This is a genomic window from Sphingobium phenoxybenzoativorans, assembly GCF_018286635.1.
Lineage (GTDB): Bacteria > Pseudomonadota > Alphaproteobacteria > Sphingomonadales > Sphingomonadaceae > Sphingobium > Sphingobium phenoxybenzoativorans.
The window spans coordinates 1,011,873-1,068,514 of sequence record NZ_CP073910.1 but is presented as its reverse complement, the minus strand read 5'-3'; the positions used below and the strand labels follow the sequence as shown (position 1 = coordinate 1,068,514).

The 56,642-nt window shown below is 58.7% G+C and carries 56 protein-coding genes and 2 pseudogenes (1 of these 58 only partly in view); 30 read left to right on the top strand and 28 right to left on the bottom strand.

Features of this window, described 5'->3' with window-relative positions; all coding sequences use genetic code 11:
* Positions 1-416, top strand: the 3' portion of a protein-coding gene (locus tag KFK14_RS05235) for an SDR family NAD(P)-dependent oxidoreductase (RefSeq protein WP_212610135.1). It extends 367 nt beyond the left edge of the window; the window shows 416 of its 783 coding nt (coding positions 368-783); the start codon falls outside the window, past its left edge; it ends in the stop codon at positions 414-416.
* A gap of 97 nt (positions 417-513) precedes the next feature.
* Here the strand turns inward: KFK14_RS05235 and KFK14_RS05230 are convergent, their stop codons facing one another.
* A complete protein-coding gene (locus KFK14_RS05230) occupies positions 514-1,494 on the bottom strand; it encodes an NAD(P)/FAD-dependent oxidoreductase (RefSeq protein ID WP_212610134.1) in 981 nt (326 codons plus the stop codon).
* A 115-nt stretch (positions 1,495-1,609) separates the two neighbouring features.
* Here KFK14_RS05230 and KFK14_RS05225 point away from each other — a divergent pair, with 115 nt between their 5' ends.
* Positions 1,610-2,689: a transposase gene (locus KFK14_RS05225; protein WP_099186151.1), complete on the top strand. Its 1,080-nt coding sequence runs from the start codon at positions 1,610-1,612 to the stop codon at positions 2,687-2,689.
* Positions 2,690-2,720: 31 nt separating this feature from the next.
* Here the strand turns inward: KFK14_RS05225 and KFK14_RS05220 are convergent, their stop codons facing one another.
* Both KFK14_RS05220 and KFK14_RS05215 read right to left on the bottom strand, forming a co-directional pair.
* The gene (locus KFK14_RS05220) at positions 2,721-3,470 is read right to left on the bottom strand and encodes a flavin-containing monooxygenase (RefSeq protein ID WP_212610133.1); all 750 of its coding nucleotides are present in this window, start codon (positions 3,468-3,470) and stop codon (positions 2,721-2,723) included.
* Between the two features lie 201 nt (positions 3,471-3,671).
* Positions 3,672-4,043 (bottom strand): hypothetical protein, encoded by a 372-nt coding sequence (locus KFK14_RS05215; RefSeq protein WP_212610132.1) that lies wholly within the window; start codon positions 4,041-4,043, stop codon positions 3,672-3,674.
* Between the two features lie 142 nt (positions 4,044-4,185).
* Here KFK14_RS05215 and KFK14_RS05210 point away from each other — a divergent pair.
* A pseudogene (locus KFK14_RS05210) lies at positions 4,186-4,910 on the top strand (IS3 family transposase); the annotation flags it as partial.
* A gap of 214 nt (positions 4,911-5,124) precedes the next feature.
* Here the strand turns inward: KFK14_RS05210 and KFK14_RS05205 are convergent.
* Positions 5,125-6,319 (bottom strand): annotated as a pseudogene (locus KFK14_RS05205) (IS110 family RNA-guided transposase); the annotation flags it as partial.
* Between the two features lie 32 nt (positions 6,320-6,351).
* Here KFK14_RS05205 and KFK14_RS05200 point away from each other — a divergent pair.
* A protein-coding gene (locus tag KFK14_RS05200; RefSeq protein ID WP_115288562.1) for an IS3 family transposase occupies positions 6,352-7,478 on the top strand; the annotation gives its coding sequence in 2 pieces (ribosomal slippage) (positions 6,352-6,583 and positions 6,583-7,478; 1,128 coding nt in all).
* 411 nt (positions 7,479-7,889) lie between these two features.
* Positions 7,890-8,930: an IS110 family RNA-guided transposase gene (locus tag KFK14_RS05195; RefSeq protein ID WP_212610131.1), complete on the top strand. Its 1,041-nt coding sequence runs from the start codon at positions 7,890-7,892 to the stop codon at positions 8,928-8,930.
* A 462-nt stretch (positions 8,931-9,392) separates the two neighbouring features.
* Here the strand turns inward: KFK14_RS05195 and istB are convergent, their stop codons facing one another.
* Both istB and istA read right to left on the bottom strand, forming a co-directional pair.
* Positions 9,393-10,253: an IS21-like element helper ATPase IstB gene (gene istB / locus KFK14_RS05190; protein ID WP_212608198.1), complete on the bottom strand. Its 861-nt coding sequence runs from the start codon at positions 10,251-10,253 to the stop codon at positions 9,393-9,395.
* On the bottom strand, positions 10,250-11,512 hold the full coding sequence (istA, locus tag KFK14_RS05185; RefSeq protein ID WP_212608199.1) for an IS21 family transposase: 1,263 nt from the start codon (positions 11,510-11,512) through the stop codon (positions 10,250-10,252). The genes istB and istA overlap by 4 nt, the downstream gene beginning before the upstream one ends.
* A 628-nt stretch (positions 11,513-12,140) precedes the next feature.
* On the opposite strand from istA, the gene KFK14_RS05180 reads away from it, so the two are divergent.
* Positions 12,141-12,512: a hypothetical protein gene (locus KFK14_RS05180; protein WP_212610130.1), complete on the top strand. Its 372-nt coding sequence runs from the start codon at positions 12,141-12,143 to the stop codon at positions 12,510-12,512.
* A 152-nt stretch (positions 12,513-12,664) separates the two neighbouring features.
* Here KFK14_RS05180 and KFK14_RS05175 read toward each other — a convergent pair whose 3' ends face one another.
* Positions 12,665-13,570 carry a LysR family transcriptional regulator gene (locus KFK14_RS05175; protein WP_212610129.1) on the bottom strand — a complete coding sequence of 302 codons (906 nt, stop codon included), beginning with the start codon at positions 13,568-13,570 and terminating at the stop codon, positions 12,665-12,667.
* Positions 13,571-13,687: 117 nt separating this feature from the next.
* Between KFK14_RS05175 and KFK14_RS05170 the strand changes: the two genes are divergently transcribed.
* The 3 genes from KFK14_RS05170 (at position 13,688) to KFK14_RS05160 (ending at position 15,870) form a co-directional block, all read left to right on the top strand.
* The gene (locus KFK14_RS05170; protein WP_212610128.1) at positions 13,688-14,479 is read left to right on the top strand and encodes a type 1 glutamine amidotransferase domain-containing protein; all 792 of its coding nucleotides are present in this window, start codon (positions 13,688-13,690) and stop codon (positions 14,477-14,479) included.
* 71 nt (positions 14,480-14,550) lie between these two features.
* Positions 14,551-14,847: a putative quinol monooxygenase gene (locus KFK14_RS05165; RefSeq protein WP_212610127.1), complete on the top strand. Its 297-nt coding sequence runs from the start codon at positions 14,551-14,553 to the stop codon at positions 14,845-14,847.
* Positions 14,848-14,862: 15 nt separating this feature from the next.
* A complete protein-coding gene (locus KFK14_RS05160) occupies positions 14,863-15,870 on the top strand; it encodes an aldo/keto reductase (RefSeq protein WP_212610126.1) in 1,008 nt (335 codons plus the stop codon).
* A gap of 343 nt (positions 15,871-16,213) precedes the next feature.
* Here the strand turns inward: KFK14_RS05160 and KFK14_RS05155 are convergent, their stop codons facing one another.
* The 5 genes from KFK14_RS05155 to KFK14_RS05135 all read right to left on the bottom strand — a co-directional run bounded on the left by KFK14_RS05155 (position 16,214) and on the right by KFK14_RS05135 (position 19,442).
* Complete coding sequence (locus tag KFK14_RS05155) at positions 16,214-16,591, bottom strand: nuclear transport factor 2 family protein (RefSeq protein WP_212610125.1); 378 nt, start codon at positions 16,589-16,591, stop codon at positions 16,214-16,216.
* Positions 16,592-16,624: 33 nt separating this feature from the next.
* Positions 16,625-17,020, bottom strand: a complete 396-nt coding sequence (locus tag KFK14_RS05150; protein ID WP_212610124.1) for a cupin domain-containing protein — start codon at positions 17,018-17,020, stop codon at positions 16,625-16,627.
* 18 nt (positions 17,021-17,038) lie between these two features.
* Complete coding sequence (locus tag KFK14_RS05145) at positions 17,039-17,914, bottom strand: sugar phosphate isomerase/epimerase family protein (protein ID WP_212610123.1); 876 nt, start codon at positions 17,912-17,914, stop codon at positions 17,039-17,041.
* 94 nt (positions 17,915-18,008) lie between these two features.
* A complete protein-coding gene (gene kce / locus KFK14_RS05140; protein ID WP_212610122.1) occupies positions 18,009-18,938 on the bottom strand; it encodes a 3,5-dioxohexanoate:acetyl-CoA acetone transferase in 930 nt (309 codons plus the stop codon).
* 132 nt (positions 18,939-19,070) lie between these two features.
* Positions 19,071-19,442, bottom strand: a complete 372-nt coding sequence (locus KFK14_RS05135; RefSeq protein WP_212610121.1) for a TonB-dependent receptor — start codon at positions 19,440-19,442, stop codon at positions 19,071-19,073.
* Between the two features lie 69 nt (positions 19,443-19,511).
* On the opposite strand from KFK14_RS05135, the gene KFK14_RS05130 reads away from it, so the two are divergent.
* Positions 19,512-20,863 (top strand): IS3 family transposase gene (locus KFK14_RS05130; protein ID WP_212609119.1). Its coding sequence is split into 2 segments (ribosomal slippage): positions 19,512-19,847 and positions 19,850-20,863, totalling 1,350 coding nucleotides; the frame shifts between segments, so codons are not numbered across the junction.
* Positions 20,864-20,898: 35 nt separating this feature from the next.
* Here KFK14_RS05130 and KFK14_RS05125 read toward each other — a convergent pair.
* The 5 genes from KFK14_RS05125 to KFK14_RS05105 form a co-directional block, all read right to left on the bottom strand.
* Entirely contained in the window at positions 20,899-21,333 is a 435-nt protein-coding gene (locus KFK14_RS05125; protein WP_212610120.1) for a hypothetical protein, read from the bottom strand.
* Between the two features lie 116 nt (positions 21,334-21,449).
* Positions 21,450-22,004, bottom strand: a complete 555-nt coding sequence (locus KFK14_RS05120; protein WP_212610119.1) for a VOC family protein — start codon at positions 22,002-22,004, stop codon at positions 21,450-21,452.
* A gap of 82 nt (positions 22,005-22,086) precedes the next feature.
* A complete protein-coding gene (locus KFK14_RS05115) occupies positions 22,087-22,572 on the bottom strand; it encodes a VOC family protein (protein ID WP_212610118.1) in 486 nt (161 codons plus the stop codon).
* A gap of 56 nt (positions 22,573-22,628) precedes the next feature.
* A complete protein-coding gene (locus tag KFK14_RS05110) occupies positions 22,629-23,435 on the bottom strand; it encodes an SDR family NAD(P)-dependent oxidoreductase (protein WP_212610117.1) in 807 nt (268 codons plus the stop codon).
* Positions 23,436-23,479: 44 nt separating this feature from the next.
* Positions 23,480-24,748, bottom strand: a complete 1,269-nt coding sequence (locus tag KFK14_RS05105) for an aromatic ring-hydroxylating oxygenase subunit alpha (protein ID WP_246524898.1) — start codon at positions 24,746-24,748, stop codon at positions 23,480-23,482.
* A gap of 356 nt (positions 24,749-25,104) precedes the next feature.
* On the opposite strand from KFK14_RS05105, the gene KFK14_RS05100 reads away from it, so the two are divergent.
* The 3 genes from KFK14_RS05100 to KFK14_RS05090 are packed head-to-tail and all read left to right on the top strand — an operon-like array spanning position 25,105 to position 27,027.
* Positions 25,105-26,037, top strand: a complete 933-nt coding sequence (locus tag KFK14_RS05100) for a nuclear transport factor 2 family protein (RefSeq protein ID WP_212610116.1) — start codon at positions 25,105-25,107, stop codon at positions 26,035-26,037.
* On the top strand, positions 26,000-26,614 hold the full coding sequence (locus KFK14_RS05095; protein WP_246524896.1) for a VOC family protein: 615 nt from the start codon (positions 26,000-26,002) through the stop codon (positions 26,612-26,614). Before KFK14_RS05100 ends, KFK14_RS05095 begins: the two co-directional genes overlap by 38 nt.
* Positions 26,614-27,027 carry a nuclear transport factor 2 family protein gene (locus KFK14_RS05090; protein ID WP_212610115.1) on the top strand — a complete coding sequence of 138 codons (414 nt, stop codon included), beginning with the start codon at positions 26,614-26,616 and terminating at the stop codon, positions 27,025-27,027. Before KFK14_RS05095 ends, KFK14_RS05090 begins: the two co-directional genes overlap by 1 nt.
* Before the next feature lie 98 nt (positions 27,028-27,125).
* On the opposite strand, the gene KFK14_RS05085 is transcribed toward KFK14_RS05090, so the two are convergent.
* From KFK14_RS05085 to hutI, 6 genes are all read right to left on the bottom strand, one after another.
* Entirely contained in the window at positions 27,126-28,694 is a 1,569-nt protein-coding gene (locus KFK14_RS05085; RefSeq protein ID WP_246524894.1) for an FAD-dependent monooxygenase, read from the bottom strand.
* A 513-nt stretch (positions 28,695-29,207) separates the two neighbouring features.
* Positions 29,208-30,866: a urocanate hydratase gene (hutU, locus tag KFK14_RS05080; RefSeq protein ID WP_212610113.1), complete on the bottom strand. Its 1,659-nt coding sequence runs from the start codon at positions 30,864-30,866 to the stop codon at positions 29,208-29,210.
* A 16-nt stretch (positions 30,867-30,882) separates the two neighbouring features.
* Positions 30,883-31,686 carry an N-formylglutamate deformylase gene (gene hutG, locus KFK14_RS05075; RefSeq protein WP_212610112.1) on the bottom strand — a complete coding sequence of 268 codons (804 nt, stop codon included), beginning with the start codon at positions 31,684-31,686 and terminating at the stop codon, positions 30,883-30,885.
* Complete coding sequence (gene hutH, locus KFK14_RS05070; RefSeq protein ID WP_212610111.1) at positions 31,683-33,209, bottom strand: histidine ammonia-lyase; 1,527 nt, start codon at positions 33,207-33,209, stop codon at positions 31,683-31,685. The genes hutG and hutH overlap by 4 nt, the downstream gene beginning before the upstream one ends.
* Positions 33,206-34,003: a phytanoyl-CoA dioxygenase family protein gene (locus KFK14_RS05065; RefSeq protein ID WP_212610110.1), complete on the bottom strand. Its 798-nt coding sequence runs from the start codon at positions 34,001-34,003 to the stop codon at positions 33,206-33,208. The genes hutH and KFK14_RS05065 overlap by 4 nt, the downstream gene beginning before the upstream one ends.
* A complete protein-coding gene (hutI, locus tag KFK14_RS05060) occupies positions 34,000-35,199 on the bottom strand; it encodes an imidazolonepropionase (protein ID WP_212610109.1) in 1,200 nt (399 codons plus the stop codon). The genes KFK14_RS05065 and hutI overlap by 4 nt, the downstream gene beginning before the upstream one ends.
* Before the next feature lie 73 nt (positions 35,200-35,272).
* Here hutI and KFK14_RS05055 point away from each other — a divergent pair, with 73 nt between their 5' ends.
* The 3 genes from KFK14_RS05055 to KFK14_RS05045 all read left to right on the top strand — a co-directional run bounded on the left by KFK14_RS05055 (position 35,273) and on the right by KFK14_RS05045 (position 38,472).
* Positions 35,273-36,637 (top strand): formimidoylglutamate deiminase, encoded by a 1,365-nt coding sequence (locus tag KFK14_RS05055; protein WP_212610108.1) that lies wholly within the window; start codon positions 35,273-35,275, stop codon positions 36,635-36,637.
* Positions 36,634-37,332, top strand: coding sequence for a histidine utilization transcriptional repressor HutC (gene hutC, locus KFK14_RS05050; protein WP_212610107.1), 699 nt, complete (start codon positions 36,634-36,636; stop codon positions 37,330-37,332). Before KFK14_RS05055 ends, hutC begins: the two co-directional genes overlap by 4 nt.
* Positions 37,333-37,467: 135 nt before the next feature.
* Positions 37,468-38,472, top strand: coding sequence for an isopenicillin N synthase family dioxygenase (locus KFK14_RS05045; RefSeq protein ID WP_212610106.1), 1,005 nt, complete (start codon positions 37,468-37,470; stop codon positions 38,470-38,472).
* 70 nt (positions 38,473-38,542) lie between these two features.
* Here KFK14_RS05045 and KFK14_RS05040 read toward each other — a convergent pair whose 3' ends face one another.
* A complete protein-coding gene (locus KFK14_RS05040; RefSeq protein ID WP_212611046.1) occupies positions 38,543-39,688 on the bottom strand; it encodes a CaiB/BaiF CoA transferase family protein in 1,146 nt (381 codons plus the stop codon).
* A 74-nt stretch (positions 39,689-39,762) separates the two neighbouring features.
* On the opposite strand from KFK14_RS05040, the gene KFK14_RS05035 reads away from it, so the two are divergent.
* Genes KFK14_RS05035 through KFK14_RS05020 form a run of 4 tightly spaced genes read left to right on the top strand, consistent with a single transcriptional unit; the run spans position 39,763 to position 43,200 of the window.
* The gene (locus KFK14_RS05035; RefSeq protein ID WP_212610105.1) at positions 39,763-40,722 is read left to right on the top strand and encodes a hydroxymethylglutaryl-CoA lyase; all 960 of its coding nucleotides are present in this window, start codon (positions 39,763-39,765) and stop codon (positions 40,720-40,722) included.
* Positions 40,723-40,745: 23 nt separating this feature from the next.
* On the top strand, positions 40,746-41,408 hold the full coding sequence (locus KFK14_RS05030; protein WP_246524892.1) for an isochorismatase family protein: 663 nt from the start codon (positions 40,746-40,748) through the stop codon (positions 41,406-41,408).
* The gene (locus tag KFK14_RS05025) at positions 41,408-42,283 is read left to right on the top strand and encodes a polysaccharide deacetylase family protein (protein WP_212610103.1); all 876 of its coding nucleotides are present in this window, start codon (positions 41,408-41,410) and stop codon (positions 42,281-42,283) included. The genes KFK14_RS05030 and KFK14_RS05025 overlap by 1 nt, the downstream gene beginning before the upstream one ends.
* Positions 42,280-43,200, top strand: a complete 921-nt coding sequence (locus KFK14_RS05020) for a polysaccharide deacetylase family protein (protein WP_212610102.1) — start codon at positions 42,280-42,282, stop codon at positions 43,198-43,200. The genes KFK14_RS05025 and KFK14_RS05020 overlap by 4 nt, the downstream gene beginning before the upstream one ends.
* A 19-nt stretch (positions 43,201-43,219) precedes the next feature.
* On the opposite strand, the gene KFK14_RS05015 is transcribed toward KFK14_RS05020, so the two are convergent.
* Complete coding sequence (locus tag KFK14_RS05015) at positions 43,220-43,984, bottom strand: GntR family transcriptional regulator (RefSeq protein WP_212610101.1); 765 nt, start codon at positions 43,982-43,984, stop codon at positions 43,220-43,222.
* A gap of 252 nt (positions 43,985-44,236) precedes the next feature.
* Here KFK14_RS05015 and KFK14_RS05010 point away from each other — a divergent pair, with 252 nt between their 5' ends.
* The 10 genes from KFK14_RS05010 (at position 44,237) to KFK14_RS04965 (ending at position 54,365) form a co-directional block, all read left to right on the top strand.
* Positions 44,237-45,694: a 3-isopropylmalate dehydratase large subunit gene (locus tag KFK14_RS05010; RefSeq protein WP_212610100.1), complete on the top strand. Its 1,458-nt coding sequence runs from the start codon at positions 44,237-44,239 to the stop codon at positions 45,692-45,694.
* Positions 45,694-46,356: a 3-isopropylmalate dehydratase small subunit gene (gene leuD, locus KFK14_RS05005; RefSeq protein ID WP_212611045.1), complete on the top strand. Its 663-nt coding sequence runs from the start codon at positions 45,694-45,696 to the stop codon at positions 46,354-46,356. Before KFK14_RS05010 ends, leuD begins: the two co-directional genes overlap by 1 nt.
* 39 nt (positions 46,357-46,395) lie before the next feature.
* Entirely contained in the window at positions 46,396-48,543 is a 2,148-nt protein-coding gene (locus tag KFK14_RS05000) for a TonB-dependent receptor (RefSeq protein ID WP_212610099.1), read from the top strand.
* The gene (locus KFK14_RS04995; protein WP_212610098.1) at positions 48,540-49,394 is read left to right on the top strand and encodes a hypothetical protein; all 855 of its coding nucleotides are present in this window, start codon (positions 48,540-48,542) and stop codon (positions 49,392-49,394) included. Before KFK14_RS05000 ends, KFK14_RS04995 begins: the two co-directional genes overlap by 4 nt.
* A gap of 14 nt (positions 49,395-49,408) precedes the next feature.
* Entirely contained in the window at positions 49,409-49,954 is a 546-nt protein-coding gene (locus tag KFK14_RS04990) for an ureidoglycolate lyase (RefSeq protein ID WP_212610097.1), read from the top strand.
* Between the two features lie 7 nt (positions 49,955-49,961).
* Positions 49,962-51,269, top strand: a complete 1,308-nt coding sequence (locus KFK14_RS04985) for an MFS transporter (protein ID WP_212610096.1) — start codon at positions 49,962-49,964, stop codon at positions 51,267-51,269.
* Between the two features lie 45 nt (positions 51,270-51,314).
* Positions 51,315-52,346: a class I SAM-dependent methyltransferase gene (locus KFK14_RS04980; protein WP_212610095.1), complete on the top strand. Its 1,032-nt coding sequence runs from the start codon at positions 51,315-51,317 to the stop codon at positions 52,344-52,346.
* Entirely contained in the window at positions 52,343-52,639 is a 297-nt protein-coding gene (locus tag KFK14_RS04975) for a hypothetical protein (RefSeq protein ID WP_212610094.1), read from the top strand. Before KFK14_RS04980 ends, KFK14_RS04975 begins: the two co-directional genes overlap by 4 nt.
* Before the next feature lie 112 nt (positions 52,640-52,751).
* Entirely contained in the window at positions 52,752-53,132 is a 381-nt protein-coding gene (locus KFK14_RS04970; protein WP_212610093.1) for a VOC family protein, read from the top strand.
* 180 nt (positions 53,133-53,312) lie between these two features.
* A complete protein-coding gene (locus tag KFK14_RS04965) occupies positions 53,313-54,365 on the top strand; it encodes a pirin family protein (protein ID WP_212610092.1) in 1,053 nt (350 codons plus the stop codon).
* A 58-nt stretch (positions 54,366-54,423) separates the two neighbouring features.
* Here the strand turns inward: KFK14_RS04965 and KFK14_RS04960 are convergent, their stop codons facing one another.
* From KFK14_RS04960 to KFK14_RS04950, 3 genes are read right to left on the bottom strand one after another with little or no spacing between them, the layout of a single operon-like run.
* Positions 54,424-55,374 carry a DUF979 domain-containing protein gene (locus KFK14_RS04960; RefSeq protein ID WP_212610091.1) on the bottom strand — a complete coding sequence of 317 codons (951 nt, stop codon included), beginning with the start codon at positions 55,372-55,374 and terminating at the stop codon, positions 54,424-54,426.
* Complete coding sequence (locus tag KFK14_RS04955; protein WP_212610090.1) at positions 55,371-56,042, bottom strand: DUF969 domain-containing protein; 672 nt, start codon at positions 56,040-56,042, stop codon at positions 55,371-55,373. Before KFK14_RS04955 ends, KFK14_RS04960 begins: the two co-directional genes overlap by 4 nt.
* A gap of 16 nt (positions 56,043-56,058) precedes the next feature.
* Positions 56,059-56,592 carry a winged helix DNA-binding protein gene (locus tag KFK14_RS04950; RefSeq protein ID WP_212610089.1) on the bottom strand — a complete coding sequence of 178 codons (534 nt, stop codon included), beginning with the start codon at positions 56,590-56,592 and terminating at the stop codon, positions 56,059-56,061.
* Positions 56,593-56,642: the final 50 nt, after the last annotated feature.

The following is a 56,642-nucleotide window of genomic DNA, read 5'->3' as shown; positions in this document are numbered from 1 at the left end:
TCCTGCGCTCCGCCGGGAGTCCCGAGGCGCCAGCATCGGTCATCAACATCGCGTCGGTGGCCGGCTTGATCGGCTTGGGCGACGAGGTCGCGTACAGCGTTTCCAAGGCAGGCGTCGGTCATATGGCCAGGGCGCTTGCCGTTGAATGGGCGCAGCATGGCTTTTCAATCCGAGTGAACGCAATTTTCCCGGGCTGCATCCGTACCTCGATGCTCGAAGCGGCGGTGGAGGGTTTCGTGCGCGAAGGGATCATGCCAGCCGAAACCGCCTGGCAGGGAATGCGCGATTATTCGGTGCTCGGCCAGATCGGGGAGGTCAGCGACATCGCCATGGGCGCGGTATATCTGGCTTCGGACGAAGCGAAATTCGTCACCGGCACGAGCCTGGTCATCGACGGAGGCTGGGTCGCCAAATAGTGGGACGCCCTCTCCCCAATCATTCCCAAGGGTTGTGGCACTGCTGTGCGCGGCAGGCGAGGCACGAGCCGAAGCGACATCGCCCGCCGCATTACCGTTACTTGGCCCGCCGGTATCCCATGAGGAAACCTTCATATCCATCATCACGGACCTGGTTACACTTGTCGCGATAGGAAAGATTCCCGCCAGCCCAGAGCAGGAACGTCCTTTTCCGGCCGCTGACGTTGCTATTGTCGCCATTGAACCAGGAATTGACTTGTGGAAACAATGTTTTAGCGGCTGTCTCATAGACAAGTTCGGTCCAGTTTTCCTGCGCCTCCAAGGATGGCTCGACGACCTGAACATCATTGTCTCTGATGAACCGGAACATATCCGTGAGCCAGTTGATCTGAGATTCGGCACATCGCGGAATGTTGCAGAACGTCGCGCCGTTATGCGGTCCTAGAACCGTGAAGAAATTGGGGAAGCCGCGCACTTGCAAGCCCAGATAGGTCTGGGGCCCATCGGACCAGACATCTTTGAGTTTTACCCCGTTCTTTCCGACTATATCCATACGCAGCAAGCTTCCAGTAACGGCATCGAAGCCCGTAGCATATACTATTACGTCCAGGTCATATGCCGCCTCGACCGTATCGATACCAGTCGCAGTAACGCGCGTGATTGGGTTTGATTTTATATCTACTAGATGGACATTGTCGCGATTATAGAGTTCGTAATAATTGTCTTCCAGGGGCAGGCGCTTCAGGCCGAAACCGTGATTTTTAGGGATCAGCTTTTCGGCTGTGTCCGGGTCGGTAACGCGCTCCCTTATCTTTCCTGCGATGAATTCGGAAATCAAATTATTGGCCTGCTTGTCCAGTAGGACGTCTTTGTAATTTCCTATCCAGATTGCGTAGCCGGGCTCCGCATATAGCTTTTCCCAAAACTCTTTGCGCTGTTCCGCGGGGACTTCGATCGTAGATTGCTTGACTGTCCGATATTGATGCCCGGTCTGACTATTATTACACTTCTCAAAAATTTCAGTGTAGGATTGTTTGATAGTTTCCATTTCTTCGGAGGTTATCTTGCTGTTCAGCAAAGGCGCTGCCCAGTTAGGGCTGCGCTGAAAAACGAACAGCTGGAGACCCGCAAAAACCGGTAGCGTTTGGACGGCTATGGTGATTCATTGAAGGCGCGCGATCACGGAGTGAGCTATGGATCCCAAGTCTCTGTTCAGTTTGAGCGAACACCTTGATGCATTGAGCAAGGAAGGCGATCCGCTCGAGGTTTTGCAGGAGACAGTGGATTTCGAGTATTTCCGGGCGTGGCTGGTTGAAGGGCTTGGCTATGGCGATGGTAGCAAAGGCGGCCGCCCACCATTCGATCCGGTGATGATGTTCAAGGCGCTGATCCTGCAGGCGCAGCATAATCTGTCAGACGCTCGGATGGAATTCATGATCCGGGATCGGCTTAGTTGGCTGCGGTTTCTGGGGCTGTCGCTCGGGGATCGAACGCCGGACGAGAACACGATCCGGCATTTTCGCAATCGCCTGACCGAGACGGGAACGCTCAAGCGTGTGATGAAGGCCTTTGACTGGCAACTCCAGAAGAAGGGCTACATCCCGATGTCCGGGCAGATCGTGGATGCCTCGCTGGTGCCTGCGCCAAGACAGCGGAACACCGAGGGCGAACGCGAAGCGATCAAGTCGGGCAAGAGCGCCAGGGATATCTGGCCGGACGAACCGAACAAGGCAGCGCAGAAAGATACCGACGCCCGCTGGACTCTCAAAGTCGGCGGGAAGGTCCGGTATCGGGCGGATGGGACGCCGCTCCCCATGATCGCCCTGCCGGTCTTCGGCTACAAATCCCACATCAGCATCGACCGACGCTTCGGCTTCATCCGAGGCATGGCGGTGACTTCGGCGTCAGCAGCGGACGGGCGTCTTCTCCGGCAGGTCGTCAGCACGGACAATACCAGTTCCGAGGTCTGGGCTGACAGTGCCTATCGATCCAAGCGCAACGAGAAGTGGTTGTCGGATCAGATGCTCACGTCCCGAATTCATCGGCGCAAACCCATGGGCAAGCCGATGTCGAAGGCAACCGCACGGGCCAATGCCGTCAAATCCTCCATCCGTGCGCATGTTGAGCATGTCTTTGCGCATCAGAAGAACCGGTTCAACCTGTTTATCCGCACCATCGGCCTGGCCCGCGCTGAGGCGAAACTGACCCTTTGCAACCTGGCCTACAACTTCAATCGCCTGATCTTCCACGAGCGCCGAGAAACCGCAGGCTGACTCTGTCTGCAAGCCGGCAAAAACGGCGAAATCAACGCCAGGTATCTTGGAAATCGGTCCGAACGATGCCCTTGGTGCGCCGCGCAGCCTCGACGTCATCACGCCAGCCCGAAATTACCCGGTTTTTGCGGGTCTCCAGCTCCTGGGCTTGCTTGGCCACTTCCTGAATGACCTGAATGCCGGTTGCGCCGGTGCCGATCACGGCGACCCGCTTGCCTGCGAAATCAATCTTGCGGCCTGCAGGTCCATCGTCCTCGTGCGGCCAGAAATAGGTGTGATAAGACTCGCCCTGAAAATCTGATATACCGTCGATCTTGGGATATGTGGGCGCAGACAGGGGCCCAACCGCGCTGATCAGGAAACGACAGCTGATGACATCGCCCTCTTCGAGCGTGACTTGCCAAATTTGATCGTCCTCAATATATTCCGCCTTCGCGCAACGGCTATTGAACCGATAGTTCTTCCGGATATCCATCTTGTCCGCGGCTAGCTTCAAATATTGGAGAATTTCCGGCTGAGTCGCGAAATGCTCGGACCAATTCCATTCTTCGAGCAGCTCATCGATAAATGAATAGCTATAGGTATAACTTTCAGAGTCGAGGCGGCACCCAGGATATCTGTTCCAATACCAGGTTCCGCCCACATCACCTCCGGCCTCGAAGCCCTGAACCGCGAGACCCAAACCCCTCAGTTTGTACAGCTGATACATGCCTGCCAGACCACCGCCTATCACGACAACGTCAAATTGCGGCATCAGTTTCTGCCCGCCAGCCTCAGCCATATTGCTCACCCTAAACTGCCCACTGATATTATAAATATACTCTGTGGTAGGTTTTTTTGTTGTAGTTTGTCAAGGGACTTCGCCAGGTATCGTCGGGATCGTTGGAAATTGGGCCGACAGTGCTACGCGGAACAGGTGACAGTGCCGAGGAAGGCGAACCAAGAGCAAAATTTTTTGGCTTCGGGCTTCCGGATATGCGCTTTAGCTCGCTTGATCAAGTATCCGTTGAGCCAGCACGAGATGGGGCTGGTCGATCATCTTGCCATCGAGCTTCAATGCCCCCGCGACGGCATTGGCGGCGAAAGCGACCATCAGCGCCCGGACAGGGCAGAGTTCGACGTTCCTCAGCGCAAAGCCCATATTGATCGCCGCCACCTGCGCGAGATCGATAGCCATCATGCCGGTAAACCGGTCCCCGCTTGCCGGCGCGACATAGCCGGCAAGTCCTTCGACCTCCTCAATACGCGGGTAGACGGTCTCAATAGCTAGAATACTCGCAGCGTGCGCGGCAAGGAGCGTGGGGCTGCGTACCTTTTCCAGCGGCGGTATGTAGCGGCCATCCGCCTCTCGCACGCGCTGCGCCGATCGCGGCTGGCAGGTCTTCCACGCCCCATGTGACCCCACAAAGATGCGTGTTCACCGACCAGTAGCTGCGCAGTCCGACGTTAGCGGCGGGAGTCTCCGTGGCGATGGGAAGGATAGCTGAGGTGATCCGCAGATGGGAATCTCTGAGCAGACATTCTACCGCTGGAAGAAGTTGTACGGCGGGCTTGGCGTTGGCGAGTTGCGACGTTTGAAGCAGCTCGAGGAGGAAAACCGGAAGCTGAAGCAGCTGGTGGCGGACCTGAGCCTGGACAAGCACATCCTGCAGGACGTGCTCTCAAAAAAAGTCTGGGGCCTGCTCGGCAGCGCGAGATCGTCCCGTATGTTCAGTCGCGTCATGCGGTCAGCGAGCGGCGCAGTTGCGCGGTGCTGACCTTTGATCGACGGGAGCGTAAGATACCGGTCGGTTCGAGCCGATCAGACGCCTTTGATCATGCGCATCCGGGATATCGCGCAGGCCCGGATGCGGTACGGCTATTTCAGGATCTACATCGTGCTTCGCCGCGAAGGCTGGGCGGTGAATCACAAGCGGGTTTACCGGCTTTATCGTGAGGATGGCCTGAGTTTACGGCTCAAGCGGCCACACCGGCATGTCGGCGCTGCCCAGCGTGAACGGCAGCCGGCGGCCCTGGCGCCCAACGAGCTGTGGTCGATGGATCCGTCCCCAACGCCTTGTTCGATGGCCGACGTCTGCGTGCCCTGACCGTTGTCGACGCTTATACCCGGGAAGCTCTGGCAATCGACGTCGATCAGGGCATCAAGGGTGAACAGGTTGTGGAGGCGATGGACCGGATCGCATCGGTCCGGGGCACGCCCAAGGCGATACGCGTGGATAACGTCCTATGTCGGGAAGCAGCGGCGGGTTTTGGCCAGCAGACATCTATGCGCCGACACCGGTCGGCGCTGCATGCATTGTGAGCCAGATGGCTTCCACCGTCAACGGGATCGCTCCCTGCCATAGCAAACACAGGATCCATCGGTGCCGAAGCAGCCGTGGTCCTCACCGTCCTTAAAACGAGATACGCACCCGGGTGGAAGGCCCGAACATTATCTACAGGGTCGCTTTCGCGCCCTCACGGCACTTGCAGAGAGGGGTCCTTCCACCTGGCATCCGACCGTTCGAGGAACGGCCGGTACTCTGTCCCCGCCTTGACGACGGCGTGAGCCACGCGCGCCATCTTGGCGGTGAGCGCCGTCATCGCCTTGCGGCGGCGATCGGCATCGTCCGCGTGCCCGGCGGTATATCGTCCGAGCTTGTCGCGGAAGCTGTTGTCGCGCTGACGCGCGGCTACCTGGGCGGCCATCCAGAATGTACGACGCAATCGCGCATTGCCGTACTTGGATAGTTTCGTGCGACCGCGGAACGTGCCGGACTGGCAGGTTGCGAGATCGAGGCCGCAGAACTTGAGGAACGGGCGGTGATGGTTAAAGCGGCGAAGGTCGCCTGCCTCAGCCAGGATCGTCAGTGCGTTGATCGGTCCGATGCCGGGGATATTGCGCAGCAGCAGGTAATCGACATGCTCTGCGAGCCGGGCATGGGCGAGCCGTTCGATCTCGTCGCGCTGGTGGATGAGGCTGCGACCTTGCGCGATGACCATGCGAAACATGGTGATCGCGACCGAGTCCTCGGGCACCGGCAACGCTGCAGAACTGCAGGCGGTCTCGTATACATCGTTGATCAGCCGGGCCTTGGAGACCTTACGCCCGATCAGTGGCCATGCCTCCGCTGAGAAGGCTTCCCGATGAAGCGCGGTGATACTGGCCGGGGTTGGGAACCGCTCGATCAGCGCGAGGAACCAGTCCGACCGGCTGTTGCCCGCGAAGCGGGCGATCTCGGGGAAATAGAGCGGCAGGTAATGGGTCAGGATCCGATGCCAGGTCTGGGTCTTCATCTTGGAAACGACCTCGTGGGTCTTCGACAGCTCCTGAAGATCGTTGATGCCGGCGGCGAGCGGATCGACATAGCGCTGGGTAGCGCCAATGCGGAGCATGTGCAGAATGACCTGCGCGTCCTTCGAATCGTTCTTGTCCCAGCCGTTGTGCAACGCCTCGCGGGTTCGGGCCAAGGCAACCGATGACATGAGGCGCAGCTCGAACCCTGCGGTCAGCAGGCGGTGCGCGAGGGTCCGGTGATAGTTGCCGGTTGCCTCAAACCCGACAACGATGGGGCGACCGATGGCAGCGAGCTGTTCGGCAAAACCGTCATAGTCCTCTGGACTTGTAACGGTTTTGCGCCGGTCACCTGAGCGATTAGAGCTCGCAACAGGAGACCGACGAGATGATCAAGCATACAGAAGAGTTCAAGCAAGAGGCGGTACGGATCGCGCTGACCAGCGGGTTGCCGCGCGATCGGGTTGCATCGGATTTGGGGATAGGGAAGTCGACGCTGGGCAAGTGGGTATCGCAGTATCGGCCCAGTGATCTGGTTTCAGCGCCGCAGGCAGATCTGGCGCGTGAGAATGAACGCCTTCGCCTTGAGAACCGTGTGCTGCGGGAGGAGAGGGAAGTGCTAAAAAAGGCCACGCAGTTCTTCGCGAGCCAAAGGCCGTGAAGTTCGCATTTGTGCATAGCTGGCGGCACCGGTGGCCCGTTGAACTGCTCTGCCGTGTCATGGATGTCAGTGAACGCGGCTATCGTTCCTGGCGCTCGCGCCCGATCAGCAGGCGGGAGCGGACAGATATGAAAGTGCTGGCCCATATCCGGGAACAGTACAGGCTGAGCCTTGGCAGCTACGGCCGTCCTCGCATGACGATGGAGTTGAAGGAGGTAGGGCTCGATGTTGGCGAGCGCCGGGTCGGGCGGCTGATGAAGATCAACGGGATCAAGCCAGTCCGCACGCGCAAGCACAAGGTTACGACTGACAGCCACCATCGCCTGGGTGTCGCAGCGAACTGGCTGGACGGCGATTTTGCCGCAGATGCGCCCAACCGTAAATGGGCCGGCGACATCACCTATATCTGGACGTCCGAAGGCTGGCTCTACCTTGCCGTCATTCTCGATCTGCATAGCCGTCGCGTCGTAGGCTGGGCAGTCAGCGACAGGATGAAGAAAGACCTGGCGATCAGGGCGCTGGATATGGCGGTGCGCCTGCGCCAGCCTCCCGAGGGCTGCCTTTTCCATTCGGATCGCGGTAGCCAATATTGCTCCTACGACTATCAGAAAAAGCTGCAGGCCTATGGCCTGCGTCCATCAATGAGCGGCAAGGGAAATTGCTACGACAATGCGTCCGTCGAGACCTTCTTCAAATCCCTGAAGGCGGAACTCATCTGGCGGCAGAGCTGGCCGACGCGGCGTCAGGCAGAAGCCGCCATCTTTCAGTACATCAATGGCTTCTACAACACCCGTCGCCGCCATTCATATCTAGGCGGCATCAGCCCGCTCGCGTTCGAAGCCAAGGTGGCATAATGAGATAGGTGACCGGCACAAAACCGTTACAAGTCCAGCGTGGTGTGAAATGCTTACGAAGGACAAAATAAGCCGGGATGCCCAATATAATCGTGGGAGGGTATGCTCCGACAACGCCATATACCAGTGCAGATTTCCATATCCGCTCCGTCATCGATGGAAGCCCGCTATAGAGAGGCATGGCAATCGCGATTGAAAGGGCAGCAAGCGCCGGAACCATCAAGAACGCGGTGGCTACCCGCCAACGCGGGGGATGAGGGATGCTTAGTTGCACCAAGCTATGATATATTATGAATGTCCGCTTTGCCAGATGAACGGCTCCGAAGCGGATGAGGTGGATGGCTCCCGCTCACGGCATCTAAGTGCCAAGATGGGTTTGCTGTCATGCAACCCGAGAAGGAGCCACCCGTCATGGAGATTAGCACGATCGGCCTCGATTTGGCCAAGAACGTTTTTCAGGTTCACGGTATCAGTGCGACCGGTGAGGTCGTCATTCGCAAGGCGCTGCGACGATCGCAGATGCTAGCGTTCTTCGAGAAGCTGCCGCCGTGCCTGATAGGCGCCGAGGCCTGCGGGACCTCGCATCATTGGGCGCGCGAGCTGACCAAGCTGGGTCACGAGGTTCGGCTGATGCCGGCGGCTTACGTGAAGCCTTACGTAAAGCGCGGAAAGAACGACGCCGCCGATGCTGAGGCGATCTGCGAAGCGGTTACACGTCAGACGATGCGGTTCGTGCCCATCAAGTCGCGCGAGCAGCAGGCGGCATTGTCACTGCACCGCGTGCGCCAGCTGTTGATCAAACAGCGCACGCAGCTGGTCAACATGATGCGCAGCGTGCTTGCCGAGCTGGGCACCGCCATCCCAGTCGGGATCGTGAAGGCACTGCAGATGGCGCGGGAGATCGTCGTCGGGGAGTCCGAGCTCGACTTGCCGCCCGAAGCGGCGAACGTCGTCGCAATGCTGGCAGGGCAACTGCTCCAGCTTCACGCCCAGTTGCGCAAGCTCGACCTGCGTCTCGCCGCCTTGCAGCGGAGCGACGAGCGGGCCCGGCGCCTGGCGACGATCCCTGGTATCGGGCCGATCGGCGCGACCGCGCTTGCCGCGTCGGTGACCGATCCAGGCCAGTTCTCGTCAGGGCGCGAGTTCGCCGCCTGGCTGGGGCTGACCCCGCGGCAGAGTTCGAGTGGCGGCAAAGAACGCCTGGGGCGCATTACAAAGATGGGCGACAGATATCTGCGGCAGCTCCTGGTTGTTGGCGCGACCGCGCTGGTCCGATACGCTAAGCAGAAACCCGGCACGGTCGATCCGCGCTTCGTCGCTCTGCTCGCCAGAAAGCCGGCGCGCGTCGCCTCGGTCGCCATCGCTAACAAGATGGCGCGGATCGCATGGGCGGTCATGGCGCGTGGCGGCGTCTTCGAACGCGGACATGCGCCGATGCTGGCGGCAGCATAGATCAAGAGTTAGCTGAGGAGTTCAGCTTCACGAGGTTGTGAGAGCGAAGGATGTGATGGCAAAACCGGTCGGACCGGGAACAAGGACAACCCAAGGACTGTCCTAGGCGTAATAGCCTGCAAAGCCGATCGGACCTTGTTCGCGGACCCCATCAGGGCCAGCAGTCTACACCGACTGCATCAACAGGCCGGACAGACGACTGCACCCGACGAAACGCCAGATAATCACTTTTCACTTGCAACGCGGGAGCCATCCACAGAGGACAGTCCTCTTCCCACCCATCCCGGCGATTTAGACGGCTGACGCGTCTGGCGAATTGCTTCAGCGCTGTCAGTCAGGTTTATTTCCGCACGCAATCGGATGCAGCAGTGGCGCGGATGGGTGGTGTCAACGGGCGCCGAAGATTCCGCAAAAGTGGGCATCTAAAATTCCCTAGTTTGGCGGGAGGGTTTGTTTCGGTGATCAGCCGTGATGGAGATCGGGCTTTTCCTTTGCTGGCGGGCGGCCGCGCCGTTTCGGCAAGGGCGGTGGGTTGATGGACGTTGCCATGCGCGCATGCTCGGGCAGGAGGTCGGCGTGCTGTCGCATGCGATAGCTGGAGCCCTCGATCTGGATGACGACAGCGTGGTGAAGAAGGCGGTCGAGCAGCGCGGTGGCCACCACCGGATCGCCAAAGACATCACCCCATTCGGCGAAGCCGCGGTTGGACGTCAGGATCATGGCACCCTTTTCATATCGGGCGTTGACGAGCTGGAAGAAGAGATTGCCGCCCCCGGGCGTGACGGGAAGATACCCGATCTCATCTACGACGAGCAGGGAGGATCGGCATAGGAAGCGGATCCTCTCGCGCAGCGTGCCCTCCCGTTCCGCCTTGGTCAGTGAAGCGATCAGATCGGCGAGCGGGATGAAGTAGACGCTCTTGCCCGCCTTCACGGCCTCGACAGCAAGGGCAGTGGCGATATGGCTTTTCCCGGTACCGGGAGGACCCAACAGATGCACCACCTCGGCCCGGTTGATGAAGTCCAGGCCAGCGAGCGCCAGGATGCGGTTCCGGTCGAGCGATGGCTGGAAGGAGAAGTCATATCCGTCCAGAGTCTTGATGATCGGCAGCCTTGCCATGCGCAGGGCCGCCTTGATCCTGCGGTTCTCCCGGAGCGACAGTTCTTCGTTCAGCAATATGTCGATGGCCTCGATGCCATCGATTTTGCCCTGCTCTATGCCGCGCAGGGTGGCGTCGAGCATCTCCAGGGCGCGTGGCATTTTAAGATGGACCAGGCTGCGGCGGATATTATCGACGCGGGATGCGGCACCCCCATGGTTCATGGCCGTTCTCCCCGCGCCAGTTGGCTGCCGATCGCCTGATAGATGGCCAGGGAGCGCACAGCGACATGCTGGCCTATACGACCGATGGCGATTACCTCTTTGCCATGGATACGGCGCTTGGCGCCGCTGCCGCCTGTCCGATGCGTAGGATCGATCCTGTACTGTCGGCGCCCCTCAAGAACCGGGTGCTCGGCAATGACCTGGCCCAGGTCTACGATCCGGATCTTGTCGGGCAACTGCTGGATTTCGACGACGCGCCGGGTGCGATCGGGAACGCTGTAGTAATTGCCGCCGACCGAGACCATCCCATCGTGGCTGACGCGGCGCTCCAGCTTCAGAACAGCGTCAAAGCGGCCCGCCGGAAGCAGCTGCAACTCAGGCTGCTCGGCGGCGAAGGCTTCAGCAATAATCCGCTGCGTCGTGCCGTGGACACGGACGTTGGCGACGGTATCGAGCCAGTCGATCAGCTGGACATTGAGATCGTCCAGATTGCGGAAGCTCCGGCCCAGGAAGAAGTCTTTGCGGATATAGCTGAATGGCCGCTCGACCTTTCCCTTGGTCTTGGCCCGATAGGGACGGCAGGCGCGCGGCACGAAGCGATAATGCCCGGCCAGAGCCAGCAATGATCGATTGTAGATGATGTGGCCCTGATCGTCTTCCCCGGTCACAGCGGTTTTCATGCGATCGTAGAGGATCTCGATCGGGACGCCGCCGAGCGCTTCAAAGGCCTGCATATGACAGCGCAACAGGCTTTGGAGATCCTGATGCATGACGTAGCGCGCAAACAGGAAGCGCGAATGTCCCAGCACCAGGCTGAACAGCCAGACGATCCGGCTGACGCCGGGCTCATCGGTAAATTCGACGACGAACCGGGCAAAGTCGACCTGTGCCTGCACGCCAGGCGGCGTCTCGAACCGAACCTCAAAGGGCTTAGGGCCGTTTTCCGGCCGGATCGCTGCCAGGAACCGCTTTACCGCGGTATAGGCGCCCATATACCCCAGCTCACGGATTTCCCGCGTCAGACGCGCCGCCGTCAGATCGGGAAAGGCCGTCACTCGCTCACGCAAAAATTCCAGATAGGGTGCCAGTTTGTTCGGTCGCCCCAGCATGCGAGGGCCGTAAACCGGGGCCTCGATGCCCCGTTCGATATATTTTCGGATGGTTTTGGGGTCGCGACCAGTGCGTCGGGCAATGGCGGATATCGATACGCCCTGCCGATGTAGTTCGAGGATCATCATCAATTCTCCAAGTCGGATCATCGGCCCCGTCTCCGTGTCTGCAAAGGAGATGAGGACAATGTCGGCTCATCTCATTCTGCCGGGGCTAGCCCCGGCAGAATGAGATGAAGGGGCCACCAACTAGGGAATTTTCAAAGCCCACTTTTGCGGAGAATTGCACGACCGATGACAGGTGGTTATCGGACGTTGGCAGCCAGTCGAAGATCGCTGCGCCGTGCAACAGACAATGGGTAGGTTTCAAGGATGCTTACCCGCCCCAAGTGGTCAGCAAGGTAATAAACGATCCATTCGTCGCCCCTTTTCGGCATCTTTGTTCCATCATCGCACATAGAACTCTCCCAGTTCCGGTCAAAAATGATAAGCTCCGGAGATTGTTCGCGGGTTATGAGACGCGCAACAAACGCTGTAACGCGCCACGGTCGCTCGCTTTCCGAGATGCGTCGGCCCAGCGGCATCGGAAATGATAAGTGATGAGCGCCAGTTATGGTAACGAGCGCGACTTGTAAGTTCGCGTTGTCTGCATATGCGCTGGCGATACGCTGCTCAGGTGATCGAACTACGCGGCAAGCCTCCGCAGATGAGGCTAAAGCCAAAGCGACTAAAGTTGCTGATAGGGCCTTGCCGACCTGTCTCATGCAGGATGGATAGCATGGATTCAAAGGTCTGCAATTGGTCGATGGCAGGCAGGCAGCTATTTCACCTCGCGACCGATCGCCAGCCCCTAAAGAAGACCGGCGGCTATCGCCCAATGGCCAACCGGAACCCGACCTTCCGCAACCGTTTAGAGCTGGCCATTCTATCGCTGTACGACAATCAGGTGAAAGGCACTGGGCCTTTCCGATCATTTCGCGACAACCAGGCGTTTCCGGCACATCCACTGATGAAGCGCTATCTCCAACAATGCCATTCAAGCCCGCTCGATCCCAATGGACAGTTGGCACTTGTGATGGTATTAATCGAAGGTCGGAAGCGAGAACCGACGTTAAATCAATACCTTGCTATGACTACCGGGTGCCCGTAGGGGTCACCAATAATTTCCAGAATTGATGATGAAGGGTTAAGGGAATTATCTTCTTGCCCAAAAGGCACGCAAGGCAACGGTAGATGCTTTGACGTGCGCAAGATCTACCAACTTCAATCTGGTCAACGCCAACTAGCCGGACGCCGGGCCGCCTACTCCCTGGAAATCTGACGAACGACGTCCAATATCAACCCTCGCAACCAACGATGTGCGGGATCGTGGCGATATCGAGCGTGCCAAGCCATCTCGACTGGAAAAGTGCCAAGATCGACCGGTGCCGGCATGATCCTAAATCGCGGATCATGGCTCAAGCGGCGGCAGATAAGGCGCGGCAGGGTCGTGCAATAATCGGTGACTGCAATCATCTCTGCGACGGCAAAAAAATTGGTTACTGACAGCGCTACGTCGCGCTTCAGCCCCTGCTGCGCAATCGCCTGATGCAATCCGGCGCGGATGCGGCCAGGCGGCATGACGTTGACATGGCGCAACCGTTCATATTGCGCACGGGTGATCGTTTCACCTATTTCAGGGTGACCGCTGCGCACCACACATTCCAGACCCTCGTCCATCAAATGTTGGACGACGAGATTGTCAGGCGGGTCAGCAATGCGCCCAAGGACCATGGCGGTCGTGCCTGAAACCACGCCGGTTTCGGTCAGATCGTTGCCATAAGGTGTCAACCGCAACGTAATTCCGGGTGCGATCTCAGCAAGCCGCGCGACAATTGCCGGCACCAGCGCAAATTCGACATAGCCATTGGGCGCAATGGTAATCAGGCGATTGGCGGTGGCGGGGTCGAAGTCCTGTTGCCCCAGCACTGCATCGTCGAGGCGTGCGAGGGCGTCAGCGATCCCCGGCGCCAGTTCAAGCGCGATAGGCGTCGGCTGAATGCCGTATCGCTCGCGGATGAACAACTGATCCTGCAGCATGGCGCGCAATCGCGCCAGCGCATTGGACATGGCCGGCTGCGTCATGCCCAGACGCCCGGCAGCGCGAGTGACGCTGCGCTCATCCATCAATGCGACGAAAATCGGCAACAGGTTGAGATCGTAACGCATAAGCTATACTCTCATTGATATATCTAAAATCCAAGAAATAAAGTTCTGAAATGCCTTCAATGCGCGCATCTATGGGTCATCGCCGAACGGTCGGCGCCAAATGCGAAGGAGGTTCAGATGACCAAGGGTAAAGTTTTAGTGATCGGGTCAAACGCCACCCGGATCGAGGTTCAGGGCGGTTGGGGTGACACCGGACAGTATCTCAACGAAACCGTCGTACCGGCAATGGCGCTGATCGACGCCGGATACGACATTGTGCTCGCTACGCCTGACGGCACCCAGCCACATATCGATGCTGCTTCGGACTCGGCCGCACATTTCGAGGGTGATCAGGCCGCTTATGAGAGGGCGCGCAATTTCTTCGATACCGACCCGTCAATGACCAATGTTCGCACATTGCGGCAGGTGATCAATGAAGGCCTCGACCAGTTTGCAGGCGTGTTCGTACCGGGCGGCCAGGCACCGGTGGTGGATTTGATGCAGAGCGCTGAAGTCGGCGAGATATTGCGGCACTTCCACGAAAAGGCAAAGCCAACGGCGCTGTTATGCCACGGCCCGATTGCAGTAGTCGCTGCGATGGAACAGGCCCCGGCATTTCGCGCCGCGCTGATCGCCGGCGACCTGAAGAAGGCGGAAGAGCTCGCCAAAGGGTGGCCTTATGCGGGATACAGGATGACCATCTTCTCGATCACCGAGGAGAAAGTCGTCGAAGATCAAATCCTGCATGCGAAGATGTTCTTCGACATGCCGGAAGCACTGCATGCGGCCGGCGGAGATGTGATCACCACGCCGATCGACTTCGATCCGCATGTGATTATCGACCGCGAACTGATCACGGGACAGAATCCGCGGTCGGACCATCCGATCGCGAAGGCTCTGATCGACGCGCTCGACGCCAGGGCTGTATGAGAAGCCGGATGACCGGCGGGGCGTTGCGGCGCTCCGCCCCATTCGCCGCCACAGTTCCAAGGAGATCAACGATGACGGGCAATGTGAAGATAATGGCTATTCTCACCGCTCGATCAGGCAAGGTTGAGGAGTTACGCAAACTGCTCGACACCATGGTCGCCGCCAGCCGCGCCGAACCCGGCAATCTGCGATACGACCTGTGGCAGGATCAGACCGACCCCGCCAGGTTCGTGCTGGACGAGCTATACATCGACAGCGCTGCCGTTGCCGATCATCGCGCCTCACCCCATTTTCAGACATATCTGACGATCATCAACGATCTTGCAGAGCGGACGGCAGTGACTCTCGATGCGCTCACTGTCGCCTAACGAAGGACAAATATCATGGCACTCAAGGATATCCTGCCGGGCAAGCTCGGCTTCGGCGCCGCTCCGCTCGGCAACATGTTCCGCGCAATTCCAGAAGATGAAGCGCTGGCGACCGTGGAAGCTGCATGGAATGACGGCATACGCTATTTTGACAATGCCCCCTTCTATGGCGCCGGTCTTGCCGAGCTGCGCATGGGAGAAGCGCTCAAGGGGCGTCCGCGCGATCAATATGTGATCAGCACCAAGGTAGGACGGGTGATCCTCGACGAAATTGAGGATGTGAGCCTTCGCGACAATGGCGAGAAGGGCGATGTTTTCGCCAACGGCCGCCCCAACAAGGTTGTCAGCGATTACAGCTATGATGCGACGCTGAAGTCGATTGAGGATAGCCTCAATCGCCTGCAGACCGACCATATCGAAATCGCCTTTGTCCATGATCTCGCACAGGATTTTTGGGGCGATCTCTGGCTGGCCAAATTTGAGGAAGCGCGGACCGGCGCTTTCAAGGCCCTTGATCGTCTTCGCGACGAAGGCGTGATCAAGGCGTGGGGCTTGGGCGTCAACAAGGTCGAGCCGATAGAATTGCTGCTCGATCTCCAGGAACCGCGCCCCGATGCTTTCCTGCTAGCCGGCCGCTATACCCTGCTTGATCATGATCGGGCATTGCAGCGGGTGATGCCCAAGGTCGCTGAATTGGGCCTCGGTATAGTCGTCGGCGGCCCGTATAGCTCTGGCGCTCTCGTCGGCGGACCAAATTTTGAATATGCTCCTGCCACGTCAGAAATCCTTGCCAAAGTGGCGGCGATCAAAGCTTTGGCCGATCGCCATGGCATCTCGATGAAGGCGGCAGGACTTCAATTCTCGCTCGCCAATCCGGCGGTCGCCGCCGTCATTCCCGGCGCCAGCAGGCCAAGCCGGATTGCAGAGGACAGCGCTGCGCTGGCTGAGACTATCCCGGCTCACTTCTGGCGTGATCTGCGTGATAGTGGATTGATCAGCGATGCTGCGCCGCTGCCTCAGTAAATCCAATGCACATCTGACCCACTTCCTGCGATAAGAGGATAAGAACAAGCGGGCCGGACGCGGCGAATGAACAACGACGCCCGGCCCGCCATCTTGTTGCTGTTGAGCCTGGCAGATACAAGCCGGCAGGGGTATATTGACCGTTCCCATCGGATCGGTGCTGCTGCACTTCGATGCTGAGAAGAACGGCTTCTATGCTCCGACATGCTGTCAAAAAACTCTGCCATTTGCGGCTTGTCGGTCTGGATCGTTTACACGTCCTATATGCGTAGTCTGGCTATATGCGCGGTTCGGGACCACAGTCCCAATAAACGGAATGGATATTATCGCACTCGACCGATATTTAACCACCAACACCCTGAAATGCCTGCAATTTCCAGGAATTATCTTCCAGGCACCAAACAGATAGAAATCTGCCGCGAACATTATGGACGACCTGATTTATCTCGACATCGACCAGAAGATTACCCGCCGTGATGCGCGTGCCAGGGACGGGTTCGATCGCCGCATCTGCTTCCGCCTTGAAATCGTGGAAAATCGAAAGTTTCTTCACGATTTTGTCGATGAATATCTGCTTGCTATCAATGATCCCAGTCGAGTGGCAATAAAGCAAGTGGTTGGACAGCATATCGTCCAATACCTCTAAGTCACCGTCCAGAACTGCTTGCGCGCGCCGCGCCTCCAACCTGTCCATTTCGTTCCGTAAGCTGTCGCCCGCCATATCCCTGCGCACCTCTTTATCGTTGCGAACGCCTTAGCGGTCGGAATCTTCGTCAACCAGCGTGCCGTCCGCCGCCGTCAAAGGGCCAAGAAGTTGCGGCCGGATTGGCCAGAACACGTCAATCTCCAACACATCATCCAGTGCAACCGCTTCATGCCAAGCATTGGGCGGAAAATGCACGACATCGCCTGGCCCCACAATGAAGCCATCCGGTTCCTCGTCGGTCCAGAATTCGAGCCGCCCGGAAATCATGTAGGACCATTGTTCTTCTGGGTGATTATGGCGCGGGACCTTAAATCCCTTGTCCAGTCGCACTTCCATTATCTGTGTGCCTGCCCCGACAATCGGTCGTCGGACCAATCCTTCAATCGGCGGCCCTAAGGTTGGCTGGTCCTCCAGACGGAAATGGCGAATTTTCATATCGGCCATGATATTCTCCCAATCAGTTCATGCAGACGGAAGGCTGGCGGCCGCAAACTGCTCCATCGTCGTGGAGAAGGAGCGTGTGGCGGCCTGCTCTAGCGACAATTTACGGTGCGCTTCGGACACCATCTCCACGCCATAAACGCCGTTATAACCGGTACTGGCGATGCATTGCAGAAAACGGATAACATCCAATTCGCCTTCGCCAGGCAGTTTGCGGTTGTTGATGGTATCTTCAAATACCGTGCCGACCATGCGCGCCATTGCATCATCTACTTCCACGGCGTTGATAAGCCCCGGCGGCAGACGCTGAACATCCTCGTAGGGAATGCCAGACCGGTTGAGATGCCATATGTCGATCAGCAGCCCGGCATTAGGCTCATTCGCACCTTCCGCTAGGGCTTGTGCCGTCGCAAGGTCGGAAACGCCGGTTCCTGGAACCAACTCCAGCGTAATGAGAGAACCAGCCTTTGCTGCCTCACGCGCAAGGCGGCCATATTCTTCCACCAGGCGCGTCATCGGCCAAGGTTCACGTATGATGGAAAAATCCATCCCGCCATCCGCGTCGCCAATCGTCTTGATTTTGGCGACCCCCAGTTCCTGTGCGGCTTGCAGCATCAATTGACGGGTCTTGTCAGAGACTGCCCGCCGGTCGCCATCGGCGAACCAATCTGTCAGGACTTCCAGTTCGACATAGCTGAGACCAGCATCGGACAGAATCCGTCTCATCCCCGCATATCCATACTGGTCGACATTATGGGTGAGGTCATTGGTTTCGAGGCCGATTCCGACAAAACCGGCACGGGCAGCGGCATCGGCGCGCGCTTTCAAATCGAACCGCGCAGGGGCATCGCTGGCGAAGGGAATAAGATCTCCCGCCAGCGTGAAATAGGACGCCACCAGACGGGGTACACTGCTCATGGCTCATATCCCTTAACAGGCACTGACGGATCATCCATTTGCCGCCCTCCCGTGCTTGACCTTGGCTCTGGCATCAGAAGCCGACTTGATCGCCGCCTTTAAGCTGCAATATTTCCCGCGCTTCATCTGGCGTGGCGATTTCCAGGCCCAGTCCCTCAATGATCTGCCGGACCATCGTCACCTGCGCTGCGTTCGTTTCGGCTAACTCGCCGGCGCGCAACCAGAGGCTGTCCTCCAGCCCCACGCGAACGTGCCCGCCCATTGATGCGGCCATCGCCGCCACGCGCATTTGATTCGCGCCAGCAGCCAGCACGGACCAGCGATAATTATCCCCGAACAGACGGTCGGCCGTCCGCTTCATATGCATCACGTCATCGGGATGCGCGCCAATGCCGCCCAGAAGGCCAAAGCATGTCTGGATGAACAGCGGTGCCCGAACGAGACCTTCTTTCCAGAAATAATGGAGATTATAGAGGTGGCTGGTGTCGTAACATTCAAATTCGTACCGGGCGCCCGTGGCGTTCAGTGTCTCTAGCGCGTAGCGGATGTCCCTGAAGCTGTTACGAAACACCAGATCATCGGAGTTGCGCAGCATCGGCTCCTCCCAGTCATGCCGGAAATCCTTGTAGCGGCGCAGCATCGGGAAAAGGCCGAAGTTCATTGAACCCATATTCAGGCTGGCGACTTCAGGCTGCCAAACCTCAGCGGGCTTAACGCGCTCTTCCACCGGCATGTAGGGCGATCCCCCGGTGGTCAGGTTTATGACGACATTTGACGACTGCTTGATGATACGAAGAAAAGGCTCGAAGGCTTCCGGCCTTTGGTCCGGCCTGCCGTCATTAGGGTCGCGGGCATGGAGATGGACAATCGCAGCGCCAGCCTCAGCCGCACCGAGTGCGCTCGCCGCTATCGCGTTTGCCGTAACCGGAAGGTGTGGCGACATCGAGGGCGTATGGATAGACCCCGTGATTGCGCAACTGATAATGACCTTCTTGCCGGGCATCGCCTGTCCTTTGTTGAAATTCCATTCAGCCCGCCGGCGACTTTGAAAGAATTGGACTGAAAGCCCGCCAAGTCCTGAAAGATTTAACCGGGCGGGCAATCCGTTGATCGCCCACCCGGTATCGAAGCATGGTCAGAAGCGCATTGACACGGATACGCCATAGGTCGCCGGCATAGCCGTCAGTCGGTAAATCGAGTCAAACGACTGTGTGGCGTTGGTCCAGTAGTAGGTATTGAAGATATTCTTACCCCATACCCAGGCCTTCCATCCGCCTGTATCTGAACTTACGCCCAATTGCCCGTCGACCGTTGTGTATGCCTTAATATCGAAAGCATCGCCGGGAACCTTCACGCCAGGGAACTGTGTAGAGTCCAGATCCACCAGCGCGACTTGCTCTGGCCGGGCAAACAGACCAATGGTCTTGCTCTGGTACAGCATGCTGGCGCCGACAAAGACGTTCAGGTCAGCCGTAATGGGTGTTTCGTAATTGTCCCCCGTCAGCACCTATGGCACAGATTTGAGGTTGTGATTTAAGGAGGATTTGGGCTTCGTCGTAGTGACGAAGGAACGAAGATGAAGCCCAAATCCTCAAGCACCAAAAAGCCTGCCGAGCAGGTCGTAAAGGACATCCGCCGCAAGACCCGTCGGCACTTCTCTGCTGAAGACAAGATCAGGATCGTGCTCGATGGCCTGCGCGGCGATGACTCCATTGCCGAGCTGTGCCGCCGTGAAGGGATCGCACAGAGCCTGTATTACACCTGGTCCAAGGAGTTCATGGAGGCCGGCAAGCGTCGTCTGGCTGGTGACACTGCGCGTGCTGCGACCACGGACGAGGTGAAGGACCTGCGCCGTGAGGCCCGTGATCTGAAGGAATGTGTGGCCGATCTCACCCTGGAGAACCGTCTGCTCAAAAAAAGCATGATCGCGGATGGGGGAGACGACGAATGAGATACCCTGCATCCGAGAAGCTGGAGATAATCCGGATCGTCGAGCAGTCGCACCTGCCCGCCAAACGCACGCTGGACCAGCTCGGCGTGGCACGGCGCACCTTCTACCGCTGGTATGATCGTTACCTTGAAGGTGGCCCCGAGGCGCTGGCAGACCGACCATCCGGGCCGAGCCGGGTGTGGAACCGCATCGGCGAGGATGTCCGGCAGCAGATCGTCGAGATGGCGCTGGAACAGACCGAGCTGTCCCCGCGAGAACTGGCGGTGCGCTTCACCGACGAGAAGCGCTACTTCGTGTCCGAAGCTACGGTCTACCGCCTCCTGAAGGCCCACGATCTGATCACCAGCCCGGCCTACACCGTGATCAAGGCGGCAGATGCGTTCCACACGCAAACCTCCCGCCCCAACGAGATGTGGCAGACCGACTTTACCTACTTCAAGATCATAGGATGGGGTTGGGTCTATCTCTCGACCGTGCTCGACGATTACTCGCGCTACATCATTGCATGGAAGCTCTGCACCACCATGCGAGCCGAGGACGTCACTGACACGCTCGATATGGCACTGGCAGCCTCAGGCTGCGACCACGCCAATGTGCTGCACAGGCCCCGCCTGCTCAGCGACAATGGCCCCAGCTACATCGCGAGCGAGTTGGCCGAATACATCGACGCCAACAAGATGAGCCACGTGCGCGGCGCACCCTTCCACCCACAGACCCAAGGCAAGATCGAGCGCTGGCATCAGACGCTCAAAAACCGTGTGCTGTTGGAGAATTACTTCCTGCCGGGCGATCTCGAACAGCAGATCAAGGCCTTCGTCGAGCATTACAACCACCAGCGCTACCACGAGAGCCTCGACAACGTCACACCCGCCGATGCCTACTTCGGCAGGGCTGCTGCCATCATCAAACGAAGAGAAAGGATCAAGCGAAAGACACTCGAACATCGGCGCTTGCAACACCGCAAGCTCGCCGCCTAAACATCAATCCAAGACGAGGCCCACACTCCGCTGATCTACGCCGCGAGTTGTGCCAAATGTTCTGACGACAGACACGCCAATGTATTGCCATAATGCGGCCATTCTCCATTGCCGCTCGCAAAGAATGCGGACGAATCTGTAGCATTCTGCCAAGAATTTGCGCGGACCAGCCAGATTGAGAACAGCGCAACGCCAACTGCCATCACAGTCGCGGAAATCTTCCAATTTCTCCTGATCCATGACCAGAAAACCCATATGGCGATGACCAGCGGAGCTGCTAGTCGCGCCTGAATTTGCCAGGGTTCAAAGCCCGCCTCGGCTATCGCCCATATCGCCGTGATCGTCAGCATGCCGCCATAAAGAGCAGCGCCAAGCTTCACCCTGCCGATAAAAGAGGCCACAGCGGCGCCAGCGACGAGAAGGCCAGCAATCAGATAATACCATGTGCCACCGAGCGCGATCAGCTTCATGCCGCCTGCGAGGAGCACAAGTGCGATGACGCCCAATACGGCCGCCAGAGCAATACGCCGCTTGGGTTGCGCCGCAGAGGACTGGTTTTCTTCAAAAGCCACAGATTTATTCCCCATTAGATTGCCCAGACTTCCTCGGCGGGCACGGCGCGCAACGGATCGCTGCCATCCCAATTCACCGATGTTCGTCGCATATGGTCCCACAGCTTCAGGAAATGCGGCCGCAGAGCCAATATCTCGACCAACGGATCTTCACCCGGCATTTGGAAATAGGCCGCACGTGTGGCGTTGACGATTTCCGTTTCCATGACGGGCTCACCGCCATCCCGGTAGAGCGCGGCATGGGCGCTGTCGAACTGATCATAGTCGTCAAGCACAACACCGATATGTTGTACGCCTTCGCGTCCGGCTTTCAGCCAGTCACGGTATATGGACGGACTGTCATCATGCTGTTTCACCAGCTCGATTTGAATGTCGCCCCAATAGCCAAGAGCGGCGCTCAGATCGACATTCGCCGGCGCACCGCGATAGCGAGTATTGTCGAGCACAATATGCTCAAGATGGTAGAATGGCCCCGCACCAATGACCTTCGTCCAATAATGGAGAGCGGCGTCGAAGTCGCGCGGAACAAAAGCCATCTGAACGATGCGGCCGATGTTAGCCAATTTCATTGATGCAGCCATGATTAACCCCGTGATCCACAATGTAGGGAAAGCCGGACCGGCGACCTGCGGCCGCGCGTCCGGCTTAGGCTCAGCTCCATTCAGGCTCGCCGAGATTTTCCCAAATCTGGATCATGTTGCCGTCCTGATCGTAAAACAGGAAGGACCGGCCCATGCTTGCGCATTGCCATACATAATCGGTCTGCATGCGATAGCCGGCCGCCTTGATCTTATCGTACCAGGCGTCGATTCCGGTCACCAGAAGTCCAAGCTCATGAATCCCGGTATGGGCGTAACGGAGGTTCTCCTCTGGCGTTTTCTGCGCCGGGGGGTTCTGGCATTCTTGCAGCTCGATGAAAGCCCCTTCCGCCGAACTGAGCAACGCCATACGGGATTTAGCTCCCTTCACCTTGAAGATGTCGTCCAGCAACTCAGGGTACATGAACGTGTCCGGGCCCGGCTCAGGCCCATCGGGAATGACGGTTTGAACGCCCAGTTCAAAACCAAGCACATCGCGCCAAAGCTTGATGGCTTCTTCAAGGTTCGTGACCATGATGGCCATGTGGTGAAACTTCATCAAACTCTCCCAACTGAAATATCGATCGGTGTTTTTTGTTTCGCGCCCCGTGATGATCAGTCGCCGAAGAAGCGGCGCGCATCAGAATATGTCGCGAGGTGCGATGTCGTTCCGCCATCCACGCGCAGCACTTCGCCCGTGATGTAACGGGACTCGTCTGACGCCAGGAATACGACGACGTTGGCCATGTCCTCGGCCGTTCCCGAAAATGGCAGCGCGGCCGCATCGTCGTGAAGTTGCGTCAACGGTTTCGGGATCACTGCCTCCGACGCCGCGGTCTTGATCAAAGCGGGAGCGATCGCATTACAACGTATATTCTGCCGGCCATAGGCCGTCGCGACATGCTGAGTCAGCATATTGATAGCCGCCTTCGAAACACTGTAAGCGGGCATGCGATTAAATGCGTTCATTCCATACATCGACGATGTATTGATGATCGCGCCACTCCCAGATTTCAGCATTGCTGCCACCGCATGCTTGCAACCGAGCATAGTCCCGCGGACATTCACCTGCATGACCCTGTCCCAGATATCGGCATCCATGCTCAGAACATCGACGTCGCTCATCAACACATCTGGGGACAGGAGCGCCGCATTGTTGTGCATGATGTCGAGCTTGCCGAAACACTCGACCGTCTTGGCGACTGCAGCCTGGATTTCATCTTCGCTGCCGATATCGCAACGCACGGCATCCGCTTCGCCGCCCGCAGCCTTGAGCTGATCGACGGCGGCGGCGGCCGCGTCGATATTAATGTCCGAAACCATGATGCGCGCGCCACGCGCTGCCAAAGCTTTGGCGGTGGCAAGGCCGATACCGGAAGCCGCACCAGTGATGAGTGCGGCACGGCCTTCTAAATCAGACATTCCATTCTCCTGGATCAGTTCATTTATCTTCGGTCATCGACGGATTAGAGCGCGAGAGCATCGCGCAGCGTTTCGGCCTCCACCCATTTGATGACTTCCTCGATGCCGTGACGGATCAGGATCTCATTGTCCTGAAGCTGCATGAAATCCTTCGCCCGCGATTCAAGACCCCGCTGGGTTCGCGCGACATTGGTGAGGTCCTCCAGGAGCACCTCGCACACGCGCGCGATATATTGCTCGGTACGAAACCGTTCGACGGCATTCTTGGGCGGATGGATGTAGAAGGTCGCTTCGTGCCGGGTCTTGTTATATTCGATCGGCCAATATTGATGGACGAAAAAGCCGCCCTGCCCACTATCAATATGGGTGTTTGGAAAGATGTGATTGACGTCCATCGACCAGCTTGCTGATTTCGTGGGATTGACGGCGGGATGGGCGAGGAATTTCTCGACCGTTTCCATACTGACAGCCGAGATTGCATTGCCCGTCGCCAGAGCGTCCTGGCCCAGCTTTTCTACAAGGCTGCTGTCCTGCGGCTGGTATTGATCGTTGCCGAACATGGAATTTACGCGATGCGGCCCGAAAATCTTGGCATCCAACAGATGCGCGAAGGGATTGGCCTTCGATGCGAACGTATCGCCTAGCGTCTGCTGATGAATGGCCGGGATATGGTAGGACTCGCTGAAAGCATCCGACAACACCTTCCAGTTGCAGTCCAGCACGGCGCGGAAAATGACGGGATGTTCGGCCGCGATATATTCCACACCCTTGAAATATTGCCCGAATTCGCCCAAAAATTCGCTGAGAGAGACCTCTGGTTCTGGTGTCAGGTTGATGAACACAAAGCCTTCCCAAACATCGCAAGCAATCTTGGTCAGGCCGCATTCTTTCTTGTCGATGGCAAAGAAGGCGCTCTCATCCGGTACGCCAAGAAGACGGCCGTCATTGGCGTAAGTCCAATTGTGATAACGGCACATGAAGCGATTACCGGTTCCCTTTTCATCCAGAACAACCTGATTTCCGCGATGTGAACACACGTTGTGGAGCGCGCGGACAGTTCCGTCTTTACCGCGCGCGATGATGATGGACGCTTTGCAAACCTCGATCTGCTTGACCACATAGTCGCCCGGATTTGGCACTTCCTCCACCCGGCACATGAGCAACCAGGAGCGCCGGAACACCTTTTCCTGTTCAAGCCTGTAGAATTCCGGCGAGCGATACGGCTCCATCGGCACCGGCCCAGTCGACAGACCAGCCGCTTCGGTCAATGTCTGATCGCGCCTTTTTGCGTCGATCCTCACCTGTTCATTCACGACCGATTCTCCCAAAATTATGTCTGTTTTCAAGCATCGGAACCCTAGAGAGCCGCGCTACCGTCACTTTTGCTAGGGATGCTATAATCCACTGACCATAAGTTCAACTATATTTTGGCGACAAACGGCAGATTTTGAATTTCCGGGATTGGCGTCGCCCCGGCACAAGACGAAACCGCCGACGGCAGAATCCCGAAATATCGAGAGATTTTTTAATAATATATAGGAAATAGAGCGCAGTGCAGACCTCATTGACGAGCTCGACCAACGTGCGAACCGCCAACGCATGAGCAAAACCCTTGACAGATCAAACACTGACCTTATGGACAGTATATAGCGATAGAAGGGAGAGGCAAATGGCTACCGATAACGCCGCCGTAATGCGGCTGGAGCGCTTGGAAGCCAAAGCGGACCTCAATGCGCTGGTGCAGCGATACGTCACCACGGCGGATCGCCGTCAATGGCGGGAATGGTCGCAATGCTTCACGGAGAACGCGCAGTTTGACCTTCCCAATTCCTTCGGACTGATGAAGGGGCGGCAGGAAATCTATGACATATGCGTCGGAAAGATGGATCATGCCTGGGCAGACACCCAGCACAATGTAGTAAGCCGCGATTTTAAAGTCGACGGCGATACCGCCACGGGATCAGCCAACATCTTTTTTTCCGGCCTCCCCGTCGGGGCAGATCCGACGCAATCCTATGCCATGGGTGGCCGCTATCGCTGGCAATTTACTCGAAACCCAGCCGGCGAATGGGCGATCGCCGATGCATGGGAGGAATTTATCTGGAACAATGGCAGCGAACAGCAGGCCGTATTTGCCCAAGATACTGACGATGTTCCCTCCAGCACCGAGGCCACGGCGCGGGAATTCATGAAGCGCCTTGCCGATCAGAACTTCATGGGCGCTTTCGAGATGTTGAGTGAGGATGGCACCTATACAGTCATCGGCACGACCCCAGTCTCCAGGACATATTATGGGCGGCGCGACCTTCTGGAAAATCTCGTGCCGGTTCTCGGCGATTTCAGGGAAGCTCCTGCGCTCAGCTTTCAAGATCCGATCATTGCGGGAGACCGTGCGGTCATTCTGGGAGGTGGCAGCGGCATTGGCCCTACCGGCCCCTACGACCAGCCCTATTACGCATTTGTAACGCGGATAGCGGGCGGAGAATTCAAGGACATCATCGAATTCATGGATACGGGCATGCTGACTACGGCCGTATTTGGCTCTGGCCCAGCAGACTCGTCTCATGAACAAGAAGCGGGGAAGCATGATGAGCGCCAATAACGAAGCAACTAGTTCTGAACGGGTCGTTTCACCTTTGAAACTGGCGCATTTCGTGCTGCGCACATCAAAATATGAGGAAATGATTGCATGGTATCAGAACGTGCTGGGGGCGACCCCGGCCTTCAAGAATGAGATACTGACATTCCTTTCATATGACGACGAGCATCATCGCGTCGCGCTTATCCACATTCCCGATCTCCGTGAACAGGAGGACGGCCATGCGGGGTTCCATCATGCTGCGTTCACCTATGCGACCCTGCGTGATTTGATGGATACTTACGCGCGACTTCGGGACATGGGCATTATGCCGATCTTTCCGATAAATCACGGTCCCACGACTTCGATATATTATGCGGATCCCGATGGAAACCAGATCGAACTGCAGGTCGACAATTATGCGCGGATCGAAGATGCGACAGCGTTTTTCTATTCGGAGACCTTTGCTGAAAACCCGATTGGCGTCGAGTTTGATCCAGAGGTTCTGTTGGAAAAGCTAAACGCCGGGGAAAATGAGGAAACGCTGAAAATCCGCCCGGATATTGGCAAGCGCGGTCTCGAAGCAGTGAAACTCCGCTGATGGAAGCCGAGGATTACAGGCAAATCGAAGAATTGCTCTATCGCTCCTTCTGGCTGATTGACCATGGCAGAGCGGAGAAATGCGCGGAGCTGTTCACGAAGGATGGCGCTCTCACCTTCGGACCTGGAGCGCCCAGCCCCGGAACCATCAGCGGTGCGGACATCGCTATATCCATGTCCCGCCGACAAGCGCAGAGCGCGGTCACATCCCGTCATGTCCTGTCCAATATTTTGATAGAGGACGACGGTGATGGCAAAGCCACCATGAGATCCTTGCTTACATTATTCCGAACTGAATCCAATGATATGCGATCGGAAGTGAAATCCGTCGCCGATATAGAGGATATCGTCGCTTATAATGGCACAGGATGGAAGATTGAGCATCGCACAATCACGCCGATCTTTAGCCTGTAGCGTCCGATCAGTTTTCATAGATTTGCGCATATATAGATTTGCGCATATAAGGTCTGGCGGGGGGGCATTGTCACACAATGCCCCCCCTTTTCTCAAGGTTATGTTCGACCGGTAACCAGCATCAGCATATCTTCGCTGTTATCCGGCACAGAATCGCCACGCCAGGCGATATGCTGATCAGGCCTAACAAGGATCAGGTTGCGTTCGTAAATCTCGCGGGCATCGGGCTCATCGATCCGCAGTATCTCCATCGGAATATCCAACTTTTCGGCTGCCGTTTCCAAAGCACTCGTATCGGCATCTCCAAAGATCAGCAAGGTAAAATACATGCCGAGCCGATCGAATAAGGACGAGCCGTCTTTCAGAAAGATATGCGGAAGGCGCGACCCCGGATTGGTGCGCACTTCATAGACCAAAGGATCGATGGGAGGCTTACCGTCATGGACGATCACCGGCGACTGGTCATAGCGATAGCCAAATTCTACGCCCCAACTCTCATTCTCCGCATTGCCCTGTTCTTCGATTCTGCTCGCAACGGCGGCGCGCCTCGCATCGGCTTCGGGTCCGTCCCCGCCAAGATCACCAGCCTCCCCATATATTTCTGCGATCTTGATGCGCACGCCCATATGTCTGCGGGCAGCCTCCAGATGAAACCATGCCGTTGGCCTGCGTTCTGCATCATAGGCATCCAGCAGGCGATCGCCTCCCCAGCCTTGTATTTGCGCTGCAAGGGCCCACGACAATGCAGCCGCATCCGCAATGCCCGAATTCATCCCATAGCCGCCGGTGGGGATATATTGGTGCGCGCTGTCCCCCGCCAGGAGCGTGCTGCCCGATCGGTATTTTTCTGCTACGACGAAATGAGCAAACCACGGATTGGCCTGCAAAATTTCATATTCGAATGCTGTGCCCACCCAGCCTTCCAGAACCTGTTCACCAGTCATGTTTTCCGGATTCATGTCTGGCGTAAGCCATGCCTGGAGCGTGTAGATATCATGATCATTCTGGGCGATGATTGTGCCTGCCCCATTTTGCAGATGGTAGATTGGCCCCCACCGCTGCAACAGCGCGCGATCATCTGTCCGGAAATGCACCATGAAGGCCCCGGCGACATTTTGTTCGCCTTCCAGTTCTATACCCAGGCGCCGACGGACCCGGCTGCCTCCGCCATCGCATCCTGCAAGGAAGCGGCACTCGATGACATATGCTTCCCCGCTTCCGGTATCGACGACCTTCGCCGTCACTCCATCCGCTCGATTTTCGATAATTTCTTCGAAGCGATGGCCAAAGCGCACATCGATCAATGGATTTTCGTCAATAGCCTTTTTGAGCACAGGTTCGATCTGGATCTGACTTACTCGCAGGGGCGCTTGCGCGGCGTGACTGCCGTCATTCTGCTCCCGGATGATGCGCGTCTTTGCGGCTGCCGAAGGGTAATGAAAGCGATAGAGATCATGACCGACCATCGATGTGACCCACAGGATGTCGAAATCATTATCGCGCGGAACCCCTGCGTCCCGCAGCTTTTCATCCAATCCTAGTCGGTGGAAAAATTCCATGCTGCGGCCATTGGTCAGATCCATTTTCGGATGCTGCGTGGTCGTGGGATTACGCTCGACCAGCATGGACGGCACGCCATAGCGCGCCAGATTTAATGCGAGCGCCATGCCTACGGGACCCCCGCCAGCAATAAGGACCGGCACCTTCATTTCCCCAATCACCTCCCCTGAATCAGTTATTACGCTATGAAATTTTACGACCATTTGGTCAGTTAATTAGCCTAACCGGGTCACTCGTCAAGAACTAACTGACCAAATGGTAGCATTTTTCAGTGTAGGGGATGCGATGGAGAATATGCCCTCGGGGCCTTTTGGATGGGGGATGGGGGGCAGGGAAGATTGCGCCAACGCCAGCGGCCTGCTTCGATGAAGAATTCATGCATGACCGCAAACGATGGATTTCTCCCATCGGCCTGAGTTTCAGATCGACTCTCGCAAGGCCAACCACAGACCCCAGCGCAAGAACCTCCATCAACCTTAGCGAGTGGCTGGAGAAATTCCGGTTCTTCATTGGCTAGCGGCGCAAAATTGATTTTCGGAGGCGGAGCTGTGGCTACCGTCGCAAATCTTCCCCTTGTCTGGGATGCCTAGGCCAAACAAGGGCGGGCCGCATGTGCCAGTTCACCCCAATATGGCGGGCAGGTCCAGTCCCTTGTTCCGCGCGCAGTCAAGCGCAATATCATAACCAGCGTCGGCATGACGCATTACGCCGGTTGCAGGATCATTCCAAAGCACTCGCTCTAACCGGCGTGATGCCGCCTCAGTCCCATCGGCAACAATGACCATCCCGGAATGCTGCGAATATCCCATGCCGACGCCACCGCCATGATGCAGCGATACCCAAGTAGCCCCACTTGCCGTGTTGAGCAGCGCATTGAGCAAAGGCCAGTCCGATACGGCGTCTGAACCATCTCGCATCGCCTCCGTCTCCCGATTGGGGCTGGCAACCGATCCGCTGTCCAGATGATCGCGACCTATGACGACAGGAGCCTTCAACTCTCCGTTGGCCACCATCTCATTGAAGGCTAGGCCTAGGCGATGCCGATCGCCTAGGCCCACCCAGCAAATACGGGCCGGCAGCCCCTGAAAATGTATCTTCTCTCGCGCCATGTCGAGCCAACGATGGAGATGCGCATCATCTGGCATCAGTTCCTTCACCTTGGCGTCGGTCTTATAGATATCTTCCGGGTCTCCCGACAGCGCAGCCCAGCGAAACGGACCGATCCCCCGACAAAAGAGAGGACGAATGTAGGCAGGCACGAAGCCGGGGAAATCGAAGGCGTTGGCGACACCCTCATCCTTTGCGACTTGACGTATGTTGTTGCCATAATCGACGGTTGGCACGCCCGCCGCCTGAAAATCGAGCATGGCGCGGACATGGGCGGCCATCGACGCCTTGGCCGCTTTTGCAACCGCCTCCGGCTCGCGTGCGCGCCGGTCGATCCATTGGGAAACAGTCCAGCCTGCGGGCAGATAACCATTCACCGGATCATGCGCGCTGGTCTGATCGGTCAGCAGATCAGGCCGAACTCCCCGCGCAAATATTTCCGGCAATATCTCCACCGCATTACCCAGCAGGCCGACCGAAATCGGCTCTTTCGCCGCACTGACGATCTCTACAGCCTCATCGATGCTGTCAGTCGAACGGTCGAGATAACCGGTGCGCAATCGCATCTCGATCCGGCTCGGCTGGCATTCGATGGCGATGCACGAGGCTCCTGCCATCACGGCGGCCAGCGGCTGCGCACCGCCCATTCCGCCCAGCCCCGCCGTCAGCAGCCAGCGACCCGACAAGTCTCCGCCATAATGCTGCCGTCCCATCTCCACGAAGGTTTCATAGGTACCCTGCACAATCCCCTGCGTGCCGATATAAATCCAACTTCCCGCGGTCATCTGTCCATACATGGCCAAACCCTTGCGATCGAGTTCAGCGAAATGGTCCCAGTCCGCCCATTTCGGCACCAGATTGGAATTGGCGATCAGAACGCGGGGCGCATCCACATGGGTGCGAAATACGCCGACCGGCTTGCCGGACTGAACCAGCAGCGTCTCATCATCTTCCAGGCGCAGCAGCGTCTGAACAATCCGGTCATAGCTTTCCCAGTCGCGCGCGGCCCTGCCAATGCCGCCATAAACCACCAGTTCCTCCGGCCGCTCAGCGACATCGGGATGAAGATTGTTCATCAACATGCGCAAAGGCGCTTCGGTCAGCCAGCTTTTCGCCGACAGGTTCGGTCCGGTCGCGGGCTTGATGATGCGGCTATTGTCGAGGCGGGTCATGGCAAGGATTCCTGGCTCAGATGCTGGCGAAGGCGATACAGGTGGCGATGATCGTTTTCAGATCCGCCATCAGCGGGGTGGAAGGATCGAAGGGAGCAGGCCAATTATCCGGCGACGGTGCAGCCGGTTCCTCCAGATATGCGCGCATCGCCAGTTCCATCTGGATGGCGTGAACGCCATCTTCCGGGCGGCCATAGTGACGGGTGGTCCACCCGCCCCGGAAACGGCCGTTCAGCACATGGCTACGCCCAGTCGCTTTCCCCGCAGAGAGGATAGCCGCCTCCAGCGCAGGATCGCAGGTCGCGCCACCGTCAGTACCGATATTGAATACCGGCAATTCGCCGTCGAAAAGGCGCGGCACAAGGCTGACGATGGAATGAGCATCATACAGAACGACCTTGCCATGGATTCTGCGCAACCGCTCGATCTCACCTTTCAGAGCAGTGTGATAAGGGTCAAACCACTGCGCGCGGCGCAAAGCGATCTCCGCGTCATCAGGTGGCAAATCGATATAGAGTGGATCGCCGTTGAAGCAGGTAGTCGGGCAAAGTTCGGTCGTTGCTTGTCCGGGATATAGCGAATGCCCGGAAGGATCGCGGTTCACGTCAATCACGCTGCGCGATATACGGGTGCGCACCGTCGTTGCGCCCATGTCCGCGGCAAAGTCATAGAGCCGGTCGACCCACCAGTCGGTATCCCTGCGCGCCAACCAGGGTGAAACGAAACGCGCCTCAAGATCAGCGGGAATATCCGTGCCGCTATGCGGAAGACCGATCACCAGCGGTGCGTCTCCGCGTTGGATATCGATCCAGCCGGTCATTGCAGGCCCGGCAGGTCCATCCCCACCGCCGCGACCAGTCTACCGGAACGCACCAGTCCGTTCGCCACTTCCATATCCGGGTGGAAATGACGATCGTCCTCCAGCATCGGGATATCGGCGCGCAGACAGGCGCGGGCATTTTCCAGCGCATCGCTCGACTGCAGAGGCGCGTGGAAATCGCACCCCTGCACAGCGGCCAGCAATTCGATACCGACTATAGCAGTGGCATTGGTCGTCATATCAAGCAAGCGGCGGCTGCCATGCGCCGCCATCGACACATGATCCTCCTGATTAGCCGAGGTTGGCAGGGAATCGATGCTCGCCGGGGTAGCGCGCTGCTTGTTTTCCGAAACAAGTGCCGCCGCTGTAACCTGCGGGATCATGAACCCGGAATTGAGACCAGGCCTGGGAGTCAGGAATGCGGGCAGGCCCGAAAGCGCCGGATCGACCAGCATGGCGATGCGCCGCTCGGTGATCGAACCGATCTCGCAAATGGCCAGCGCCAGCATATCAGCCGCGAAAGCGACAGGCTCGGCATGGAAATTGCCGCCCGATAACGCTTCATCAGTGTCGGGGAAGATCAACGGATTGTCGGAAACACCATTTGCCTCAATCTCCAGCATCGTTGCAGCTTGCCGCAGCAGGTCTAGCACCGCGCCCATCACCTGGGGCTGACAACGCAGGCAATATGGGTCCTGCACACGCGCGTCCCCATCGAGGTGGCTGGCGCGAATTGCTGATCCCGCCATCAGCCGCCGCAGCGCTTCGGCCGTCTCGATCTGACCCGGCTGGCGGCGCAGGGCATGAATGCGCGGATCGAATGGCGTGTCCGATCCCTTCGCCGCCTCCGTCGCCAACGCCCCGGTTATGAGCGCAGATTGGAACAGCCGTTCGGTCTCGAATAATCCAGCAAGGGCATTGGCGGTTGAGAATTGCGTGCCATTGAGCAACGCCAAACCTTCCTTGGGACCAAGCGTAAGCGGAACGAGACCGGCGCCATCCAGCGCGGCAGCGGCGGGCATATGCCGCCCATTCACTTGTATTTCACCCACGCCGATCATTGCCGCGGCCATATGCGCGAGTGGAGCCAAGTCGCCACTTGCGCCGACCGAACCCTGCGACGGCACCACTGGAGTCAGGCCATGGCGCAGCATCGCCTCCAGCATCGCCACCGTTTCCGGCTTCACACCCGATGCCCCTTGGGCGAGGCTGGCGAGCTTCAACGCCATCATTAGTCGGACGATGGGCGCGGGCGAAGGATCGCCCGTGCCTGCGGCATGGCTCAACACGATATTGCGCTGGAGGGTCGCTAGATCCTCGTCGCCAATACGCACGCTCGCAAGTTTTCCAAAGCCCGTGTTGATGCCATATACCGGCACACCGCGGCTGAGGATGCGGTCCACGGCGGCCGCGCTCGACGCAACAAGCGGCGCGCACGCGGGATCGAGCGAGAGTTCTGCCCCACGATAAATGGCCCGCCACTGGTCCAGCGTCGCCGCGCCGGGCTTCAGCTTCACGCTCACTTGTCAATCTCCGGCCAGATCAGGGGGAAAAGCGGCCCGTCGAACGGCGCGCCGTCCGGCAGCGTCTCCGACAAGTCAGGAAAATCCGGAGAGGTCGCCCAATCGCGGACGGCATGGCGCGCGTCATCCCCAATGAAACGCGCAGAAAAGACTCGCCGCAACGCTGCCGATCCGGGCGCCCGGTGCAGAGTGAGCATGTGAAAGGCGATGGCGTCACCCGGTCTCACCGCCCAGCCCAGAACGTCATATGCGCTAGGTTCAGCGTCGATATCAGGCAGTTCCGCCAGCGTGCCTTCGGGAAACCATTTGGCCTGTTTGTCCATGAAGCTGCGCGGCATCAGCCAGGGACCAAGATGCGATCCTGCAACAAATTCCAGGCTGGCTTGGCGCGGCACGGGATCAACCGGAATCCAGAAACTAACATTCTGGCGGCCTGCGATATTATAATAGGGCTGATCTTGATGCCAGGGCGTTGCCTGCCGTGTGCCCGCCAGCTTGGTCAGCATATGGTCGTGATGCAGGCGCGCGGTACGGCTATTCATTAGACCAGCCGCGATCTCTCCCAAGCGGGACGTAAAAATAATCTCCCGATAGGCTGCGTTATCGTGCCAGCATCGGAAATCCTCCACGAACTGGCCGGGATCATCCGGCTTGCTGGCGATCAGAGCGCGAGGCGAAGGCATCGCAAGATTGGCGTCTATGCCCGCTGCGAGCCGTTCCACCTCGGCAGATGTCAATGCGCCTTGCACAAGGACAGCGCCATCTCTGGCAAAGGCGGTCGCAAGCTCGCTCATTGACCTTTCCATATCCGGGCGTGAAGCGGATTCAGGCCCATGCGATAAACAAGCTCCGCAGGGCGATCGATATTCCAGATAGCAAGGTCGCAGCTTTTGCCTGCCTCGATAGTGCCGGTTTCGCTGTTTATGCCCAAGGCGCGCGCGGCGTTGCGCGTTACGCCAAGCAAACATTCCTCAACTGACAGCCGGAATAGCGTCGCACCCATATTCATGACCAGCAAAAGCGAAGTAAGCGGCGAGGTGCCGGGATTGCAATCGGTCGCAAGCGCAATCGGCACGCCTGCAGCGCGCAAATCGCCTATCGGAGGCAGTTGCTGTTCCCGCGTGAAATAATATGCGCCGGGCAGCAATGTGGCGACCGTACCGTTGCGTGCCATAGCGGCTGTGCCAGCCGCATCCAGATACTCCAGATGATCGGCAGAAAGCGCCCCAGCCTCCGCTGCAAGGCGCGCGCCATGCTGATTGGAAAGCTGTTCGGCGTGGAGCTTGACCGGGAGGCCAAGATTCCGGGCGGCATCGAACACGCGCCCCGCTTGCGCATTGGTGAAACCGATTCCTTCGCAAAAGGCATCGACTGCATCGGCCAGCCCCGCTCTGGCAACGGCGGGCAGCATATCTTCACATATAGCGGCGATATAACCGTCAGCATCATCCGCATATTCGGGCGGCAAGGCATGAGCGCCAAGAAAAGTGGTGGCAACGCGTACATGGCGCTCCACGCCCAGTTGGCGCGCAGCGTTCAGCATCTTCATTTCATCAACGCGGGTCAGCCCGTATCCGGACTTGATCTCAACCGTCGTCACGCCCTCTGCGATCAGCGCGTCAAGGCGTGGAAGCGCGCTCCGCACAAGCTCCGCTTCGCTCGCGGCGCGGGTAGCCTTCATCGTCGAAACGATGCCGCCGCCTGCCCGCGCAATTTCCTCATAGGATGCTCCGGCCAGCCGCAATTCGAATTCTTGGGCGCGATCCCCGGCATGCACCAGATGCGTGTGACAATCTATCAGGCCGGGCGTGATCCATCGCCCTTCACAATCCGCCGTCTCACTCGCCTCCAGCACGGGCGCATCGCAGGCAGGACCAGCATAGAGGATATAGCCGTCCTTAGCGGCAACGATGCCATGGTCGACAACGCCAAGCCCCTCCCCGGCCATCGTCGCCAGCCGCGCATCCTTCCAGAGCCGATCGCACCGCATGCCGAATCTCCCTGTCACGGAACATTGCACCGATCTCCAATAATGTATAGACATAAACGCGGGAGATATATCCATGACCAGACAGGCCGACGGCAGCTTTCATTTCGCAACGGCTTTGCTGCCCTCCGGCTGGGCAAACAGCGTACGGATGGAAATCCGCGACGGCACGATAAGCGCGATCCTACCGGATCGGGCCTCAGGCCCCGAAGACGAACGTCACGCCATAGCGCTACCGGGCCTGCCCAACCTGCACAGCCATGCCTTTCAGCGTGGCATGGCGGGACTTGCGGAGAAGCGTGGGTCAACGGATGACAGTTTCTGGACCTGGCGGGAGACGATGTATCGCTTCGTCGACCGTTTGACGCCTGACCTCCTGCAGGCCATTGCCGCGCTCGCCTATATCGAAATGCTGGAGGCTGGTTTCACGCGCGTTGGCGAATTCCACTATCTGCATCACGATCGGGACGGTGCGCCCTTTGGCGACCCTGCGACAATGAGCGCCGCGATCATCGGTGCCGCTGCGGAAAGTGGGATCGCCCTCACCCATTTGCCGGTCTTCTATGCGCACTCCGGCTTTGGTGGACAGGTGCCCGGCGAAGGTCAGCGACGCTTCATCCACGATACCGACAGCTTTGCCGCCTTGCTGGACCGGATGGCTGCACTGATCGGGACGCTGCCGGATGCTGTGCTTGGAATCGCTCCGCATAGCCTGCGCGCAGTCACTCCTGACGAACTCGCCCTGCTGACGCCTCTGACGCAGGGGCCTATCCATATCCATGTTGCTGAGCAGGTCCGGGAGGTGGAGGACTGCATGGCGTGGAGTGGGGCGCGGCCAGTCGAGTGGCTGCTCGATAACATGCCGGTCGACAGGCGCTGGTGCCTGGTCCACGCAACGCACATGACGCCAACCGACACACAGATGATGGCGGCCAGCGGCGCAGTGGCGGGACTATGCCCCATCACAGAAGCCAATCTTGGCGACGGCCTTTTCCCGGCGCAGCAATTCATGCGGGACGGCGGAATATGGGGCATTGGATCGGACTCCAACGTCCTGATCGATGCGACGGAGGAGTTGCGCCTGCTAGAATATGGCCAGCGGCTTTTTGCGCGCGGCCGCAATATTCTCAGTCCCGCGGAAGGCTCCACCGGCTTCGCGCTGTTTCGCACAGCGTTAACTGGAGGGGCGCAGGCGCTCGGCGTATCGGCCGGTCTTGCGCCGGGTAATGCGGCGGATTTCCTGACGCTTAACCCCGACCATCCATCGCTCACTGAGCGGACGGACGACGCGCTGCTCGACGGACTGATTTTCGCGGCGGGCAAATCCGCCATCGATGGCGTATGGCGGCGCGGCAACCGGTTGGTTGAGGGAGGCCGCCATGTCGCACGTGATTCCATCGCCTCGCGCTATCGCCGGGCGCTGGGTGTGCTGTTGGCATGAAGCGCGCCTCGCTCCACGACCGCATCCGGCAGGATATTGAGGCGCAAATCATGTCGGGCGCCTGGGAGGCCGGGCATCGCATCCCGCCGGAGCATCAAATCATGGCCGATTATGGCTGTTCGCGGATGACGGTAAGCAAGGCGATTGCCACGCTCGTAGAGCGTGGCCTTGTCGAACGGCGCAAACGCGCCGGCAGCTTCGTCGCCGCTCCTACTGTCCATCGCGCTGCCCTGAATATTCCAGACATCGCCGCCGAGATCGAAGGTCAAGGCTACCTGCACAGCCTCGACATCCGTGCGTGTATGGCGCGAGAAGCGCACGAGCAGGAACTTATCCTGCTTGACATGCAGTCTGGCGATATATTGGCGATCACCTGCCTGCATTATGCCGATGGCAAGCCTTTCGCTCTGGAGGAGCGTCTCATAAATCTAGGAATGGTGCCCGCCGCGCGCCAAATGGATTTTTCTTGCGAAAGTCCGGGACGCTGGCTGCTACGGCATGTCCCATGGACAGACGCCGAACACCGCATCACGGCTGTCATGGCAACGGATGAACAGGCGGCTCAGCTTGACCTGCCAGCCGGTAGCGCCTGCCTGTCGATCGAACGCTGGACCTGGCGCACCGCCGAACGTATCACCTATGTCCGGCAGATATATCCCGGAGGTCATGCGTTGACCGCACGCTTCATTGCATAGACATTGTCGCATAGACGGCTTCGGGACAATTGTGACTCTGGTTGGTCCAGTCGGGTTGCACATGGATCTTGGCATGAATTCAATGGAAGCCATAAGCGCCCTTACCGCGCGATGTCCGGCAACGAATGAGGTGCAATGACGCAGCAATATGTCCTTCCTCTTGTCGACATCTCGAATATCGGCAGCGACAGTTTCGAGGAGCGGTTGCAGGTGGCCCGCGATCTCGACAAGGCCTGCGTAGAGGCTGGCCTCCTCTACATCAAAAGCGCACAGTTCGACGGCGACATCTTTCGCAGGCTGATCGACAGAGCGAAACACTATTTCGCCGCCGATATCGACACGAAGATGCGCAGCTATATCGGCTATTCGGAGAACCACAGCGGCTACGTCCCCATCGGTGAGGAGCAGTTTGGCGGCGGCGGTTACGATTTAAAGGAAGCCTTTGACGTCAACTATGACTATCCGTTGGCGGAGGGACGCCGGCCGTTATTGGGTCCTAATCTGTGGCCCGATATGCCCGGTTTCCGGGAGGACGTGCTTGCCTATTATCAGCATATCAAGGCTATTGGGCATCAGCTTTTTCGCGCCTTCGCACTAGCGCTTGGACTGGAGGAGACTCATTTCGATGCGCACCTCCAGCATCCGCCAAGCCAACTCCGGCTCATTCATTACCCTTTCGACCCGGATGCCAAGGATCGGCCGGGTATCGGGGCACACACGGATTATGAATGCTTCACCCTGCTATTCGCGACCGCGCCGGGCCTCCAGGTCATCAATAAGCAAGGAAAATGGGCCGACGTGCCGTTGATCGAAAATATGATGATCATGAACATCAGCGATATGATGGAGATCATGTCGAACGGCCGATATGTCGCGACAAAACATCGGGTGAAGAAGGTCAAAGAGGAACGCTATTCCTTTCCGCTCTTTTTCTCCTGCGATTATGATCATGTGATTGCGCCAATGGTGAAGGGCGAAGCGCCGAAATATCCGCCATTGAAGGGTGGCGAACATCTCTACAACCAGACCGCGCAAACCTTCGCCTATCTGAAGCGCAAGATCGCAAACGGCGAACTGGCCCTCCACAACGCCGTGCCGCTGGACTCCTTCGGACTCCATGAGGCTCAAGCGAAAGCATAAGCCCCCCGATGTTCCGGCGACGACAGGCCCAAATGGGCCGCGCACTTAAAAGCAAAAAAGCTAGCGGCGGCTATCTATCTGAATGATCGATTTCATGCAGGATCGCATCCGCATGCTGACCCGCCAGAGGGATATCGTGCCGCAGCCCCATGCGTTGTCCGTCGAGTTCGATCGGCAGGCCCGGCAGGCGGGTTGCTTCACCACCTGGAAGGGTTACGTCCATCAGACCACCGGACGCTGTAAGGTGCGGGTCATCAAACAATTCGTCGGGCCGCGCGATCGGTGCGAATGGCAGTCCCAACCTGTCTAACTTCGCGATCAGAGTTTCGCGGGGCATCGCCCTGAACAACGCACGCACCTGTGGCAGAATGACGTCGCGGGCCAGCACCCGCTGATTATTCAGCGCATAGTCGGGGTTTCCACCCAGATCCTTCAATGCAAACGCATCGCAAAACTGTCGCCATTGACCGTCGCTGACTACTCCGACGAACAGTTGCTCTCCATCCCGCAAAGTTTCGAATACATCATATATTGCCCAGGCAGAGATCCGAACCGGCATGGGTTGCGCCGCCTGTCCTGTGACGGCTTTTTGCGCCATATGCTGGCCGACCAGGAATGCAGTGGTTTCATACAGAGCGCACTTGACCTCTCCGCCCTTGCCGGTCCTGTGCCGGCGCTCCAGCGCAGCCAGTACCCCGATCACGCCAAACATGCCGCCGGTGATATCCACCACAGAGGAGCCTGCGCGCAGCGGCCGTCCGGGAGGACCGGTCATATAGGCGAGGCCACCCATCATCTGCGTAACTTCATCCAGTGCGGTGCGGTGTTCATAGGGTCCGTTGAGGAACCCCTTGGCCGAACAATAAATGAGACCGGGATTGTCCGCCGACAGCGAAGCATAATCCAGCCCCAGCTTGGCGAGGGTTCCCGGACGAAAATTCTCGATCAGGATATCGGATCGCAAGGCGAGCCTGCGCGCAGTCTCCAACCCGCTTTCCGATTTCAGATCGAGGCAGATACTGCGCTTGTTACGATTGAACATCGGAAAATATCCAGCGCCTGAACCAAGCAGGCTACGCGTCTTGTCCCCACCTTCCGGCTCCACCTTCACGACATCGGCGCCAAGGTCGGCAAGGATCACCCCCACCGACGGTCCCATGACCATATGAGAGAATTCCACCACCCGGATACCGGCCAGCGGCAAATTTTCTGTCATCACCTTCTTGAGACTCCTACTCGACACTTGGTCATTTTGATATATAAGTAATACAAATAAGCAAGGGCGAGAATATGAGTCATCACACTGCCGGCATCGATATATTGGTGAGCGAGGTAGGGCCACGCGACGGCCTGCAAAGCATCCCTTCGATCATGCCGACGGAAGCGAAGAAAGCCTGGATTTCTGCCGCAGCGGACGCAGGTTTACGGGAGATTGAGGTCGGCAGCTTCGTTCCCGCCAAGCTGCTCCCGCAACTCGCCGACACCGCGGAAATCGTCGCCCATGCAAAGACGATTCCCGGCCTGACCGTTGCCGTACTTGTGCCCAATGCGCGTGGTGCGGAGGCAGCGATCGCCGCAGGCGCCGACAAGATTACCTTGCCATTATCGGTATCGGAAACGCACAGCCTCGCCAATCTTCGCCGCACTCACGAACAGGTGATCGACGAAGCTGTGTCCATTGCCGGCCTCATCCGCGCGCAGCCCGCAAACCATCGCCCGCATTTTGAAGGCAGCCTGTCGACCGTATTTGGCTGCACGTTGGAGGGCGCAATTCCAGATGCGCAGATCGCGCGGCTTGCCGCTGCCCTTATGGACGCAGGCTGCGATGAAGTGGGGCTATCCGACACCACCGGCTATGCAGACCCTTCAGCAGTGAAACGGCTCATAACCCTTGTTCGCAATGTCGTCGGCGATGCAGCGCTCACGGGCATCCACCTCCATAACACGCGCGGTCTTGGACTCGCCAATGCGCTCGCAGCGCTTGAGGCCGGCCTTACTACGCTGGACTCATCGCTCGGCGGGATAGGCGGATGTCCGTTTGCGCCAGGCGCCAGCGGCAATATCGTCACCGAAGATCTTGTGTTCATGCTGGAAGCGATGGGGCTGCGGACAGGCATCGATATTGAAAGACTTCTGAAAGTGCGGGAGATCGTCTCGGCCGCTCTGCCGGATGAGGATATGTACGGTTTTCTGCCGGACGCTGGATTGCCCCTGGGCTTCGCGCCCCCGAAGCAGATGGAGTATGTGTGATGGGCCAGATCGTGGGCACAAGAATGATTTCAGACGGAAAGACAGCGCGCCAGATCTTCGAGGAAGTCATGGCGAACCCTGCGCGCTCCAAGTTCGGCTTTGGTGAGAAACTCGCGATCGTGAATGTCGACTTCCAGAATGCCTACACGCGGATCGACGAGTTCAAGACGGCTTACGAAACCGACCCGCTGCAGATCGCCCATACCAACACAATCTCTCGCCTCGCGCGCGCGAAGGACATGCCCGTCATCTGGACTCATGTCGCCTATATGGATGACGCAAGCGATGCAGGCATATGGGGTACACGCACCAACACACCTGACAGCCTTCAGAATATCAAGATCGATTCCCGCCGCCATGCCTTTGACGACCGGTGCGAGATCGATGAGGCAAAGGATGCGATCTATACCAAGCGCATGCCATCGGCCTTTTTTGAAACGCCCCTGCAAAGCCTCCTGGTCTGGCACAAGGTCGACACGGTCGTGGTGACGGGCGGTTCGACGTCCGGGTGCGTCCGGGCTACAGCGGTGGACAGCTTGAGCCGCGGCTATCGCACCATCGTCCCGATCGAGACCTGCGCGGACAAGCATGAGAGCTATCACTTCGCCAATCTGACCGACCTTCAGCTTAAATATGCCGATGTCGAGCCGGTGCAGACGGTGATTGACTGGCTGGAGGCTCGTTGATGCGCGAGGGTGAGAAAGATCCCGGCCTTTACGACTTCCGTCCTTATCGCGAGCGGCCCAAGCTGAATTGGCCGGATGGAAAGCAGGTGGCGGTGTGGGTATCGCCCAATATCGAGTTTTATGAGCTCGATCCGCCCGCTAACCCGCACCGCAAAAGCTGGACGAAGCCGCATCCCGATGTCGTCGGCTACAGCCATCGGGATTATGGCAATCGCGTCGGTCACTGGCGCATGGCGGAAGTGATGACCAAACACGGCTTCCTCGGATCGGTCAGCCTGTCAGTCGCAATGTGCCAGCATCTTCCGCAGGTTGTGGAGGACGCCAATACGCGGGGCTGGGAATTCTTTAGCCACGGCATCTATAACACCCGCTACAGCTACGGCATGGACGAGGCGCAGGAGCGTGCGCTGATCGAGGATTCGATCAGGACCGTGCGCGATGCGACTGGTCAGACGATCAAGGGATGGCTTGCTCCCGCCTTGACCCATACGCCGCGCACGCTTGATCTTATCGCCGAATATGGTCTCAGCTACACCTGCGACCTCTATCACGATGATCAGCCCGGCGAGGTCCATGTGAAGCAGGGACGGCTGATCTCCATGCCCTACAGCCTGGAGGTCAACGATCATTACGGCTTCTTCGTTTATAACATGAGTCCCCGCGAATATGCCGACACGCTGATCCGGCAATATCAGAGGCTGGCGGATGAAGGCGGCACGGTAATGTGTATCCCTCTCCATGCCTATCTGATCGGACAACCTCATAGGATCGGCCCTTTTGAGGAGGTGCTCAAACATATCGCCGCTGACGGCCGCGCTTGGATAACCCGTAGCGGCGACATTGCGGACCATTATATGCGTGAGGTGACGGCATGAGCCTGGAACCAGAATATCTGGAATATCCGCTGCGCAAACAGGGGATGGACCATGATTATTATAGCTATTCCAGCCTGTTTGACCGGCCACCAATCACCTGGCCATCGGGCAAGAGTGTCGCGGTAGCAATTGTCGTCAATCTGGAATGGTTCCCTATCCTGCCGGCTGACAAGCCGTTCCGCGCGCCCGGCCATATGGTCACGCCCTATCCCGACTACCGCCATTACACCTCGCGGGAATATGGCACGCGGGTCGGATTCTACCGCATGCTTGATGCATTCGCGGAGGCTGGAGCAAAGGTGTCCGTTGCGGCAAACAGCGCCATCGCGGAACGCTATCCGCAAATAATCGCAGACATTGTTGACGCTGGTCATGAAATCATCGCCCACTCAACAGACATGAATGGCGCCATCGCCACTGGACTTGCTGAGGATGAAGAACGCGCGCTGATCACAGCGTCGCTCGATGCCCTCGAAACGGCAAGCGGCGCGCGGCCGCGTGGCTGGATGTCGATTGCGCGATCGCAATCGTTCAACACCGCCCGGCTTTTGGCGGAAGCCGGTGTCTCCTACATGTGCGACTGGGTGAATGATGAACTACCCTATCGCTTTACTACGCCAGCGGGGGATCTGATCAACATACCGATCAATCACGAATTATCGGACCGCCAGATCATCACCGTCCAGCAGAACTCGGCAGATTCCTGGGCTCAACAGATGCAGGATGCGCATGTCTTTTTGACGGCGGAGGCGAAGCAATTTGGCGGGCGGTTGCTGCCGATCAATGTCACCCCTTATATTATGGGATTGCCATACCGGATGGGCGCATTTGAACGGCTGCTCGGCTGGCTCGCGGCGCAACCGGATACCGCATTCCACACAACTAGCGAGATTGCACACGCGCTGGCCCCGGCCTAGCGCGCCTTGCCTGATGCGTTCAGACGGTTACGCCGTGAAGGTCCAGCCGTATCTGATAACGATCCGGGCGGAAATGCGCCTGGACATGCTGGATCGGCCGCTTGTTTGCATCATAGACGGTGCGGTTGACCCTCAGTAACGCCGATCCAATATCCACTTGAAGCAGTGACGCAAATGCAGCGTCGGCCAGCGTAGCGGAGATCGTCTGTTCCGCCGCGCCGATACGGATGCCCGCTTCCCTTATCAACGCAAGCATCGGCGTTTTCCTTAGCGCAGCGCGTGTCAGCTTCACCCCCAAGGCGCCCGGCACATGCGTCACGAAATGGCCGAGCGGCGCATCATCCTGCCAGCGGACACGAACCGCCCGCACAAGGTCCGCGCCCGGTGCGACCTCAAGGGTCGCATCCATCGGCGGCGCGGCCGGGACCGTTTCCAGATCGATCAGTTTGACCTGCGTATTGCGGCCGAATGCAATTAGCGATTCCAGCGCCTGGTCGATATCGCCTTCAATTGGTTTTGCAGGCGGCCGGAACGTGACGATGGTGCCGACCCGCTGCTTGCGCGCGACAAGCCCGGCCTGAGCCAGTTCATCCAGCGCCCGCCGCGCGGTGATGCGGGACACGCCGAAGCTGTCCGACAATTCCTGTTCAGTCGGCAGCCGCGACCCGACTTCCCGTTCTCCCGTGGCGATTTCGCCGCGAAGCTGAAGAAATATCTGATGATAGAGCGGCACCGGCTGATGCCTGTCGACGCCAGCGGTCACCTCATCGGCCCGTTTAGGCATCGATCCCCCTCTCACTCATTGTTGCCCCGCCCGCGCATAGCACTGAGGCACAACATATAACAATTCGTAGTTCGCATGAAGCACAGTTCGTGAAGCCGGCCGGCGGCTGGCTCCGCCTGCCCAGAACCATCCGGCAAAGATTGCACATTTATTTATTGTGCTATCTATATAACAATTATATTGTCCTACTTATATACCAAATAAGCGATTCTAAAGCAGCGATGGGGCACCCCAAAGCCGCTCAGGGGGACAATGGAACACAGCGCCGGAAAATTGATCGGAAAGGAAACCGCGCCCGGAAATCGGGCGGGAAGGACGCTGTTCGACAAAATCTGGACAATCCACCAGGCGGCGGAAATCAATTCTGAAACCGACCTTATTCTGATCGACCGGGTCCTGCTGCACGAGCGTACGGGGGCGATCGCGCTAAAAAGCCTGGCCGCTGCCGGGCGAGAAGTGTTGGCCCCATCGCAGGCATTTGTGACGATGGATCATGTTGTCGATACGCTTCCGGGGCGGACCGACGCCACCAGCATGCCGACTGGTACAGACTTCATCGTCGCCACGCGGGAGTTTGCCACCCGCGCGGGCATTACCCTGTTCGATCTCGGCGATCCGGATCAAGGGATCGGCCATGTTATTTCACCAGAACTTGGAATAGTCCTGCCTGGGACTACCCTGGTCTGTCCGGATAGCCATACCTGCTCTCAAGGCGCACTGGGCGCGCTTGCCTGGGGCATAGGATCAACCGCCGCCGAGCATGTGCTGGCCACATCCACGCTGCGGGTGAAGCGCCCCCGGACGATGCGTATAACTATCGACGGCGTGCTGGCGGCGGGCGTGACCGCAAAAGATCTGGCGCTGTATCTGCTACATCGTTTCGGTTCCGCTGGTGGTGCAGGCCATATCGTCGAATATGCGGGGACCGCCGTCGCCGCACTCGACGTGGAGGCGCGCCTCACCCTGTGCAACATGGCGACCGAATTTGGCGCTTTCTCCGCGATCATTGCGCCCGACGACAAGGTTTTCACATTCCTGAAAGGCCGCCGATATGCGCCCGGCGACGCGGACTGGGATGCTGCAATGGCGTCCTGGAAAGAACTTCGCAGCGATGAGGACGCGACATTCGATGCCGAACATCGGATCGATGCCGCAGAAGTAACCCCCATGGTGACGTGGGGCATCAGCCCGCAGCAGGCAGTCCCACTCGACGCCAGCATACCCCATTTCGCGGATGTTTCGGCGCGTGATCCGCGCGAACTCTATGACCGGGCGCTTGCCTATATGGATATTGCCCCGGCCAAACCAATGATCGGCCTGCCCATCGACGCCGCCTTCATCGGATCATGCACCAACAGCCGTATTTCCGACCTGCGTCGGGCAGCGGCAATACTGGCGGGGCGCAAGATCGCGCCAGGCGTCACCGCCATCTGCGTCCCCGGATCGACACGGGTCCGTAAACAGGCCCAGGATGAAGGGTTGGACCAAATATTCCTCGATGCCGGGTTTGAGTGGCGCGAGTCCGGCTGCTCGATGTGCTTTTACGCGGGCGGAGAGAGCTTCGGCCACCGGCAACGCGTCATCAGTTCAACCAATCGCAATTTCGAAAGCCGGCAAGGTCCCGAAACGCGAACCCATCTCGCATCACCGGAAACCGTGGCCGCCTCTGCAGTCATGGGCGCGATCGCCGATCCGCGGGGGTTCGCGTGATGGAACCGTTCACCACCCTGACGGCCATCGCCGCACCGTTGTTGCGCGACAATATCGATACGGACGCGATCATCCCCTCTCGCGAGATGCGGTCCGTAACGAAAACGGGGCTAGCGGACGGACTGTTCGCGGGTTGGCGCTATTCCGGCGTGAGTTCGCGAGAACCTGACCCGGATTTCATCCTGAACGATCCGCGTTTCGCGCCTGCCCGCATCCTCCTGTCGGGCGCGAATTTCGGATGCGGTTCCAGCCGCGAACACGCAGTCTGGGCGCTGGCCGAATTTGGATTCCGCGCCATCATCGCCGAATCCTTCAATCCCATTTTCCGCGGCAATTGCGTGAATAACGGCATCGTCCCGGTGGAGTTGGACTGTGACGCCATCGCACGCATAGCGGCATCGCTCGGCCATTGGCCCGCGAGCCAGCAGGTCACGGTCGACCTTCAGCGCTGCACGGTCAGCACGGCTCAGAGCGATCTCTGGCAATTCCAGATCGATGATGAAGCGCAGGAGATGCTGCTCGGCGGCATGGACGCGATCGAACTGACGCTGACCAGGCGGGACGCGATCGACCGGGCAAGAGCCGCCGACCGGCTCAGGCGGCCCTGGATCTACTTGGAACAAGGAAGGAAAGACTCCGCAAAGGAGCAAATAACGAACTGATTGGGAACAAAACATCAGATACAGTGGAGGTGACACGATATGCATCTACGGAAAACTGGTTCACTGCTGACGGCAATGCTGCTTGCGAGCGCGCCGCACTATGCTTTCGCTCAGTCGGCAGCGCAGACAAGCGAAGCCGCCGCAGCGGCTTCCAGCGAAGACGATGGAGGTCTTTCGGAAATCACGGTTACGGCGCGGCGTGTATCCGAAAATCAGCAAAATACGCCAATCGCAATCACAGCGCTTAGCGGCGCGATGCTTCAGCAGTTGGGAACGCTGGACACCATCGACCTGTCCGGCCGGGCGCCAAACGTGCAGATCATCCAGACTGGCGCCGGCGCTGGCGCGGCGTCGGTGTTCATCCGCGGCATCGGCAACAATGCGCTGGGATTCAACCTTGCCAACCCAGTCGGCGTATATGTCGACGACGTATATATGCCGCGCCTTCAGGGATCGCTCGTCGATCTGCTCGACCTGGAGCGCGTCGAAATTCTGCGTGGTCCGCAAGGCACACTCTACGGCCGCGATTCAACCGTCGGCGCGATCAAATATGTCAGCAAAAGCCCTGACTTGAACAACGCGCATTTCACCGGCCGCGCTGCTCTGGGTGATTATGACCGCCGCGATGTCCTCCTTGGCGCATCGATCCCTTTGATTCCGGGCGAGCTGGCGATGAAGGTTGACCTCTCGTCCCGCAGTCAGACCGGCTACATGATCGGCGTCGACGCGAACGGCGTGGATGATGGCCAGCGTGGCAACGGCATAGACCGTCAGAGCGGCCGCTTCTCGCTACTTTGGACGCCAGGTGATGCATGGCGCATCAATTTCGTAGCCGATATCACCAACGATGACTCCGGTTCGACGATCCCGACACGCATTTCATCACCCACCGGCGGCACCTGCGCCCCGGCAGTGGCGGCGTGCGTCCCTCGTTTCGGCTCGCCGTACAAAACCGGCATCAACATCGTGCCGCTGGGCTATGCGCATTCATGGGGCAACAGCTTGCGCGTGGAATATGACGCCGGTCCGGCGGTCATCAAATCGATCACAGCCTATCGTGAGCTGGACTCGCTGGACGTGATCGATCAGACCCGCCTTCCCGGCCAAGGTGTATTGCTGCGCGATCTGAAGAAGCAGAACCAGTTCTCGCAGGAACTGCAGATCACTTCGAACACGGAAAGCCGCTTCAGTTGGGTCGCGGGCCTCGTCTATTTCCGCGAGAAGATCGACCATGACGCCAATCTCTACACAACCCATAATGTCGACGATACGCAGAAGGCCGACAGCTACGCCGCCTTCGCCAACCTGAACTATGAGTTGATCGACGGCCTTCACCTGGAAGTCGGCGGCCGCATCAGCAAGGAGAAGCGCTGGATCGACCGCGTCGTGTTCCCCATAGGCGGGGGAACGCCTTTCCTCACCGGAACAGCGTCATTCTCTGAAACGAAAGGCACATACAAGTTTGGCGTCGACTATGCGTTGACGCCCGATGTCATGGTCTACGCCTCGCACTCGACAGGCTACCGGCCGGGCAGCTTCTCCAGCACCTATGCCTCACCCCGCGTGGCGCAGGTGGTGTTCGGCAACACCGGAGCGGAAACGGCCAAGAACAACGAAATCGGTCTCAAGTCCGAATGGTTCGCGCGGCGGCTTCGTCTGAACGTCGCGGCGTTCGACACCAAATATAACAATATGCAGACGCAATCGACCGCCGTGCCTTACAATGTGACAGCCACCGACTTCTCGTTCAAGGGCGTGGAGGTCGAAATGGAAGCACGGCTCACCCGTGGCCTGTCGCTGTTCGCCAGCGGCGGTTATCTGGACGCGGAAACCCTGTCAGGTTCTGCGGCTGGCCGGCGCCCGCGGCTGACGCCGGAGTTCCAGTTCTCGGTTGGCGGCGAATATCGCTATACGCTCGCCAGCGGCACGGAGTTGTTTGCGAATATCAACAATGTCCACACCAGCGCATATACGACCGATCCATCGAACGTGTCATCGGCCTCGCAGGGCGCTTATTCGTTGTTGGGCGCGAATGTCGGCGCGGAATTTGATGAAGGAAAATATCGTGTAGCTGTCGGAGGCCGGAACCTTACCGACTCCACCTACTTTAACGGCACGTCCCTCAATGTTTCGCAATATTACGGCGCGCCGCGCACCGTATTTGTCGAATTCCAGGTGAAGCTATGACCTCTGACTACGTCCTCATCGATACCGACACGATGCCGGTGGAGGATGATCCTCGCAATCCGGGAAAGAAGACGCAGCTTCTTCTTTCCCGCGAGGACACTGGCGGCGGCGTTGTGCGGATCAGCTACTGGCCCGCAGGCTTTACGGAGAAGATCCGCGCCATGGCGACCGATGGGCATCGCCACTATCACCGCAGCGTGAACGAACGCCACTATGTGCTCGGTGGAGACTGGACGGCGCTCTATTGGCCGGACCCCGAAGGGGGTCCGGTGCCCACTCGCCTGACGCGGCACCACTATCTCGAAAATCCGCCGATGGCGCTGCACGGCATCAACCGGGACATGGGCCCTGAGACCGGCACCAAATTTCTGGTGTGGACCAGCGGTCCGGGCACGGATGTCCATGAGCCGGAGGCGGCAACAGAGTCCTTCGATGTAGAATTTGAAGGCGAAGTGCCGCCGGAAGTGAATAGCACGCCGATCCTGTTCAATGCACAGGACCGGTCTTGGCTGCCACATCCGCAACAGCCGGGCTGGCTGGTCAAGGAATTGTCACCAGCGCAGGACGCGCTTCCCGCTGTGACGCTGGTCAACATTCCCGCAGGATCGAGCGCACCGGTACATGTGCCGTCTCCGGACGGTGACGTGAAGCGCTGGCTGTTCCTGATATCGGGCGACCTCAAGCTCGACATCCGCGGGAAGGGCGGGACCGTTCCCGTCGGCCTGCATGAGAACGCATTTCTGGCTTGGCGTAACCAGGCGGAAATCGTCAGCGAGAACCGGGCGATCAGCGATGGCGGATGCGTCGCAATCTGCATCGGGCATGTGCTGGGCGATGCCCGCACGGCATGAAGGATTGAAAGAATATGGAATTCCGCAACCTGAAGGTTGAGCCTGCAACGCGCGAGGCATTCGCGCCCTATGGCGTGCTGGTGGGGGTCGATGAGACTGTCGGCTCCCGCACCGGCCAATTCTATGGCGACAAGGTGGAACTTTGGGCACCGGGCGGTTTCGTCAGTGACGAGCAGACCCGCCTGAGCGTTGCGCGCATTCATGCCCGCGCCCCGGAAGTCGTCTGGATGGAGCGGCACTTCAAACATACCCAGACGTTCCTCCCTCTCGGCAGCAGCGCGTTCATCGCTGTTCTCGGCGCGCCAACAGCGACTAATCAGCCAGACCCTGACACGGTGCGCGCCTTCTATTTTGACGGAAGCTGCGGCGCGCAGCTCCATCTTGGCACCTGGCATGAATTTCCATTCCCGGCCGGCGAGGCAGCCGACGTAGTCATCATCATCCGCGCCGAGACCCAGGAAAATCTGGAAGTGAAGGAGAATGACGAGGCGATCGGCGCCGATCTGGAGAAGCGCAATCTCAAGGCTCGTCTGGGCTTTGGCTTCGCCTATGAGCGCTGACGGACAAATGATCACGTCGAGAAGCGGCGCGGCATACCGCTGGTATGTCGTTTACCTTCTGCTGTTGATCTTCATCCTTTCCTATCTCGATCGCTACATTCTGACCCTGTTGATCGAACCCATCAAGAAATCGATGGACCTCAGCGATTTTCAGGTTGGGCTTTTGCTTGGCCCGGCATTTTCCCTGTTCCATGTGCTCGTCGGCATACCGCTGGGTTGGTATGCCGACCGCGCCAATCGCAAGTTCCTGCTGATCGCCGGTATCGTCATATGGTGCGCGATGACCGTGGGCAGCGGTCTGGTGAACACCTTCATCCTGCTGCTCATCTTCCGTCTGGGGCTTGGCATAGGCGAGGCTGTGGTCAGTCCCGGCGCAGTATCCATCATCAGCGACTATTTCGACAGGAAAGAGCGCGCGCGGGCGATCAGCCTGTTCATGGCCGGACCTTATCTGGGGGCTGGGCTGGCCTTTCTGGGCGGAGGCATGGTGGTGCGCTGGCTGGAAACGCTGGGACCTTTGCACTTTCCTTTCGTGGGCGAAATGGAACCTTGGCACATGGCCTTCCTGCTCGTCGGAGCGCCCGGCTTCCTCTTTGCCGCGCTAATGCTTACGGTGCGGGAGCCGGAACGGCGCGAGAAGATTGCGCCAACACAGGGGTTCGGCGGCGCATTCAGCTATATTCTGAAAAGATGGCGCGGGTTCGGCGCGCTGTTCATCGGCTCGTCCTGCAACTTTGCGATCAGCACGCTCGCTTTCTGGAATATCCCGCTGTTCCAAAGGATTTGGGGTTGGAATGTCGCGGAGATCGGCGCGGTCACCGGCATCTTCTATTTCACTGCGGGGCCAATTGGCACGGCATTGGCTGTCTGGGCGCAGCGCAAATTCGCGCAGCATCATGTCGACGGGTCGATGCGGGTGCTTATCCTGGGCCTGTTGATCGGCGTCCCCGCCAGCGCGCTTTATCCGGTCATGCCGTCCGCTGAACTCGCAGTCATATTGATGTTCATCGCATTCATCGGAAAATCCGTTGCTACCGCCGGAGGCCCGTCCTCCATGGCGCTGATCACGCCGGGCGAAATCCGGGGCCAATCGCTTGCGATCTACAATACGGTCATTGCTCTGATCGGCCCGCTTTTCGGTCCGCCCCTGGTCGGCTGGGCGATCGACATGAGCGGCGATCCGAAATCGATCGGGATCATGCTGTTCGGCTATGTGTCGTTGATCGGCATTCCCTCGATCCTGTTGGTCTGGCTTGGCCTGAAACATTACCGCACCGAAGTGCAGGCGCTGGAGCGTACGCTTGATCGAACCTGATCCGTCTGGTGGCGGACTCCTGTGCAGCCCCCTGGAGAGCATTGCATGAACTTGGCATTGGATGAGCGCAGCCGGCTCGATTTCGTTCTTACCCTGCGGCGGCGCTGGGCAGATACTTTGTTTCCCGCGTTGCGCGAGCAGGTGGAGGCCGATGACGACAAGAGCGACATGCGCGCCGCGACCCGTCGCCAGCCTGCTTATCCCTGGTTTGCCTTCGTTGAGAGGGCATCGCAGAAAATGCTGTGGAGGGACGTGGCGGACGCGATTGGCGCACGCCCTCCGGCGCGCCATGGGCACAGCATGGGTCCCGCGGAATTGACCCTCGATCCCGCCATGCATCTGCCGAATTGGTATACGGACTGGGATATTCACCTGCAGCCGGGCGGCGTATGGCGCGCTGACTCCTCCGCCGACATTTACGAGCTTGGCGCAAAGCTCGTCATGCTTGGCGACAATGACGACTACACATTCCACCGCTCTTTCATCGAAACGGCGATACCGGACCGTCATTACGGCCGGATAGCGGATCTGGGCTGCGGCTTCGGCAAATCCACTTGGCCGCTAAAGAGGCGGTTCCCGGATGCGGAGGTGATCGGCATCGATCTGGCGGCGCCCTGCCTGCGCCTTGCCTATGATCGCGCAAATGCGGCGGGGCTGGCGATAGAATTTCGTCAGGCGGACTGTCAGGCCACTGGATTGGCGGACAGCTCCGTCAATCTTGTAACATCGACCATGTTGATCCACGAAATTCCCCGCCCCGCGCTGATCGCGACGCTGGCCGAATGCGCGCGCATTCTTGCGCCCGGTGGCCTGCTCCGCTTTCTCGATTTTACCCGCACGGGGGATGCGTTCCGCGACTTCGCAATGATGGAGCATGGGGAGCGCAACAATGAACCGTTCATGCCGGGCCTGCTGAGGGCCGATGTGCCCGCGCTTTGCGCCGAGGCAGGATTGATCAATGCGCGCTGGACCGCGTTCGACGAACGTGGCGCGGGCCGTCTGCCGGAAAGCGCATGGCCAGATCGTTCGGAGTGGCATTTCCCCTGGGCAGTGTTGGAAGCGGAGAAAAGCGCATGACCCTCCCCTCAAACGACCACGCCTATCTCAGAAACGTCGCCCCCGACCAACTTGCTGCGCTGATTTTCGAACTCGCGTCGCAGCTTCACGTCGAGCGCCAGCGCCGTATCGCACTGGAGACGGCTCTTCAGCGCGCCGGTCTGTTACAGACCGATACGCTCGATGCGCTTGCCGCTGATACGGAAATCCAGAATATGGGCCGTGAAGCGCTTGATCTGGCCTTGCGCCGCCTGCTGCGGGTTGTGACGGAGACGGGCGATCCGCGGGGCCCGCTGCGGGCGGAACATTGTTAGAGACTTTGGATGCCGCCAGACACCAGCCCAGCGCAGCTATAACGACCGCAGGCATTCTGCTACCAATCATCCTCTGACCTTTGCCCGTGGCGAATTGACCGGGGGGTTTTGGATGACGATAGGTTCCACCGCGCAATCCATCGCGTTCGTCAATGTAACTGATCGCAGCCGCGGCGTTGCCTTCTACCGCGACGTGATCGGACTTGATCTGCTCAGCTCGGATGGCTTTGGAGATCTGTTCGCGATTGGCGGCGCGAAACTCCGTCTTACGGCCATGCCGGACTACAAGCCATCGGGGCATCCCGCGCTTGGATGGGAGGTTGCCGACCTCACCGCTGCGATGGCCGCGCTCACCGGGCGCGGAATCGAATTCATCATCTATCCCGGCTTTGGGCAGGACAGTCAGGGCATTTGGACATCACCCGACAACAGCGTCAAACTCGCCTGGTTCGCTGATCCGGACGGAAATGTCCTTATGCTATCATCGGCGTAACAGCGAAAATGCAGCAAATGGGGCCGGCCAGCATTGATTGGCGCCCAGTTGACGCCACTTTCTCCCCGCGAAATTCGTCACAAGTTCCTTGTTTGTGACCGGGTGCCATGCATGTGCCTTCTTGCGGTCCGCCCCAGCGATACCCCATTTGCGCTCACATATCTGGAACGGGAGACATGAGTGACCGGCGCGATTTTGCGGAGCGAGCCATTGGGCTATCCTTGGGCGGGGACAGACCCGTTCCTGATCTGCACACATCATCTTGACCGGTATCCAGAAGCCAGTGACGGGCAAGGTATTGCGCAAGACAAGCTGCGCGGCCGCTCTCTTGGCAGCGACTTTACCGGCAAGGACGGGTACAACATGTACCATGGTACTTCCGTGCCTGGTTTCCCCGCGCATCCGCATCGCGGCTTTGAAACCGTGACGATCGCTCTGACGGGCCTGATCGACCATACGGACTCTATGGGTTCGATGGCGCGCTATGGCGATGGCGACGTGCAATGGCTCACCACCGGCCAGGGTGTCCTTCATTGTGAGATGTTTCCCTTGCGCAACGCACACGAGGGCAATCCTCTCGATTTCTATCAAATCTGGCTCAATCTGCCTGCCGACCGGAAGATGACTGAGCCGGCGTTCAAGATGCTGTGGGCCAGCGATATTCCCCTATATCGCGTCCAGAATGCAGAGGGCGCAATCGCGCAGGTCAAGGTCATCTCCGGGGCCTACGATCCTCAGGAAGAATCGCAGCCTGCCCTGACGCCGCCGGCGCCGGCGCCGGATTCCTGGGCCAGCGATCCGGAAAAGGATGTTGCGATCTGGGAAATCACACTCGAATCGGGAGCGAGTTTGACGCTGCCTCCGGCAACGGGGAAAGGCACACGGCGCACGCTGTATTTTCACACCGGCGACCGGCTGGCTGTTGCCGGACAGCATCAACCGACCAGAAGGCTGATCGAGGTGATAGCCCAGATGCCCGTTACATTGTCCAATGGTGGCGTTGAAACGGCCCGGATAATGCTGCTTCAGGGCGTACCGATTAACGAACCCATCGTTGCGCATGGCCCCTTTGTCATGAACACCCATGAACAAATACATCAGGCCATGCGAGATTTCAGGGATACCCGCTTCGGCGGATGGCCATGGTCGTCAAATGGGCCGGTACATCAACCGGGTCAGGGGCGTTTTGCCAGATATCCCGGCCGGACCGAAATTGACCTGCCGCCATCCTGATCGGAAAATACCCGTCAATTCATATATTTTCAGATGGCATTGCACCCTTCGAACCATGTCATAAAAACGCGAGGAAGCGCATCAGCAGGATATTGATCGCCAGCAAGGCGAAAGCCGTTGGCAACTGCGTCTTTATGACCTGGTTCCGGTCCGGCAGTTCCAGCACCGCCGCCGGTACGATGTTATAGTTCGCAGCCATCGGCGTTGTTAGCGTGCCGCAAAATCCGCTCAACATCCCTATGGCGCATACCGCCGCCGGGTCGCCGCCGAAGCGTTGGATAACCAGCGGCAGTCCGATTGCAGCCGTCATGATCGGGAATGCAGCGAAAGCGTTGCCCATGATTGCCGTGAACACCGCCATCCCGACGCAATAAATTATGACAGCGCTCCATGCCCCGTTGATCGGTATGAACCCGGTGATCAGCGGCGCAACCGCCTCTCCCACGCCTGCGAACGCGAACAGGCCGCCCAGCGCAGCCAGCATTTGCGGTAACAGCATCGCCCAGCCGACGGAATCGGCGAGCCGTCGTCCCTCGCCAATCATTGCGCGACCCGGTGGACGGCTCATCAACAGCGCAGCCCCAAAGCCAAGCACCGCAGCGATCCCCAGCGCGATCAGCGTGACCTGGCCCGGCTGGATAATTTGCCATCCTCCCAACTTGCCCTCACGCAGCGACAGCGTAGCGGCGATGGTCAGCATAGGGACCAGCAGCGCTGGCGCGAACAGCCAGGGTCCAAGCCGCCCTGCCGATTCCTCCCTTTCCTGCTTGCTGGTCGTGTGCGCAACCGACGGCCGCAACCCGCTGACCGCCAGCCCGACAAGAGCAAGGACGATCAACCCGTTTGCCAGGTCCGGCAGCACCGATCCCGCCATCAGGATCACCGCATAAAGCCCCCAGAATGATGCGCTTCGCCAACGCGCCGGATTATCCGCTTCGCGAAGATGGGAAATGGCGAAGGCGGCGAACATCGCACCAGTGAGCAGATAGAGATGCTCCAGCCGGATCATGCCCCTATCCTCGCCAGTCGCGATAGACGGCGATCAAGCATCTGCAACCGCATCCCATGCACCAGCAACGCGGCGATCGCGGTCGGGATAGCATGCAGCCCCAGGCTAACTGGGGTCAGGACGATGCCATAATTCGACAGGAAACTCAGCATCAGCAGGATTGACCCGATGGCGATGAAAATATCCTCGCCAAAAAACAGCGCCACATTGTCGACCGCGGCGGCATGCGCGCGCAATTTGTAACGAAGCGCAGGATCGAGCGGCAACTGCCGTTCGGCGGCGGCCTCCGTCATAGGAGCCACAAGCGGCCGCACCATCTGCACATGTCCGCCCAGGGAAGTCAGCCCCAATGCAGCCGTCCCCTGCCGAAGCAGAAAATAAGCGAACAGCACACGGCCTGCGGTCACACGCTTCAGCCCCGTGATCAGCCGCGCCGCCTGTTCCTGCAAGCCCGCGCGTTCAAGCAGGCCGATCATCGGCAGGATCAGCCATACGACGGCTATGAAGCGGCTGTCCCGCACCGCCGCGCCCAGCCGCTCGATTGTGGCGATGATGTCGAGGCCCGCGGCCAGGCCCGTCACAAGCGCGGCGCAAGCAACCACCAGCATCGCGTTCAGCCGCAGAATGAAACCCAGGATGATGACCGCGATGCCAGAAAGGACCAGCATGCCGCCCCTACCCCGCCTAGAGCGTCGCGGCCGCGCGGGCGGCCTGATTGTAGCTTCCCGATAGCAGGCGCATCTGCTGGGCGAGTTGGGAAAGCATTTCTTCGCTCGGCCCCTGGCTTCTGGCCGGACCGACGAGCAATTGCTCCCGAATTTGGCGATAATTCTCGCAGAAGGCGATGCCGGCCGCCGTCGGCCCGATCAGCTTTTCCTTACCCGCCCTGGTCGCCTCGACCAGACCCGCCGCCTCCAGCTTGCGCAGCGCGTAAGTCGCCAGATGCGTATCTTCTATGTCCAGAACCAGGGTGATGTCCGTCAGCCGCTTGGGCCGGTCGCGGTGCCGCACCGTGTGCATGATCAACACTTCAAGCGGCGTCAGTTGCGCGCCCGCCGCCGCTGCGCACCGGACCATCCAGCGGTGATAGGCGGTCGCCGCCAGATTGATGCTGAACTCCAGCTCCGACAGCGCGGGCGAAGCGCCGTCCGCCAGATGGGCCGAAGAAACGACCGGACGTCCTTTGGATGCAGACTTCGACTGAGTGGACTTGGCCATGAAAACCCCCGCTGAATGGCCGTATTCTGCCATTTGTAATCATTTTGTCA

What these genes read in the sequence shown, in the direction of transcription:
- KFK14_RS05225 (WP_099186151.1), top strand. Translation starts at nt 1,610, where the DNA reads ATGGATCCCAAGTCTCTGTTCAGTTTGAGCGAACACCTTGATGCATTG.
- KFK14_RS05220 (WP_212610133.1), bottom strand. Translation starts at nt 3,470, where the DNA reads ATGGCTGAGGCTGGCGGGCAGAAACTGATGCCGCAATTTGACGTTGTC.
- KFK14_RS05195 (WP_212610131.1), top strand. Translation starts at nt 7,890, where the DNA reads ATGGAGATTAGCACGATCGGCCTCGATTTGGCCAAGAACGTTTTTCAG.
- istB (WP_212608198.1), bottom strand. Translation starts at nt 10,253, where the DNA reads ATGAACCATGGGGGTGCCGCATCCCGCGTCGATAATATCCGCCGCAGC.
- istA (WP_212608199.1), bottom strand. Translation starts at nt 11,512, where the DNA reads ATGATCCGACTTGGAGAATTGATGATGATCCTCGAACTACATCGGCAG.
- KFK14_RS05180 (WP_212610130.1), top strand. Translation starts at nt 12,141, where the DNA reads ATGGATTCAAAGGTCTGCAATTGGTCGATGGCAGGCAGGCAGCTATTT.
- KFK14_RS05175 (WP_212610129.1), bottom strand. Translation starts at nt 13,570, where the DNA reads ATGCGTTACGATCTCAACCTGTTGCCGATTTTCGTCGCATTGATGGAT.
- KFK14_RS05170 (WP_212610128.1), top strand. Translation starts at nt 13,688, where the DNA reads ATGACCAAGGGTAAAGTTTTAGTGATCGGGTCAAACGCCACCCGGATC.
- KFK14_RS05165 (WP_212610127.1), top strand. Translation starts at nt 14,551, where the DNA reads ATGACGGGCAATGTGAAGATAATGGCTATTCTCACCGCTCGATCAGGC.
- KFK14_RS05160 (WP_212610126.1), top strand. Translation starts at nt 14,863, where the DNA reads ATGGCACTCAAGGATATCCTGCCGGGCAAGCTCGGCTTCGGCGCCGCT.
- KFK14_RS05155 (WP_212610125.1), bottom strand. Translation starts at nt 16,591, where the DNA reads ATGGCGGGCGACAGCTTACGGAACGAAATGGACAGGTTGGAGGCGCGG.
- KFK14_RS05150 (WP_212610124.1), bottom strand. Translation starts at nt 17,020, where the DNA reads ATGGCCGATATGAAAATTCGCCATTTCCGTCTGGAGGACCAGCCAACC.
- kce (WP_212610122.1), bottom strand. Translation starts at nt 18,938, where the DNA reads ATGCCCGGCAAGAAGGTCATTATCAGTTGCGCAATCACGGGGTCTATC.
- KFK14_RS05125 (WP_212610120.1), bottom strand. Translation starts at nt 21,333, where the DNA reads ATGAAGCTGATCGCGCTCGGTGGCACATGGTATTATCTGATTGCTGGC.
- KFK14_RS05120 (WP_212610119.1), bottom strand. Translation starts at nt 22,004, where the DNA reads ATGAAATTGGCTAACATCGGCCGCATCGTTCAGATGGCTTTTGTTCCG.
- KFK14_RS05115 (WP_212610118.1), bottom strand. Translation starts at nt 22,572, where the DNA reads ATGAAGTTTCACCACATGGCCATCATGGTCACGAACCTTGAAGAAGCC.
- KFK14_RS05110 (WP_212610117.1), bottom strand. Translation starts at nt 23,435, where the DNA reads ATGTCTGATTTAGAAGGCCGTGCCGCACTCATCACTGGTGCGGCTTCC.
- KFK14_RS05100 (WP_212610116.1), top strand. Translation starts at nt 25,105, where the DNA reads ATGGCTACCGATAACGCCGCCGTAATGCGGCTGGAGCGCTTGGAAGCC.
- KFK14_RS05095 (WP_246524896.1), top strand. Translation starts at nt 26,000, where the DNA reads ATGAACAAGAAGCGGGGAAGCATGATGAGCGCCAATAACGAAGCAACT.
- KFK14_RS05090 (WP_212610115.1), top strand. Translation starts at nt 26,614, where the DNA reads ATGGAAGCCGAGGATTACAGGCAAATCGAAGAATTGCTCTATCGCTCC.
- KFK14_RS05085 (WP_246524894.1), bottom strand. Translation starts at nt 28,694, where the DNA reads ATGGCGCTCGCATTAAATCTGGCGCGCTATGGCGTGCCGTCCATGCTG.
- hutU (WP_212610113.1), bottom strand. Translation starts at nt 30,866, where the DNA reads ATGACCCGCCTCGACAATAGCCGCATCATCAAGCCCGCGACCGGACCG.
- hutG (WP_212610112.1), bottom strand. Translation starts at nt 31,686, where the DNA reads ATGACCGGCTGGATCGATATCCAACGCGGAGACGCACCGCTGGTGATC.
- KFK14_RS05065 (WP_212610110.1), bottom strand. Translation starts at nt 34,003, where the DNA reads ATGAGCGAGCTTGCGACCGCCTTTGCCAGAGATGGCGCTGTCCTTGTG.
- hutI (WP_212610109.1), bottom strand. Translation starts at nt 35,199, where the DNA reads ATGCGGTGCGATCGGCTCTGGAAGGATGCGCGGCTGGCGACGATGGCC.
- KFK14_RS05055 (WP_212610108.1), top strand. Translation starts at nt 35,273, where the DNA reads ATGACCAGACAGGCCGACGGCAGCTTTCATTTCGCAACGGCTTTGCTG.
- hutC (WP_212610107.1), top strand. Translation starts at nt 36,634, where the DNA reads ATGAAGCGCGCCTCGCTCCACGACCGCATCCGGCAGGATATTGAGGCG.
- KFK14_RS05045 (WP_212610106.1), top strand. Translation starts at nt 37,468, where the DNA reads ATGACGCAGCAATATGTCCTTCCTCTTGTCGACATCTCGAATATCGGC.
- KFK14_RS05040 (WP_212611046.1), bottom strand. Translation starts at nt 39,688, where the DNA reads ATGACAGAAAATTTGCCGCTGGCCGGTATCCGGGTGGTGGAATTCTCT.
- KFK14_RS05035 (WP_212610105.1), top strand. Translation starts at nt 39,763, where the DNA reads ATGAGTCATCACACTGCCGGCATCGATATATTGGTGAGCGAGGTAGGG.
- KFK14_RS05030 (WP_246524892.1), top strand. Translation starts at nt 40,746, where the DNA reads ATGATTTCAGACGGAAAGACAGCGCGCCAGATCTTCGAGGAAGTCATG.
- KFK14_RS05025 (WP_212610103.1), top strand. Translation starts at nt 41,408, where the DNA reads ATGCGCGAGGGTGAGAAAGATCCCGGCCTTTACGACTTCCGTCCTTAT.
- KFK14_RS05020 (WP_212610102.1), top strand. Translation starts at nt 42,280, where the DNA reads ATGAGCCTGGAACCAGAATATCTGGAATATCCGCTGCGCAAACAGGGG.
- KFK14_RS05015 (WP_212610101.1), bottom strand. Translation starts at nt 43,984, where the DNA reads ATGCCTAAACGGGCCGATGAGGTGACCGCTGGCGTCGACAGGCATCAG.
- KFK14_RS05010 (WP_212610100.1), top strand. Translation starts at nt 44,237, where the DNA reads ATGGAACACAGCGCCGGAAAATTGATCGGAAAGGAAACCGCGCCCGGA.
- leuD (WP_212611045.1), top strand. Translation starts at nt 45,694, where the DNA reads ATGGAACCGTTCACCACCCTGACGGCCATCGCCGCACCGTTGTTGCGC.
- KFK14_RS05000 (WP_212610099.1), top strand. Translation starts at nt 46,396, where the DNA reads ATGCATCTACGGAAAACTGGTTCACTGCTGACGGCAATGCTGCTTGCG.
- KFK14_RS04995 (WP_212610098.1), top strand. Translation starts at nt 48,540, where the DNA reads ATGACCTCTGACTACGTCCTCATCGATACCGACACGATGCCGGTGGAG.
- KFK14_RS04990 (WP_212610097.1), top strand. Translation starts at nt 49,409, where the DNA reads ATGGAATTCCGCAACCTGAAGGTTGAGCCTGCAACGCGCGAGGCATTC.
- KFK14_RS04985 (WP_212610096.1), top strand. Translation starts at nt 49,962, where the DNA reads ATGATCACGTCGAGAAGCGGCGCGGCATACCGCTGGTATGTCGTTTAC.
- KFK14_RS04980 (WP_212610095.1), top strand. Translation starts at nt 51,315, where the DNA reads ATGAACTTGGCATTGGATGAGCGCAGCCGGCTCGATTTCGTTCTTACC.
- KFK14_RS04975 (WP_212610094.1), top strand. Translation starts at nt 52,343, where the DNA reads ATGACCCTCCCCTCAAACGACCACGCCTATCTCAGAAACGTCGCCCCC.
- KFK14_RS04970 (WP_212610093.1), top strand. Translation starts at nt 52,752, where the DNA reads ATGACGATAGGTTCCACCGCGCAATCCATCGCGTTCGTCAATGTAACT.
- KFK14_RS04960 (WP_212610091.1), bottom strand. Translation starts at nt 55,374, where the DNA reads ATGATCCGGCTGGAGCATCTCTATCTGCTCACTGGTGCGATGTTCGCC.
- KFK14_RS04955 (WP_212610090.1), bottom strand. Translation starts at nt 56,042, where the DNA reads ATGCTGGTCCTTTCTGGCATCGCGGTCATCATCCTGGGTTTCATTCTG.
- KFK14_RS04950 (WP_212610089.1), bottom strand. Translation starts at nt 56,592, where the DNA reads ATGGCCAAGTCCACTCAGTCGAAGTCTGCATCCAAAGGACGTCCGGTC.